At 36.3% G+C, this 57671-nt stretch carries 45 protein-coding genes, 1 tRNA gene and 1 other RNA gene (1 of these 47 running past the window's edge); 25 read left to right on the top strand and 22 right to left on the bottom strand.

Features of this window, described 5'->3' with window-relative positions; all coding sequences use genetic code 11:
• The 3 genes from ACIR131C_RS0105140 to ACIR131C_RS0105130 form a co-directional block, all read left to right on the top strand.
• Window positions 1-238, top strand: the 3' end of a protein-coding gene (locus ACIR131C_RS0105140) for a sodium-dependent bicarbonate transport family permease (RefSeq protein ID WP_028089334.1). The gene continues 737 nt to the left of window position 1, outside the view; the window shows 238 of its 975 coding nt (coding positions 738-975); its start codon lies off the left edge, out of view; its stop codon occupies window positions 236-238.
• A 62-nt stretch (window positions 239-300) separates the two neighbouring features.
• Window positions 301-924, top strand: a complete 624-nt coding sequence (locus ACIR131C_RS25935; RefSeq protein ID WP_196811725.1) for a P-II family nitrogen regulator — start codon at window positions 301-303, stop codon at window positions 922-924.
• A 70-nt stretch (window positions 925-994) separates the two neighbouring features.
• Window positions 995-1669, top strand: coding sequence for a carbonic anhydrase (locus ACIR131C_RS0105130; RefSeq protein ID WP_028084745.1), 675 nt, complete (start codon window positions 995-997; stop codon window positions 1667-1669).
• 307 nt (window positions 1670-1976) lie between these two features.
• Here the strand turns inward: ACIR131C_RS0105130 and ACIR131C_RS0105125 are convergent, their stop codons facing one another.
• Window positions 1977-5324, bottom strand: coding sequence for an Eco57I restriction-modification methylase domain-containing protein (locus ACIR131C_RS0105125; RefSeq protein WP_028089332.1), 3348 nt, complete (start codon window positions 5322-5324; stop codon window positions 1977-1979).
• Between the two features lie 92 nt (window positions 5325-5416).
• Window positions 5417-5998 (bottom strand): Uma2 family endonuclease, encoded by a 582-nt coding sequence (locus ACIR131C_RS0105120; RefSeq protein WP_028089331.1) that lies wholly within the window; start codon window positions 5996-5998, stop codon window positions 5417-5419.
• A 253-nt stretch (window positions 5999-6251) separates the two neighbouring features.
• Here ACIR131C_RS0105120 and petE point away from each other — a divergent pair, with 253 nt between their 5' ends.
• Complete coding sequence (gene petE / locus ACIR131C_RS0105115; protein ID WP_028089330.1) at window positions 6252-6671, top strand: plastocyanin; 420 nt, start codon at window positions 6252-6254, stop codon at window positions 6669-6671.
• A 76-nt stretch (window positions 6672-6747) separates the two neighbouring features.
• Here petE and ACIR131C_RS0105110 read toward each other — a convergent pair whose 3' ends face one another.
• Entirely contained in the window at window positions 6748-8265 is a 1518-nt protein-coding gene (locus tag ACIR131C_RS0105110; protein ID WP_028089329.1) for a UbiD family decarboxylase, read from the bottom strand.
• Between the two features lie 150 nt (window positions 8266-8415).
• On the opposite strand from ACIR131C_RS0105110, the gene ACIR131C_RS0105105 reads away from it, so the two are divergent.
• From ACIR131C_RS0105105 to ACIR131C_RS0105095, 3 genes are all read left to right on the top strand, one after another.
• Window positions 8416-9783, top strand: coding sequence for a hypothetical protein (locus ACIR131C_RS0105105; RefSeq protein WP_028089328.1), 1368 nt, complete (start codon window positions 8416-8418; stop codon window positions 9781-9783).
• A 526-nt stretch (window positions 9784-10309) separates the two neighbouring features.
• On the top strand, window positions 10310-10561 hold the full coding sequence (locus ACIR131C_RS0105100) for a DUF4212 domain-containing protein (protein WP_028089327.1): 252 nt from the start codon (window positions 10310-10312) through the stop codon (window positions 10559-10561).
• 9 nt (window positions 10562-10570) lie between these two features.
• Window positions 10571-12226 (top strand): sodium:solute symporter family protein, encoded by a 1656-nt coding sequence (locus ACIR131C_RS0105095; protein ID WP_028089326.1) that lies wholly within the window; start codon window positions 10571-10573, stop codon window positions 12224-12226.
• A 58-nt stretch (window positions 12227-12284) separates the two neighbouring features.
• Here the strand turns inward: ACIR131C_RS0105095 and ACIR131C_RS0105090 are convergent, their stop codons facing one another.
• The 3 genes from ACIR131C_RS0105090 to ACIR131C_RS0105080 form a co-directional block, all read right to left on the bottom strand.
• Window positions 12285-13652, bottom strand: coding sequence for a DUF2330 domain-containing protein (locus tag ACIR131C_RS0105090; protein WP_028089325.1), 1368 nt, complete (start codon window positions 13650-13652; stop codon window positions 12285-12287).
• Window positions 13653-13661: 9 nt separating this feature from the next.
• Window positions 13662-14486 carry an RnfABCDGE type electron transport complex subunit D gene (locus ACIR131C_RS0105085; RefSeq protein WP_028089324.1) on the bottom strand — a complete coding sequence of 275 codons (825 nt, stop codon included), beginning with the start codon at window positions 14484-14486 and terminating at the stop codon, window positions 13662-13664.
• Window positions 14487-14682: 196 nt separating this feature from the next.
• A complete protein-coding gene (locus ACIR131C_RS0105080; RefSeq protein WP_028089323.1) occupies window positions 14683-15993 on the bottom strand; it encodes a proton extrusion protein PcxA in 1311 nt (436 codons plus the stop codon).
• Between the two features lie 58 nt (window positions 15994-16051).
• Here ACIR131C_RS0105080 and ACIR131C_RS0105075 point away from each other — a divergent pair, with 58 nt between their 5' ends.
• Window positions 16052-18193, top strand: a complete 2142-nt coding sequence (locus ACIR131C_RS0105075) for a hypothetical protein (RefSeq protein WP_028089322.1) — start codon at window positions 16052-16054, stop codon at window positions 18191-18193.
• A 106-nt stretch (window positions 18194-18299) separates the two neighbouring features.
• Here the strand turns inward: ACIR131C_RS0105075 and ACIR131C_RS0105070 are convergent, their stop codons facing one another.
• Together ACIR131C_RS0105070 and ACIR131C_RS21945 are read right to left on the bottom strand one after the other, a co-directional pair.
• A complete protein-coding gene (locus ACIR131C_RS0105070) occupies window positions 18300-19616 on the bottom strand; it encodes a tellurite resistance TerB C-terminal domain-containing protein (protein ID WP_051347496.1) in 1317 nt (438 codons plus the stop codon).
• Window positions 19617-19758: 142 nt separating this feature from the next.
• Entirely contained in the window at window positions 19759-21120 is a 1362-nt protein-coding gene (locus ACIR131C_RS21945; protein ID WP_035371530.1) for an ATP-binding protein, read from the bottom strand.
• Between the two features lie 600 nt (window positions 21121-21720).
• On the opposite strand from ACIR131C_RS21945, the gene ACIR131C_RS0105060 reads away from it, so the two are divergent.
• The 7 genes from ACIR131C_RS0105060 (at window position 21721) to ACIR131C_RS0105035 (ending at window position 28736) form a co-directional block, all read left to right on the top strand.
• Window positions 21721-22959 (top strand): phosphotransferase, encoded by a 1239-nt coding sequence (locus ACIR131C_RS0105060; protein ID WP_028089320.1) that lies wholly within the window; start codon window positions 21721-21723, stop codon window positions 22957-22959.
• Window positions 22960-23024: 65 nt separating this feature from the next.
• A complete protein-coding gene (locus ACIR131C_RS0105055; RefSeq protein WP_028089319.1) occupies window positions 23025-24119 on the top strand; it encodes a T3SS effector HopA1 family protein in 1095 nt (364 codons plus the stop codon).
• A gap of 140 nt (window positions 24120-24259) precedes the next feature.
• The gene (locus ACIR131C_RS0105050; RefSeq protein ID WP_028089318.1) at window positions 24260-24709 is read left to right on the top strand and encodes an acyl-CoA thioesterase; all 450 of its coding nucleotides are present in this window, start codon (window positions 24260-24262) and stop codon (window positions 24707-24709) included.
• Window positions 24710-25016: 307 nt separating this feature from the next.
• Window positions 25017-25163: a hypothetical protein gene (locus ACIR131C_RS25930; protein ID WP_196811724.1), complete on the top strand. Its 147-nt coding sequence runs from the start codon at window positions 25017-25019 to the stop codon at window positions 25161-25163.
• A gap of 270 nt (window positions 25164-25433) precedes the next feature.
• The gene (locus tag ACIR131C_RS0105040) at window positions 25434-26132 is read left to right on the top strand and encodes a hypothetical protein (RefSeq protein WP_028089317.1); all 699 of its coding nucleotides are present in this window, start codon (window positions 25434-25436) and stop codon (window positions 26130-26132) included.
• An 86-nt stretch (window positions 26133-26218) separates the two neighbouring features.
• Window positions 26219-26583, top strand: an RNA gene (gene rnpB, locus ACIR131C_RS23860) — RNase P RNA component class A.
• A 197-nt stretch (window positions 26584-26780) separates the two neighbouring features.
• Entirely contained in the window at window positions 26781-28736 is a 1956-nt protein-coding gene (locus tag ACIR131C_RS0105035; RefSeq protein WP_028089316.1) for an ATP-binding protein, read from the top strand.
• A gap of 84 nt (window positions 28737-28820) precedes the next feature.
• Here the strand turns inward: ACIR131C_RS0105035 and ACIR131C_RS0105030 are convergent, their stop codons facing one another.
• From ACIR131C_RS0105030 to ACIR131C_RS0105015, 4 genes are all read right to left on the bottom strand, one after another.
• Window positions 28821-30680, bottom strand: a complete 1860-nt coding sequence (locus ACIR131C_RS0105030; protein ID WP_028089315.1) for an ABC transporter ATP-binding protein — start codon at window positions 30678-30680, stop codon at window positions 28821-28823.
• 20 nt (window positions 30681-30700) lie between these two features.
• Complete coding sequence (locus ACIR131C_RS0105025; protein ID WP_051347495.1) at window positions 30701-32872, bottom strand: tetratricopeptide repeat protein; 2172 nt, start codon at window positions 32870-32872, stop codon at window positions 30701-30703.
• A 299-nt stretch (window positions 32873-33171) separates the two neighbouring features.
• Window positions 33172-33351, bottom strand: a complete 180-nt coding sequence (gene psb34, locus ACIR131C_RS0105020) for a photosystem II assembly protein Psb34 (protein ID WP_028085198.1) — start codon at window positions 33349-33351, stop codon at window positions 33172-33174.
• A 255-nt stretch (window positions 33352-33606) separates the two neighbouring features.
• Complete coding sequence (locus ACIR131C_RS0105015; RefSeq protein ID WP_028089313.1) at window positions 33607-34752, bottom strand: homospermidine biosynthesis protein; 1146 nt, start codon at window positions 34750-34752, stop codon at window positions 33607-33609.
• 304 nt (window positions 34753-35056) lie between these two features.
• On the opposite strand from ACIR131C_RS0105015, the gene ACIR131C_RS0105010 reads away from it, so the two are divergent.
• Window positions 35057-35356 carry a DUF433 domain-containing protein gene (locus ACIR131C_RS0105010; protein WP_028089312.1) on the top strand — a complete coding sequence of 100 codons (300 nt, stop codon included), beginning with the start codon at window positions 35057-35059 and terminating at the stop codon, window positions 35354-35356.
• 104 nt (window positions 35357-35460) lie between these two features.
• Complete coding sequence (gene cobO / locus ACIR131C_RS0105005) at window positions 35461-36138, top strand: cob(I)yrinic acid a,c-diamide adenosyltransferase (protein WP_028089311.1); 678 nt, start codon at window positions 35461-35463, stop codon at window positions 36136-36138.
• A 91-nt stretch (window positions 36139-36229) separates the two neighbouring features.
• Here the strand turns inward: cobO and ACIR131C_RS0105000 are convergent, their stop codons facing one another.
• The 4 genes from ACIR131C_RS0105000 to ACIR131C_RS0104985 form a co-directional block, all read right to left on the bottom strand.
• Window positions 36230-36952, bottom strand: a complete 723-nt coding sequence (locus tag ACIR131C_RS0105000) for a hypothetical protein (protein WP_231395391.1) — start codon at window positions 36950-36952, stop codon at window positions 36230-36232.
• 492 nt (window positions 36953-37444) lie between these two features.
• Entirely contained in the window at window positions 37445-38428 is a 984-nt protein-coding gene (locus ACIR131C_RS0104995) for an RNA polymerase sigma factor, RpoD/SigA family (protein WP_028089309.1), read from the bottom strand.
• Window positions 38429-38995: 567 nt separating this feature from the next.
• Entirely contained in the window at window positions 38996-40726 is a 1731-nt protein-coding gene (locus ACIR131C_RS0104990; protein ID WP_028089308.1) for a helicase HerA domain-containing protein, read from the bottom strand.
• 97 nt (window positions 40727-40823) lie between these two features.
• Window positions 40824-41618, bottom strand: a complete 795-nt coding sequence (locus ACIR131C_RS0104985; protein WP_028089307.1) for a glutathione S-transferase family protein — start codon at window positions 41616-41618, stop codon at window positions 40824-40826.
• A gap of 457 nt (window positions 41619-42075) precedes the next feature.
• Here ACIR131C_RS0104985 and ACIR131C_RS0104980 point away from each other — a divergent pair, with 457 nt between their 5' ends.
• Window positions 42076-42801: a fasciclin domain-containing protein gene (locus ACIR131C_RS0104980; RefSeq protein WP_028089306.1), complete on the top strand. Its 726-nt coding sequence runs from the start codon at window positions 42076-42078 to the stop codon at window positions 42799-42801.
• Window positions 42802-43061: 260 nt separating this feature from the next.
• On the opposite strand, the gene ACIR131C_RS0104975 is transcribed toward ACIR131C_RS0104980, so the two are convergent.
• Window positions 43062-43613 (bottom strand): YciE/YciF ferroxidase family protein, encoded by a 552-nt coding sequence (locus ACIR131C_RS0104975; RefSeq protein WP_028089305.1) that lies wholly within the window; start codon window positions 43611-43613, stop codon window positions 43062-43064.
• A 347-nt stretch (window positions 43614-43960) separates the two neighbouring features.
• Here ACIR131C_RS0104975 and ACIR131C_RS0104970 point away from each other — a divergent pair, with 347 nt between their 5' ends.
• Both ACIR131C_RS0104970 and ACIR131C_RS0104965 read left to right on the top strand, forming a co-directional pair.
• Window positions 43961-44641, top strand: coding sequence for a HEAT repeat domain-containing protein (locus tag ACIR131C_RS0104970; protein WP_028085187.1), 681 nt, complete (start codon window positions 43961-43963; stop codon window positions 44639-44641).
• Window positions 44642-44712: 71 nt separating this feature from the next.
• The gene (locus ACIR131C_RS0104965) at window positions 44713-45279 is read left to right on the top strand and encodes a phycobiliprotein lyase (RefSeq protein ID WP_028085186.1); all 567 of its coding nucleotides are present in this window, start codon (window positions 44713-44715) and stop codon (window positions 45277-45279) included.
• 116 nt (window positions 45280-45395) lie between these two features.
• Here the strand turns inward: ACIR131C_RS0104965 and ACIR131C_RS0104960 are convergent, their stop codons facing one another.
• Together ACIR131C_RS0104960 and aroA are read right to left on the bottom strand one after the other, a co-directional pair.
• Entirely contained in the window at window positions 45396-46895 is a 1500-nt protein-coding gene (locus ACIR131C_RS0104960) for a site-2 protease family protein (protein ID WP_028089304.1), read from the bottom strand.
• 393 nt (window positions 46896-47288) lie between these two features.
• Window positions 47289-48638: a 3-phosphoshikimate 1-carboxyvinyltransferase gene (gene aroA, locus ACIR131C_RS0104955; protein ID WP_028089303.1), complete on the bottom strand. Its 1350-nt coding sequence runs from the start codon at window positions 48636-48638 to the stop codon at window positions 47289-47291.
• 268 nt (window positions 48639-48906) lie between these two features.
• On the opposite strand from aroA, the gene ACIR131C_RS0104950 reads away from it, so the two are divergent.
• The 4 genes from ACIR131C_RS0104950 (at window position 48907) to ACIR131C_RS0104935 (ending at window position 54335) form a co-directional block, all read left to right on the top strand.
• Complete coding sequence (locus ACIR131C_RS0104950) at window positions 48907-50520, top strand: ABC transporter substrate-binding protein (protein ID WP_071604930.1); 1614 nt, start codon at window positions 48907-48909, stop codon at window positions 50518-50520.
• Between the two features lie 135 nt (window positions 50521-50655).
• The gene (locus ACIR131C_RS0104945) at window positions 50656-51681 is read left to right on the top strand and encodes an ABC transporter permease (protein ID WP_028089301.1); all 1026 of its coding nucleotides are present in this window, start codon (window positions 50656-50658) and stop codon (window positions 51679-51681) included.
• A gap of 280 nt (window positions 51682-51961) precedes the next feature.
• Complete coding sequence (locus ACIR131C_RS0104940) at window positions 51962-53236, top strand: hypothetical protein (RefSeq protein ID WP_028089300.1); 1275 nt, start codon at window positions 51962-51964, stop codon at window positions 53234-53236.
• Window positions 53205-54335: a DNA (cytosine-5-)-methyltransferase gene (locus tag ACIR131C_RS0104935; protein WP_028089299.1), complete on the top strand. Its 1131-nt coding sequence runs from the start codon at window positions 53205-53207 to the stop codon at window positions 54333-54335. Before ACIR131C_RS0104940 ends, ACIR131C_RS0104935 begins: the two co-directional genes overlap by 32 nt.
• A gap of 66 nt (window positions 54336-54401) precedes the next feature.
• Here ACIR131C_RS0104935 and ACIR131C_RS0104930 read toward each other — a convergent pair.
• Both ACIR131C_RS0104930 and ACIR131C_RS0104925 read right to left on the bottom strand, forming a co-directional pair.
• Window positions 54402-54472, bottom strand: a tRNA-Gly gene (locus tag ACIR131C_RS0104930).
• Between the two features lie 50 nt (window positions 54473-54522).
• Entirely contained in the window at window positions 54523-55665 is a 1143-nt protein-coding gene (locus ACIR131C_RS0104925; protein WP_028089298.1) for a hypothetical protein, read from the bottom strand.
• Between the two features lie 88 nt (window positions 55666-55753).
• Between ACIR131C_RS0104925 and ACIR131C_RS0104920 the strand changes: the two genes are divergently transcribed.
• Entirely contained in the window at window positions 55754-56359 is a 606-nt protein-coding gene (locus ACIR131C_RS0104920) for a GNAT family N-acetyltransferase (RefSeq protein ID WP_028089297.1), read from the top strand.
• Here ACIR131C_RS0104920 and ACIR131C_RS0104915 read toward each other — a convergent pair.
• Window positions 56351-57493 carry a histidinol-phosphate transaminase gene (locus tag ACIR131C_RS0104915; protein ID WP_035371528.1) on the bottom strand — a complete coding sequence of 381 codons (1143 nt, stop codon included), beginning with the start codon at window positions 57491-57493 and terminating at the stop codon, window positions 56351-56353. The two genes, ACIR131C_RS0104920 and ACIR131C_RS0104915, sit on opposite strands and share 9 nt — an antisense overlap.
• Between the last annotated feature and the right edge of the window lie 178 nt (window positions 57494-57671).

Genomic DNA, 57671 nt, shown 5'->3' with positions numbered 1-57671 from the left:
TGCCATTATTGGCATTTTGATATCAAAAGTCCTAGGAATGGGAGAAGGAAATGGCCTTTTATTCGCGGTTTTATGTGCAAGTGCTTCTTATATTGCTGTTCCAGCAGCCATGAGATTAACAGTTCCCGAAGCTAACCCCAGTCTCTATGTTTCTATGGCTTTAGCTTTAACATTTCCCTTCAATATTATTGTCGGTATTCCTCTGTATTTACAAATCATTAAATTGCTTGGTGTATAGTTCAATTTTCCAGTTTTTTCATCAAAAATCCATGGTTATAACATCCAAAATAAGTATCAGTTATGCCAACTGTTAACCGAGTAGAAATCATTACTAGCACCCTGGAAATTCCCGAATTATCAAAGATTCTGGACTCAGACAAAGTGGCTGGATATACATTGATAGAAAACCTTTCTGGTAAAGGAGACAGAGGTTCTTGTTACAACGATTTAGGTCGAGAATTTAGCAACAGTTATATTTCAGCTATTTGCAAAAATCAGGAACAATTCATCTACTTAATAGATAGTATTCTACCTATCTTAAAAACCATTGGTGGTTTATGTTTAGTCACTCAAACTGAGTCAATTGGATCAGATCAAACTTCCGAAAAAATAGATTTAGTCAGCGATATCATGCAAGAAGTCAAAAAAATAGAGATTATCATAGATACCTCCTGGGTTGAAGAGACTACCAAAATTTTAGATAGTGTTGCAGTCTCTGGATACACAATTATTAAAGATATCTCTGGTAAGGGTGATAGAGGTTCATCTTGTCCCGATATCGGCTGTTCATTTAGCAATAGTTATATTATAACAGTCTGTACAAATGAAAGACAATTAAACAGTTTAGTACAGAAAATTACTCCTCTGCTAAAGAAATTGGGAGGTGTTTTTTTAGTGACTGAAGCTAAATGGGTTAATCATTAAATCTTAGCAACTGCTATGATATTGCAGCTATTAGGTCAAGAACAAAAGTAAAATAACCATGAATTCCACAATGCCAATTAAAAGAATCCTGAAAGGGCTTAACGAATTTCAGACAAACTATTTTACTATTCATCAGGAAATGTTTCGTCAGTTATCTGAAGGACAAACCCCTGAAATTCTCTTTATAACCTGTTCTGATTCTCGTATTGATCCAAATTTATTAACACAAACCAAACCGGGAGAGCTTTTTATTATCCGCAATTTGGGTAATATTATTCCCACCCATGGTAGTCATAATAGTAGCGAAGGTGCGGGAATTGAATATGCTGTTTCTGCCTTAAACATTAAACATATTATTGTTTGTGGTCATTCTCACTGCGGTAGTATGAAGGCACTCCTACAATTAAATAGTTTACCTGATGAGATGCCTTTAGTTTACGACTGGTTAAAAAGTCATGCAGAGTCTACTCGTCGTCTTTTACGAGAAAACTATCAGGAATATGATGGAGAGACGCTTTTAAAAATAGCTGTGGAAGAGAATGTTTTAACCCAAATTGAAAATTTAGAAACCTATCCCGTAATTCGTTCTAAATTACACGGTGGTAAACTCTCTCTTCATGCTTGGGTTTATCAAATAGAAACCGGGAAAATCGTTGCTTATGATGCTAATAATCGTAAATTTGTTACTCTTGCTTCTGACTCTTTTCCTGTTCCCGACCCTTTAGCTTGTTTACAATCTGGGTAATCGCTTATAAAATGTAAAAATGTATATTTTTGTAGGTAGATAAATAATAAACATCTCCGAAAATTAAATATGCGTGATTTACAAACCTTGTAGAGACGTTCCATGGGTAGGGATTCTCGGCTCTACAATCTTTACCGGAGATGTCTAATAATCCTCTATTCTTGAGGGGGGGTGATTCTATATTATATTGTTATCTACCTACTTTTTGACGAAATAGGACATCTACCGGAAATATGAAAAACTACAGTAGCAACACTCAAAAATATGAATGAGTAAAGAGTCTTCACAGGTAACTTGAAACAAGGACTTAAATAGGCATTCTTGGAGGTGCTGTTTTCCAGATTAAATCAATTTCTTCTGCTGTGAGTTGATAAGCTTGATTAATTAAATCAGAAAGACGCTGCTCTAATTTTACAGCTTCGTTTTTGCGGCTGTTAATTTCGGGAACATAATCATTATATGCTTGACGTAAAGCTGTAAAAGCTGGTATACTTAACGGGTCTGAAGATTTTTTGGCGTTTTTTTGTTTGGGTATTCTTTTTCTCACTTCCTCTACAAATTCTGGAAATTCCCAAGTAGCAAAATCTTCTAATTTATTGCCCAGTTTCTCAATTTTGTATTCTATTTGCAACCAGTCGAGAACATCTTGATAAACTTGTCCGTTGATTTTGGTAATTTCAATTAACCGCGTGACAATTGCTTCTACTTCTGCGCGAGTTTCTTCTGTGGGTTGGGCAATAGGTAGGGTTTCCATTAAATAACCCATTGGACTAATAGCGTCAGAAAGCATTTTTGTAAAAACACGCTGACCATACCACCAAATAAGAGGTGAATTAAGTAATCCTAAAATAAATAAATCTTGAGTGGGAAGAATGAAAGTTTTATCATTGCCAAATACTCCAGAATTATCAAGTGCATAAAGTGGAAAAGTTTGAATAACTTGATAAATGATTTTTGGTTGTTCAAAAAGATGATAAAATGTCGGTGATGCCTGTAATTGCCACCATAATTGTTTACCTGCTCTAGCTTCTAATTTATTTCTATAAACTTCTAAATGTTGTTTAATAACAGGATATTGTTCTATATTTATGTTTTTGTGAGCAAAAATCATCCATAAATTTTTCCATTCAGAACACCACCTTTTAATATCTTGACCTCTCAATATTGGTTTAATGATTTCTGCACATTTTGGGTCGCTTTGAACTAACTTATTCTTAGTAGTATCATCTATAAAAAAAGCCTCATTAAAACCTGTCATTATACCCCTATAAGGTTTAACTCCAGCAAACTCCTTTAAGGGAACTCCTACCCGTTGAATTTTCCGCATTAAATCATCAACCGCAGGAGGTTCTAAACTCCAAGCATGAGCAGAAAACCGCGACCAAGGAATAGTAAAACTGTTTTCTGGATTTTGCACATATTGAATGAGGTTAATATTTTTCAACTCCTCACGAGGAACAGCACAAACTAAAACCTTATCTTCCCCCCGTAGCGGGGGGACTGAGGGGGGTGCGAGGAGGGAGGAAGATAAGGATAAACTTTTGATATTCGAGGGTTGGGGTGGGGTGCTTTTCCTCGCAGCAATAATACAGGGAAATGTATCCGCGTCTGCAAAAATTGGTGCGTCTCCAAAATCAATAATTTGTTCAAACACACTGGACTGACAAAAAAACCGTCGCAAAGATTCACCATAACCAGAACGTAACCATTTATTAGTGACAATATAAGAAATAATTCCTGCTGGTTTGAGCAGATTTAAACCTTTTTCATAAAAATAAATATAAATATCTGCAACTCCGTCATAAGTTTGATAATTTTCCTGTAAATAAGGTTTAAATGGTGATAATAACTCCTGACGAATATAGGGAGGATTTCCAATCACAATATCAAAACCACCTTCAGCAAAAACTTGAGGAAATTCACTTTCCCAATTAAATGGTAAATCTGTGATTTTTGCATCATTAATGATGGAATTACCGACTTTAATATTATCATCCAAATAAGTTAAAGTTTTTCCCTGAGTTGCAGTTTTTAACCACAAAGATAACTTAGTAATTTCTACCGACTCAGGAGATAAATCAACCCCAAATAGATTATTACTAAGAATAGTCTTATCTAATTCAACATTTTCTAGAGTCTCATATTTCAGAAATCGCAAATTATCATTAACTCGTTGATATTGACCTGCAAAATAATCAAAAGCAGCAATTAAAAACGCACCAGAACCACAAGCAGGGTCAAGAACTCGCGTTTTTACTAAAACCTCATCTCGGTAACTTTGCCAAAATTCAATTTCCCGTTTTTGATTTTCTGCTGTATCTATAAACTCTCCTATTTTTAACCGTTGTCTTAATTCATCTTCGCGTTTCTGTAAATATCCACCAATTGCAACTTCAACAATATATTGAGTAATATAAGCGGGAGTATAAAATACGCCTAATTTTTTCCGTTTACCCTGTTTTTTATCAAATTCCTGTTTAGCAACATCAGCTTTTAATTCTTCTAAGTCTGTAATTGACTGCTCAAAAATTCGTCCTAAAATATCTACAGAAACTTCTGAATCAAAATCAAAACGGGTTAATTGTTGCAGTTGACTACACAAAGAATCAGGAATATCTAATAGTTGATCTAAAATTGGATCATGTTGAAATAAACCACCATTATAACCGGGAATTGGGGGATCTTCATTACCTTGGTCAACCCAACGAAAAACGGCTTGATAATTTTCCCAAATTGGTCGAGGATGATAAATATCTTTGTTATTATAGGCTTTGCTAATTGTCTTTTCGGGTAATAATCTCCTATCTTCACAAAAAGCAATAAATAAAATTCTGTCTAATGTTTTTTGTGCTTTCTCAATTAATACTTGATCACGGTTAGGAATATGCAATTTACTACTAAAACGAAACCGGAAATCTTTCACTATATTTAATCTAACTTGTTTATATTCTTCATAAAGTTGTTTAGTAATGTCCTCTTGTGCTTCTTCAGAAGTTACTAACAACCTGTCAATGGTAGATAGCTCTTTAATTGGTAAAAAGTTTTCTCGACAAAGCAGAAAATAAAATCTTTTAAATTCTGCAAAATCCGCTATATTAGTTAATAAAAACTGTTCATAATAAGCGGGAGTTTTATTAGTATGATATAATCGTAATTCTCGATAATTAGAAACGATAATCCAATGACAATCAGGAGTATGATTAGCATAGCGCCAACCCTGATCAACAGCGGATTCTTTTCTCCCTGCTGCGGGTCTATCTAAATCATCTTTTGTCCCTTTTAATTCAATTGGTGCGACAACTTTACCCTGTAATTTTACCTTTCCTTTGTTATTTTCTGTTGCGGTAAAAAAGCCCACAGCAGCATCAGCAGAACCCCCACCGTCAGCTATAGTTTGTTCTGCGTGAATTTGCCAAACTTTACGACCACCTGTAATAATGGAAGAGTAACCTAAAACATTTTGAAAGATATCTTTGAGAAAATCACCATGTAAGGAAATCTCTTTGACTTGGTTAAGAGTACCTGAATTTAAAGCCTCAACCCATTTGATCATAATTTGGTGACGTTGTTCTAAATCTGAAGGAAATTTAAACTTAACCAAAGCATTTTTTAATGATTTTTTCTGGAATAAAGCTTTAGAAAGTTGTTGACTCATAACTTTAATTTCTCATTTAATTTCTGATTTAATTTCTCAATATATATCATCATGTAGATCCCACACTTTCAAGAAGTCGGGTATTTGGATAATCATTTTTGACAAGGGGGTAACATATCAGATAAACTAATTTGTAAATCAGGAAACTCTAAAGCTGAGACTATTCCATCTTCACCAATAATTACCTCACTTTCATAACCATTTTGAGTTGGGTTTCTAAAAATGTGTAATTCACGTTTTACCACATCTAGTACCCAATAATCTTTAATCCCTGCTAAAGAGTAAGCTTTAGCCTTAGTTTCACAATCTAATTTTAAACTACTATCGGCAACCTCAATAATTAAATAAACTTCTGATGGTGTAGGATGATGATCTGCATAGTCCAAAGGATCAATTTTCACGACGGAAATATCCGGTTCTGGTTCAGACCTATCATTTAATTTTACAGGTTCTTGACTAGATACCCAAGCACGATTTTCTAATCTTTTTTTGAATAAATAGTCTGTTCTTACCACTGCTGAACGGTGTGCTGTTCCTTTTGCAATCATCCAAATAATTCTCCCATCTAAAAGTTCCACTCGTTCATCTGGGGCAAAAATACCCGCTTCATTCATGCGGTGATATTCTTCCACCGTCCACAAACGCAATTCTAGATTTGTTTCTGTACTTTGCATAGCGGCTTTAATCACTTTGAGGTGTTTATGTTCACTTGTATTTAATCTAGTTTTATCTTTGAGAGTATAAATTCGCAGCAGGTAAGCGGACTCATAAAGTCTGACTTACAAACATCTTACCCCCGTCCGATCGCCAAAATGTAGCCGCCGATGATGATTATCAAAAATAAATCTATGACAAGTTGTCATATTTGGCGTTAATTGTATTTAAAATAGGATGAGAACAATAAAAATTATTTCCGAGGACAGAAGTATGAAATCTATAGCAGCAACTTTGCGACGTTTGAGCCTAGCTGTATTGACAGTTATTGTAATTTTTGGTAGCTTTGCTGTGTTTACCCCCACTGCATCTGCGGAAACATATACAATTAAGCTGGGTACTGATAAAGGTTTGTTGGCTTTTCAACCCAAGAAACTGACTGTTAAGCCCGGTGATACAATTGAATGGAAGAACAATAAAGTTCCTCCCCACAACGTTGTCTTTGACGCTAAGAAGAATCCTGCTAAAAGTGCTGAATTAGCAAAATCTTTGTCCCACAAGAAGTTATTAATGAGTCCTGGACAAAAAGTAACAACCGTTATTCCTGCTGACGCTACTCTTGGTGATTACACCTTCTATTGTGAACCTCACCGTGGTGCTGGTATGGTTGGTCACATCATTGTTGAAGGCTAATTTATAACTACAAGTTTTGTAATTTATAAACTATCTCCGTATATTTACAGGGATAGTTTATAGTCACAATCAAGGTTTAACTTCCCGATCGCATATCATAACCAAACAAGTTAGGATCAACCTCTCCTAATTGTAAATCAGCTAAACCGTATTCTTGCCAACGTCTTTCCACCATGGCGGCTACACGAGGATCTGATTTTAAAGGTGAACCCCATTCATGTTCGGTTTCTGGAGGGATTTTTGTAGTGGCATCTATACCCATTCTCCCACCTAAACCGAGTTTTTCACTGGCAAAATCTAAGGTATCAAAGGGAGTATTAGGTAGAATAAATACATCTCTGGTAGGATCTACTTTAGAACTAATTGCCCAAACCACTTGACGCGGATCTCTAACATTGATATCCTTATCAACTACAATCACAAATTTCGTGTATGTAAATTGTGGTAACGCACTCCAAAACGCTAAAGCCGCCCGTCGTGCTTGGCCAGGATAAGCTTTGTCTATGGAAATAATCGCGGCTTTATAACTCAAGGCTTCCATGGGTAGGAAGAAATCAACTATTTCTGATACCTGTTGGCGTAAAATCGGGGTGTAAATCCGATTCAGAGCGATCGCCATCATTGCCTCTTCTTTCGGTGGCAGTCCGCTAAATGTGGTAAGATAAACTGGGTCTTTGCGGTGTGTCATACACTGAAACCGCACCAAAGGGGAATCTTCCACACCGCCATAATATCCCATGTGGTCGCCAAAGGGTCCATCTGGTAAAACTTCCCCCGGTGTAATTGTCCCTTCCAAAACAAACTCGGAATCTGCGGGAACTTCCAAATCTACAGTTTTACACCGGGCTAAATTGACCCCAGAACCGCCGTATAATCCAGCAAATAACCACTCTGATAAATCCACAGGAATGGGTGTGGCCGCAGCCATAATGATTAAAGGATCTACACCCAGAGCGATCGCTACCTCTAACTTTTTACCACGTTCTGCGGCTTTGCGCAAGTGTCTCGCCCCTCCCCGTACCGATAACCAATGTACGGTCATTGTGTTTTGAGATTGTAGCTGTAAACGATACACGCCTACATTTGGGATTCCCGTCTCACAATCCTTGGTAATTACCAATCCTAGCGTAATAATCTTTCCGGCATCTCCCGGATAAGGACGTATTAAAGGTAACTTATTTAAGTCTAAATCCTGGCCTTGAATTACCACCTGTTGACAAGGGGGAAAAAAGTCCCGTCCCGGTTTGGCTTTCACCACGTCAAATAACACCTTACCAAAATCTATGGCTTGGGAAATCTTTTTTGGTGGTTTGGGTTGCTGAAGCATACTCAACTTCTTTCCCAGGGTTTCCAACTCCTCTGGTTTTTCCATGTTCATAGCCCAGCATATCCTTTCCACAGTCCCCATTAAATTGACCGCAACGGGAAAAGATGCACCTTTGACGTTTTCAAACAGTAAGCCTGGACCACCTTTTTGCAGCATACGGTTGGAAATCTCCGCAATTTCCATATCGGGGTCAACTAAAGCCGAAATTCGCTTTAATTGTCCTCTTTCTTCTAGAATTTTTATGAATCCCCGTAAATCTCGCGCCATGGTTTTGTTTTTATGAAGAAGTGTAAAGCTATTTTTATCTTAGTCTTGATTTGGATAAGTTGACTTTTTAGTACAAATATACTATAATAGAAAAAAGATGGATTTTTCTCACGCAGAGGCGCAGAGGCGCAGAGAGAATTAGGGGGTTTTATGTTGAGGTTAAATAACAAGATTTCTCTGTTAGAACTTGTCCAAATTTTATCGGTATATCGTCAAAATATCATTTTGAATTTACATGATTTAAAGCAAGATTATCAAAGAACTGGTATTAAGCGAGTTAGGGGGATAAGGGATATTAATGGTGATTTGATTACTCCTTATTTAGAAACTCAAGATATCTATGGTGGTGATTTTGTGCAAATGGGTGTATTTTCTATAAATCGCAATACTGCTACTATTAATATGTTGGTTAAGCGCAAGGTTAAGCTGGTAAAAGTTGAGGATTATACCGATATTATTGAAGTTGGGGGTTTGCTGGCTGATGATTTGGATAGTTTTAATAATTATACCATTGTTAAAGATGGAAAAGTTCACGTTTCTAGTTTAAATATCAAAATCAGTAACAAGAAAGTATTTGATTTATTGCAAGCTAAAGGTGTAATTACTGCTGATAAGTTTGATTTCAATTGTGAGTATACAATCAGGTTAGATAATTTACCATTAGTTCCCGTTAATATAAATTTTGGTAATCTTGATGGGTTGTTTAATCAAATAGCAGAAATCAAAGTCCTTACCAGTATTTTATCTGCTTATTTACGCCATCAATCTGATGTATTTGTCAGTGATCAAATAGAGGAATTAAAACAAAATTATTTGTCAAAAAACCTGTATTTGAATTTCCCCACAACTCAAGAATATGCAAATACAATTGAGACTCATACTAGTTATAAAATTGATTTTGGTAATCAGGATATTCTCAACTTGAGTAAATTATATGCTGCTAACCAATTTTTAGGGAGGAGATATGAAGTTTATAACCAAAAAACTGGAGAGGTATTTGCTAAACCAACCTTAGAAATGGGTTTAAATCACAATATCGCTTTCCGACAAAAAGCCATTACTGGGAGAATGAAACTAACTAAAGTTGATGATTTGATGAAACCGATTTTTGATGACTTTTTGGGAATTAATATCAATGGGAAAATAGGGGAAATTCTAAATCAGGTTGGTGATCATGGTTTAGCCTTTTTATTATCTGCTAAACATAATGGTAAATTAGTCAATAAAGAAGACTTAATTACAGCCATGACAACAGCTTATAAAAAATTAATAGCAGTTGTTGAGCAAATTTATCAACAAAATATTTCTCCCTTAGTATTTTATATTGGTGTCACAGGACATTTACCCAATAAAATCACAGCTAAAGCCATGACTGCTGAAGAATTAGCCGCTAAATATCCCCATTTGCAATTTTCCAAACATGAACAAAAAGGAACATTTTACGAAATTGGAAATACCATTATTAGCATTTACCCGCAAACAGAATATTACAGTAAAAATTCATTAGCAGTTAGTTAATTGATCTTGTATAATTTCCTAGACAACCTGAATAAAGCAATTTTGATGTTTTTGTTTTTCATCTTCATAAAAAGAATATCCCTGATTTTTAGCATAATTCGGGGATATTTGATATAAAAATTTCGTGTTAAGACGCAAATAGGATTAATACTAGATATGTACATGATTAATTCAACAGAGGTATTGCACGTCCTTATTTAGGAGAGAAGCAGGGTGCAATTAAAGATTTTCTCAAGATTTTCAAACAGCCGCAAATATATATCAAAAAGAATGAACATGAGTTAAACAAAGCACAACCTAACAATAAAATTAATCAAAGTTGGGTTTCATTTTCTTCTCTCCCATCTTCTCTCTTCCTTCGCGCCTCTGGGTCTTTGTGTGAGAAAAAAATAGAACTAGTAGACAAGGGCGTAAATGTACTAGCTACTTACCAAATATATAAAACTTAACAAAAAAATTACCCAAATCAAGCAGTATTATCTAGTATTTGTGATATTATCCGTGATGCAATGATTATCACAGAAAAATGGACGAAAATCAGCGTCGCGCTTATTGGCGTGCTAATACAAACTTAATTAGAAATCTTTTAATTGTTTGGGCTTTAGTCTCTTTGGTTTTTAGTATATTACTGGTTCAACCATTAAATGCAATTCGCTTTTTTAGTGTTCCCTTTGGTTTTTGGATGGCGCAACAAGGATCAATTTTGGTGTTTGTGGCACTAATTTTTATTTATGCTTTCCAAATGGATAAATTAGACCAGAAGTATAATAAAAAGTGAGGATAAACAATGTCGGTTGAACTTTGGACTATTATACTAGTTGGCCTTTCTTTTGTACTTTACATTTACATTGGTTGGCAATCACGAGTAGAAAATACTAAAGACTTTTTTATCGCAGGTCAGGGAATACCCGCAATTGCTAATGGCGCTGCCACAGCGGCCGATTGGATGTCTGCGGCTTCCTTTATTTCCATGGCCGGGTTGATTTCGTTTTTGGGATATGACGGTTCTATTTATTTGATGGGTTGGACTGGTGGATATGTTTTACTAGCATTATTATTAGCCCCATATCTACGGAAATTTGGTAAATATACTGTACCTGATTTTGTAGGCGATCGCTATTATTCCAATATAGCTCGGTTGGTGGCGGTAGTTGCAGCTATTTTCATCTCTCTCACCTATGTCGCTGGACAAATGCGAGGTGTGGGAATCGTCTTCAGTCGCTTTTTACAGGTAGACGTAAATACTGGTGTGATCATTGGCATGATCATTGTTGGCTTTTTCGCGGTTTTGGGGGGAATGAAAGGCATTACCTGGACACAAGTAGCCCAGTATTGTGTATTGATTATCGCATATTTAATTCCGGCAATTGCGATCGCTTACAAACTCACAGGTAATCCTATTCCCCAATTAGCCTTTACCACCAGTGATATTGCTGATAAACTCAACCTCATTCAACTGGACTTAGGCTTTAAAGAATATACCCAATCTTTTGCCAACAAGTCAATGCTAGATGTTCTTTTCATCACTATTGCCTTGATGGTAGGAACTGCTGGTTTACCCCACATTATCGTTCGGTTTTACACAGTTAAAAGTGTTCGTGCAGCCCGGTTTTCTGCTGGTTGGGCATTATTATTCATCGCCGTTCTTTACACCACAGCCCCCGCAATCGGGATGTTTTCTCGTTATAATCTTATTACATCCTTGCATGATAAAACAATTGTCGAAGTCCAGCAATTAGATTGGGTAAATAAGTGGGAAAAAACCAAACTTCTAGCTTTTGAAGATAAAAATAAAGATAGCCGTTTGCAGTTAACACCGAACAAAGAAAGCAACGAAATCATCATTGATAAAGATATCATTGTTCTTTCTACCCCAGAAGTTGCTAATTTGCCTCCTTGGATAATTGCTTTAGTTGCGGCTGGTGGTTTAGCGGCTGCTTTATCCACAGCATCTGGATTATTATTAGTAATTTCTAGTTCTGTAGCCCACGATGTTTATTATCGCATTTTTGATGCCCAAGCTTCAGAAAAAAAACGGGTATTTGTAGGGCGGGTTGTTGTTGGTTTAGCTATCGTTCTGGCTGGATATTTTGGTGTAAACCCTCCAGGATTTGTGAGTGAAGTGGTAGCTTTTGCCTTTGGTTTAGCGGCTGCAAGTTTTTTCCCGGTAATATTTCTGGGAATTTTTGATAAACGCACCAATTCTCAAGGTGCAATTGCCGGAATGTTAACAGGTTTGATATTTACAGTTATCTACATCGTTGGCGTAAAATTTACCGGTATGACACCTTGGTTTTTTGGCGTTTCTGCTGAAGGAATTGGCACTTTAGGGATGATTATTAACTTTATTGTCACTCTCACGGTTTCTCGACTTACACCACCACCACCGCCAGAAATTCAGGCTTTGGTAGAGGATTTACGCACTCCGATTATTGAAGAATAATCAATTGTCAGGTATTGTCAGGTAACGTATAAAGTCACCTGACATTTAAATTCACAACCTACAACCTACGCCAAGATAAGAAATTATCCCACCAAGAATTAGAGATATTTCCCATAGATAATTTCATTTTTTGGCGAATATCTTGAATATTCCAGTTGGTAAGTCTAGCTAGATTTTGAGCTTCTTGTTCAAATCTCTGTTTTAAAGAACTTTTATATCTTCTCCCCGCACTACATTTAACCTTACCTGTGAATGGGTGTTGTAAAATATAACGTCCTTGAAAAGAGTCTCTTTGAGCAGTTTCTTGAAAGATCAAATCTTCAGGAAATTTATTCCTAGTATAGCGGACGTGCAAGCGAGTAATGAAAACACTACTACTGGGAAAACGAGAACGAAAACCCGGAGCTATTGGGCTATTACTATCACTATTATCATTCAACCAAAAAACGCCGGCTTGTTTTAATTCTTCATTATTGAGTGGTTCAGCAGCACAAGGATCACAAGTACCCATATCCCAAGCATATTCTAAAAATCCGACTTTTTTATCTTCTTTGGTGTAGGAATTTTGGAACATGGATTTATAAAAATCGCCAAATTGATTTTTCACAAAGACGGGAATATTCACATCTGAAGGAACTTTAACCGTGCGATAATTAGTAATTTCTGCCTGTCCTTTAGGTGAGAGAATATAAATGATTAAATCCTGTTCTTTGGTAGCGTTAACCATTCCTAAACGAATAGGTAACATAAATTTCCGTGATTCGTAGGAAATTTGTAAAGGACGCAAAAATTGATAACCTGATTCGGCGAATTTATCTAAATTGACTTTAGCAACAAAGAATTTCATCCCCGAACGAATGTAGGGTTTGAGTAATTCCTTTGCACCTTGAGGAATTTTATAACCATTGCGATTTAACCAAGTTTCTAAGCCACCAGATTCTTTAGCACTGAGGATAACAATATCATATTCACCAACATTAAATTTGGCTTCAACAGTTACACCTAAACTGCTATCTTCCTGTGTGCTAATATCTGGAGGGGCGGCGCTTTGCATTGGTCGCATATCGTTCATTTTATAAACTGGGGCGCAGGGGTCAGAATCAAAATATTCTACTAATCTTGGGGCGCTAAAAGCATCTAATCTTTCAATAATTTTTGGTTCAGCTACATGAACTTGTTCTTTTTGTAATACTGTGGGAACAGGAACAACAATTGCAAAATCTTTAACATCACCTTGAAAATCGTTAGCCATTGTTAAAACCGTGCGATTTCCGTCTCTAGCAAGTATGACTTGAGAAGCTTGGTTATAGAGTTTTGTATCGGCTTTAGCTACATAAAATCCACAAAAAGCCCAAGCTGTAGGTGCGAAACACAGCACCGCTAAAAGTGCAGATACTAAGGGCATAAATAGACGAAGTTTTTTCATTTTGATGCCTTAATTAATTTTCAATTCTGCTTTATTCCACCAAGAAAATCTAGGGCTAAACCAAGATTTATCTAATAAAATAGTCAAGGGTGCGAGGGTAAATAAAGCCCAAAAAACAGCGGTAGAGAGAAAGAAATAATTCCGCAAAATAAAGGTTAATAAAGCAATACATACTGCCCAGATGATTCTACTAATACGGGCGTTGGGAATTGAACGAGGATCTGTCACCATAAACAGAGAAAATAACACTAAAGATCCACTCATTAAATGATGAAAATAAACGTCCCATGTCCAACCTAACCAAATATTTCTCAGGGCTGCTAAGAGGGAATAAGCACCTAAAAAAGCGGCGGTAGTATCCCAACGACCAATGCGCTGTAAAATCATTCCTCCAGTCCCCGCAAATAAGAGCGCGTACCACCATTCTTCCCCCCATTGTCCTGGGGAAACCCAAGCATCATTGGTGAAGCTAAGAACAGCAATAATGCCAAAATTAGCAGGATTAAAAAAATGCTTTTCTCCATATTGAAAAATAAATTTACTGGCTATGGCTGCAAATCCAGCTAAGGCCATGGTTGGCCAATGATCAACCCGTAATAATAAACTTAGTCCTAAGGAGGTAATGAGGGGACTACGAATATTAATTGGTAAAATTCTGTTTTGGGATTTAGTGATCAATGAAAAGATAATTTGTGTTATTATGCAGGAGGCGATCGCTACAGCAATAAATTCTGGATGTAATGTCCAGTCTCGCGTTAAAACGCCTATGATCAGAAATAAACTCAGAAACAGAATTTGATAATCTCGAACATCTTTGAATAATGTTATCTTCATTTTACTGATTACTCACAGCTTTTCTTCTAGTTTAAATCACTGTTGTCATAAATTAGGTTGTTGTTACAGTTTTTGTAACAAACGGAACTTACACAGGGGGAAAAATGAACTATTCCAGGAAAATACTTGGGAGTAGTTTAATACCCACAAGTCCATAAATACAGGTAAGCTAATAGTAATATTGGCAAGGTTTCCCCTATTCATTCATGTTATGGTAGGTAGCAACCGCAGACGGTGAAATTCGATTTAAATACCGGAAAATCCAATATTTGAATATAGTATCTAAAATCACGGGAAATGTGGCAATAAATAAGAAAATAAAATCACGATTAGCTGGTAGTCCCCAATGTCGTGATATCCCTTCTAAAAGCACTTCCCAACCGTGGGGAGAGTGAAATCCAACAAAAACATCAGTAAATAAAATGATGATAAATGCTTTAGCACTATCACTTAAACCATAGACTACGTTATCAATAAATTCTTTGAGTACAACGACAGAAGATTTACTAATTAGTAACAACACCGTGAAACTAATTACTGCACAAATATCAGCAAATACATTTTTAATTGCATTATCACTTTCTTGACGAAATTCCTCTTTTACTTCCTCCGCTTTCTCTTTGATTTTCTTTTCTAATTCTTCAGACCCTAGAGGAGGTGCATTAGTAATTAAGGCTTCAAATTTAATTCTTTCTTCAAATCTTTGTAATTTTAATAGTCCTTCTTCTTCCATTTCTGCATTTAAGAAAATTTCCGCTTTTTCTTGATTGCGAAAATGTTCTACCAATGGTCCAACAATTAGAGCTTTGGAAATTTGATGAGTTAGGAGAGGAATGATAATAAGTAGTAGTATAAATCGGATGGAGATAATACTTCTTTTTTGTGCTTGACGAAAATTCCTAACTACGTCCTGCTCAGAACCCGGATCTAATTCTACTTGTAGCCGAGTGATAGTATTGAAAATTGAGCGGGGTAAAATTCCTGTAGTATTAGCTTTTCCTTTTCTGATATTTTGGTTAGATTTACTTGCTGTTTTGGGTGTGAATGGTTGAGAATTAACTAAATCTGCGGGGACTTTAACAGGTTGAGAATTGGGATTTTCATAAGTGTATACATCATTATGATTGTATTTAGAGGTAACTTGGTCAATAAATTCTAGTTTCTCTAAAATTAATGCTGGGCTAGTATATTCTATACCCACTTTCATGGCGGCTTTTTGCTTCGATTCATTAGCCAACCACTGACTCGCTTTAAACTCCGTCAGCCGCATTTGTACCGTTTTTAATAACTTTTGCAAATCTGTCTCAAAATAATCCATCACACTATTACTATAGGTGGTAGACTCGCCATCTATTTTGTTACCATGGAAATGTTTTTCTTCCATTCCCTGGATTTTTTTAGCTGCTTGATAAGCTGCTTCTAGGGAACGCTCTGGTGTCAGTAGATACCATCTGTAAGCAGCTAGTAAAAAAGGGTATATTTTTTGTTTAAACACAGTATTTTTCATTGAGACCATGATCTGGCATTATCTACTAAACTCTTAAACTTAAATTAACCTAAAAGATATGGTTTCTTCTATTTGGATTTTTGGTACTAGTCGCAGTGGTAAAACTACTCGCTTGCTAAACCAGTTTAGTGCTTGGTTGCAAATAAAAGACAGTAAGTTGTCCAATTTATTTGACAACCCTATAAATCCAACTGTAAATTTACACCAAAGAGAACTAGGTATTTTATTACTAGCTGCTAATGATGACAACAGACGAGAATTAGCTGATAGAGTTACTACTTTGACCTTGGGAAAACATCCTATTCGCGTCAAAACAGCCCTGGGGTTTTTTCAAGATGAGGTAATTTTATTTTGGCCATTATTAATTGATTTATTGTCAATAAAAGCACAATTTCCGGTTAGATTACGTCCAGAAACGGAACAGGAATTAGCGACAAAACTCTGGAGTTCCCATTTAAACTCAGATATCTTGCGGCGGGTCGGTATAAATGAGTATCGTTTAGTTAGACGAATACTGGATTTATGGCAATTAGCAGCTTATAGCGGTGTATCCTGTGAACATATTCCCCAAATATTGCACAGTGGTATAGCAGATAATTCTATCAATTTAGAACCGGAATTTTTGGGTTCTTTACTACTAAATTGGCGAAATTGGTGTTTAGAACGGGGTTTATTGACTTACGGGCTAATTACCGAGCTATATAACCAAAAATTATTAACTCATGGTGACTATCAGCAGCATCTCAAGCAACGTTATCAGGGTATCATAGCAGATGATGTAGATGATTATCCGGCGATCGCTGCTAATTTATTTGAATTTTTGTTAAATACTGGTGCTGTGGGCGCATTTAGCTACAATCGTGACGGGGCGGTCCGCTGGGGTTTGGGGGCAGATCCTCAGTATTTATCCAGATTAACTAAATATTGTCAAGTAGAGAACTTAACTAAACCACATCCCCATAGTTTGGGATATTTTCTCACTGATCAAATGGTAGAATTGGTAACACAGCCCATGACAATGTTGAGTTTACCAAGTTCTGTACAGCCTATACAAACAACTTCCCGCGCCGAGCTATTACGTCAAACAGCCCAGATAATAATTCACGGGGTCAAATCCGGGGAAGTAGGGGCAAATGAAGTAGCAATTATTGCACCAGGACTAGATGCGATCGCTCGTTATACCTTGGTAGAAATATTAACTAAACAAAATATTGCAGTAGAATCACTTAATGAACAACGCCCATTAATTAGTTCCTCCGTAGTTAGAGCTTTACTGACCTTAATGGCTCTAGTTTATCCTGGTTTGGGGCGTTTGGTGGATAGGGACGCAGTGGCGGAAATGTTAGTTATTTTAAGTCAATATCAAACTCCAGAAGGGGAGAAAAAAGAATTTCATCATTCTAGAATAGATCCGGTGCGGGCTGGGTTAATAGCAGATTATTGTTTTGTTCCCCACCCCGACACACCCGATTTATTATCAGTGAAAACCTTTGAACGCTGGGATAGAATTGGTTATACTGCAACTCAGGCTTATGAACAAATATTACAATGGATTGTCCAACAGCGGGAGCAATATCACCAGCGACCTGTTGTCACTCCGGTTTTTCTCTTATATAAAGCCATTCAAGACTTTGTGTGTAAGGATAAAAATCCTTCATATCAAGAATTATCAGCATTAAGAGAATTAATAGAAACTGCTCAACATTATTGGGAAATAGACACTCGCTTAAAACAAACAGATTCCTTATTACTTTCACTGCATACGCCAGAAACACTTAGCGTTACCATTGCAGAATTTATTCAATTGCTGAAACGCGGAACAATTACTGCTAATCCTGATCCGGTACGTTCTATCGGTAACAATAGAAAAAATGTAACTTTAGCGACTATATTTCAATACCGTGCCAGTAAAAAAAATCACCGTTGGCATTTTTGGTTAGATATTGGTTCACCCCTGTGGGCAAAAGGTGGCGCGGCTACTTTATTTGGTGCTAATGTATTTTTACAGCATAGACTAGGAAAACCTTGGACAGCAGCAGATGAACAATTAGCAGAAGAACAAAGATTACAAAGAATTATCGCCGATTTACTGGCGCGTGTGTCTGATAAACTGTATTTGTGCCACAGTGATTTAGCTGTAAATGGACAGGAACAAATCGGACCTTTGTTACCTTTGGTTTATGCTTGTGAAGCGGTGTAAATAACTAAAATACTGAAATACTCACTTCCAGTTTTAGAATACCATAATTACCGTACCAGCAACCAGTAAAAATTGGCATAATAAATTAATTCACTGAATTTCAGATTTATGAATATTTGCTAATTATTGTTTTCACATTTAGTAAGTGTTCTTCGATAATTTCGGGAATTTCGGTATTGGTTTGAATGATTGATTTACCAATGGTTTGATTAGCGATTTCATTGATAGCATCAATTAAGAGATGAGGCATGGTAATATTAGCTTCAGCAATTTGTTTAATAGTCTCTTGGAGATGATCTTTCTCTAAGATAGCTTTGAGGACTTGGATTTCATAAGCTGACAGATTTTCTAGTAAATTATGCCATTCTGTCGGTAAATTGGTTGGTTGATCATGTTCCGTATCAATTATATCTATATCTAATGGTTGCAGTAATTCATCAAAGGGAAATAACTCTAGATTATTTTCTTGGTTATCGGGTAATATTTCGCAATTAGAATTAATTGTTTCCACTTGAATTAATTCCCAAATTTGATTTTGTAATAAATCTCGTTCCTGTTCTAATAGGGAAATTTGATTTTGTAATTGATTAATTACAGATTGTTTTTCTAATGTCTTGATTTCTAAAGTATTGATGGTATTTTCTAGATTATTTTTGCTCGTGGTTATCTGTGTTAATAGATCATTTTGTTGGCTAATTTGCATCTCTCGATTTTGAACTTCTATTCTCAGTTCATAAAGTTTTTGCTCTAGTTGCGGTTTGAGTCTTCCTAGCAAAATTAGATCATTATCTAGTTCTTGTTTTTCTTGTTTGCATATATCAATTTGAATTTGAATTTGCTTGATTTCAGCGCGAAATACATTACAATTGAGTTCTAATTTTCGCTTTTCTATAATGAGATTATTGTAACTATTATTCAGTTCTATATGACTACTTTCTAAGGTATCAAATTCATTTTGAAGATTATACACTTCAGATTCAATTTGTTTTTTCTGAGCGGCAAATGTACCTATATCTCGATGTAAACTATCCCTTTGATTACGACAATCTCCAATTTGTTTTTGTAGTTGTTGAGTTTCTGTATGTAATAAAGTTTTGTATTCTTCTAATTGCCCTATTTCTCTGAAAATGCGAAATTTCAATGCTTCCAAATCCCGAATACGTCTCTGCAAAGAACCAACTATCTTCAATTCATCAGTTCTCCGGCGTTTATCAACAAGAAATGCGGCTGAATATGTCGCTAAAACTGTTATTATCCCGGAGAGAAAAGCTTTAGAAAAATCCCAGTTAGGGACAAGACTTAAACCAAAACTTACACTAAAAGCAGCTATTCCTAGCACGACTTGATGACTCACTATTGCCGGTGGCATTTTGCGAGGTCTTAGTGTAGTCAAATTGTGAGCATGATTAGTAATTAAAGTCATTTTTCTTCTTCAGTAAAAATACAGTGATAATTCTGCTGAGATTGCATGATTAGAAACCTTGATCATAAGTAGGTTGGACTGAAAATTTGTCGTTATGGCACTCTGGCAAGAGGAAAGAGGTTTTCAGCGATTTTACGTTTCTTTACAGAGTTTGGTTTGATTGTGTTAAACTACTTAACTCTGTAATTAGGTTTTTATTTTCACCAAATACAGCTAAATCTGCCTTTAAAAAGTCAATAAACTGCCTTGCTGTTCTACCGGAACGTCCATGATGACGAGTTGCCCATTGTAAAGCTTTATATTCTAAATCTTCGGGAGCAATACTGATGTTTTTCGCTAGGTGCTGGACAATTTGTAAATAGGTTTTTTGATCTGCTGCTTCAAAGGTTAATGTTAGACCAAAGCGATCGCTAAAAGACAACTTCTCCTCCATTGTATCCCATCCATGAATTTCATGATTATCCTTGGGCGCTGGTCTATCCGTGAAAAATTCCCGGATTAAGTGCCGACGGTTAGAAGTAGCATATACAACTACATTCTCCGGTCTAGCAGTGACATTGCCTTCTAAAACTACTTTCATCATCTTAAAGGCATCATCATCTTCTTCAAAGGATAGATCATCAACAAAAATAATGAATTTCTGGGGAACTCCTCGCAACTGTTCGACAATTTTCGGTAAATCTGGCAATTCTGACTTAGAGACTTCTATTAACCGCAGCTTTCTATGACTATACTCATTTAATAAAGCTTTAACTAAAGAAGACTTGCCCGAACCACGACTACCATAAAGTAATACGTGCAGCGCTGTTTCTCCTGACAATAAAAACTCTGTATTTTTCACCAAAGCATTTTTTTGCCATTCGTAACCTACCAAGGTAGACAGTCTCACTGTATCCGCATAAACAATGCCCACTAACTGCCCATTTTGCCAACGAAAAGCATGGTATTGAGCAAACAAACCGCTACCATGTTGCCTATAATAAGCAGCTAAATCTTCTACAGCATCACCCCAATTTTCTAACTGGTAAATAAATGCTATTATATCCGTTTCTATACCTACCGTTTCCGGTTCTCGATACCAGACCACAGGGGAAATGGGTAAATGAGTTGTCATTTGCACCCACTCGCTCAAAACCGCACTATTACATTCATACAAACTTTGTAACACTTGTAAATCATGGCGCACAGCAGCTACTAAAGCAGGGGGTAATTTGCTAAATTCCTGCTGTTGTGCCAATTTGCTAAAGGCATTATCTGCCCTGAGAATTTGTTTAATTAGGTATTCTTCCCAGGTTTGATAAGCGCTGGTTAAAGCTTGGAAATAACTACCGTAGGCTTGGAGGCAATCCCGACCGTCTGTATCAGTGTAACGGATAGTTTGTAATAAATTCAGAAAACTTTTGCCTACGTCGCTTTGTAGTACAGATTGGTACAGTAAAAGAGAGGCCGCTTGGCGTTGCAGAAATTGGACTGCTGTATAAGATGTATTATTCGATGTCAGCATTGCTATTGTCTCCGATCATGAATTTAAGTATACTACGCAAATAAAATCAGGACTAAGGGAATCTCCAAAAAATACTCCAAAAAATAAATGATCCCATTTTGTGCCATGGGATTCTAGCCCTCCGGGTTTAAAAGTAAGTTAAGATACTCATCAGACACGATAGAAAACTTGTGTTTACAGGAGGAAAATGTAACCATTTGTATATTAAAGTAGAAAGTATTAGGGATAACAGTAAACTAAGAGTGACGATCGGATGGATAAAATACTCACATACATACAGGTAATATGGACAGTGGTAAATATAAGTAACCGTTGTTCTTCCTGGATATGTATTACCAATTATTCAGGGAATAGTCATTGTTATTATTCAAGCTGCAAAGCTATACTACAGACATTGTAAATATTTGACAGTTTTTTGCGTAGACTTGAAAGCAAAAACAACTAATATTGCCATTTTGGCAGGTCTTTATAGCACAGATGGGATATTAGTAGATAGTAGCAATAATTCGGAAATTTTTAGTAGTCACGAAAAAATGCTACAGTTATCCTCATCTTGATCGCAGGAATTCTTTGTCCATTTAAATAACTAGGAAATAATTCATGTTATCATCATTATCTTCTCAAAATATTATCCAATACCTAAAACAGGCAGGGCTGTGTAGTCCTGAAGATGGCAATCTCAATAAATCTGTATTGCCAGAAAATAACCATAAAAATTGGAATTTACTGGTAATGCTGGCAGATAATCGTCAACTGCTAATTAAACAAGAACGAAAAATTAATCATGATTTTAGTTTTCATGAACTCTTTAATGAGTGGCTATTTCATCAGTTATTAGAAAAATTTCCAGTAATTGGTAATATTGGTGCGATCGCATCATCATTGCTACACTTTGATCAGGAAAATTCTATCCTTGTGCGTAGCTATTTAAGCGAATATGTGGAACTAGAAAGATTTTATCAACACAGTAGTATCTTCCCCACAGAGATTGCCAGCGCGATTGGTACTACGTTAGCAAGGTTACACCGATCCACCTTCAATAAACGCGAGTATCGTGATTTTATGTCCACTGCTCCCGCAGGACAATTTCGCTATAATTTTTACAATCCCGCCCAAGGACTCCCATCCATAAATCCAGAAACATTTGGTATAATTCCCACTGAAGCCTTACAATTTCATCTTCTTTATCAAGGTTACGAAACTTTAGAATCTGCCATTGCTGATTTAGCATATCAATGGCAACCATGTTGTTTAACTCACAACGATTTACAATTAAACAATATTTTGGTTCATTCTCGATGGCAACAAGTAGATAATTGTTTAATCAGATTAATTGACTGGGAAGCTTGTGGTTGGGGAGATCCAGCTTTTGATTTGGGAACTCTATTAGCAAGTTATTTAAGAATTTGGTTATCCAGTTTAGTAGTAGATCCAACATTAGAGTTAGAAGAATCTTTGAATTTAGCCATGATTCCTCTAGAGGTATTACAACCTTCAATTTTAGCTTTAATCCGAGCTTATCTTCATACCTTTCCTAGAATTTTAGAACATCATCAGGACTTTATTGTCCGGGTAATTAAATTTGCAGGTTTAGCATTAATTCAACAAATTCAAAACATAATTCAATGCCAAAAATCTTTTGATAATAGGGACTTATGTAAGCTGGAAATTTCTAAAAATCTCTTGACTATTCCCGAACAATCAGTATTAACTATTTTGGGGATATCCGAATCGGAAATTTTTAGATCTTTAGCCAGAATTCAAAAACTCCCTCAACCCCATAAGGAACAAAAATTAGTCCGTCTTTATTACGAAAAAACTCGCCTACGCGGTTGTTAGTAATATTCATCTTTTCTTTTGTTTACAGATATACTTTTCTAAAGTTTGAGGTGCAAAGACAGTTAATGCTCAATGATTCTAATAATCACAATCAAATTGTAAAATCATTATTCGATATTGCCAGTAATATCGAGATTCAACCTAATTTCTGTATTTACCACCCCAATTATCAACCTTTTGCTTTACCCGCTAACATAGCAAATAGGTTTCAACAAAACTCATCTTCTTTAAAACAGAAGTATTTGAACATACTTCTCAGAAATTTTCTTTATGGTATTTATTATAATGGTTCACTGCAAACAGTTTTAGCAGCTAATAATACTCATAATGATTGCCAATCTCAGCTAAATTTCTCAGAAAATAACAGTTTAGGTGTAGATATAGATTTCTATGAACAACTACATCATAGTAATCATGGTACAGGCCATTATGAACCCAATTGGCAGATTTTGAGAATCGAACCTGATGGTAGTATGGCCGTTAAAAAAGATGGTTTAACCATATATATTGAACCAGAATGTCATTTAAAATCACCCAGAAAGTGCTCTAAAATTGGTGACTTGATATCAATATGGATGCCTAAAAATCGTTTACAAAATGGCTGTTATGTAGCAGTAAGTAACTTAGGAATGGCAAAGCAAGATGGACAAAATAATGATTTAGGAGTAGGAATAATTTACTTTAATTTTACATCAGCCGGAGCGATCATTTTCATGGAAAGCTTAACGCAAGCATTAAATAATGCGGCTATTTGCTTTAGTTTTCATGTTCTTTATAATCCCGCTGTCTATGGGCGTTATGATGCAGGTGTCCTGCATTTTGAACGCCAAAATTACCCCACAATTAGGAATATTCTTCAAGAGATTTATCAAGAATATCACGCTTATTTTCAGCCAGAAATTCCCTTATTTACTAAATTCCTAGCACCAGGATTAGGGTTAGCAGAAGAACCATATCAAAAATTTGCCCCTCAAGAAAGTTTTGGTATGAACCGTTGTCAAATTGTCGCCAATGCTTTATTAGAATCTTGGCAAAAAGGTAAAAATGCTCTTGAGGAAAGAATAGAAATCATTAATCAACACTTTGCAGAAAATTTAATTGATATGCACCATCCCTATCTTAACCCTGCTTCTGAAGATATTTATCAGCCTTTAAGCTGATTTTATCAAAAATAATTAACCGCAGATTAACGCAGATCAAGATGGATAAATTTGTGAAATTGATCATTCCTTGTGGTTGATTAGGACTATAATTATTTATTATAGTTTACAATAGCAGCTTTTATTTTAGGAAATTAAACATGGCTTTTACATATTACTACACTGTAAGATTTCAAGATACTGATGCGGCTGGAGTAGTTTATTTCGCTAATGTTTTGAGAATTTGTCATGAAGCTTATGAGGCTTCATTAGCAGCTTCTAGTGTTAATCTTAAATCATTTTTTACTAATCCGTCTTTAGCTTTTCCTATTGTTCATGCTAATGTAGATTTTTTACGTCCTATGTCTTGTGGTGACAATTTAGTGATTAATTTGTTACCAGAAAAAATAGGTTTAGATAAGTTTGAAATTACTTACGAAATTACAGTAGATGAGGTAATTGTTGCTAAGGCAATTACTAGGCACGTTTGTATTAATGTTAGTAGTAGAATTAAGCAGGAATTACCACATTATATGAATAATTGGTTAGAAATAAACCGTTCAGGTGTAGAGGGCTTACAGAGACGAAGATCCAGATCGGAATTTATGTGATTTTAGTAGATAGATACCCCACTTATTCTCATAAGTGGAGTACCTCAAGTATTATGTTTTTAGAAACCATATTCCATGTTTGAAAACTTTGGTAATTAAGACCTGATATAAAACCTGATAATTGGAGGTTAAAAGCAAGAATATGTAGTATAACCTACCAAATATAAAAATCATAAAAATCTTAGAGATTGATAGATTGATAAATGCTTAATCTTCTCATAATTAACTCAATCTTTTGTCCGGTAGTGGCTAAATAAACATTGAAAATTTAAATAGAGTTGAAAGTTTTCAGCAAGTGAAAATAGTCATGAATAATACAAAAGAACGCAAATCTGCTCAAAAAAAGCAGTCTTTTTCTCCAGTTGATATTGGAACTCCTCAAGTACGAGTCTGTAAAACAAAAAGGAAAAATCAGCAGCCTGAATCACTCAGTGACTGGGAACACGCAAGTTAATTGATCAGGTGGTTTTATTAGCCTTTAAACTGTCTAAATTAGAATTTGGGCAGATTTTTTTGGTGATGATCATCATTTAAGATAGTAATGGCATAAGGTAGGGTAAGCCTGGGTAAAGAAAAGTAGATTTTTCATGATTTACAGTCACACATAGGAAAATCATATCCAATCACATCACACAAGTTGATCACAGAAATTAAAGAAATCAGACAAATCATAGTTCAGATTATGTTACCATTTGTGAATCGGTAGAAGATCAGGGTTATAAAAATGCAAAATGGCGACCAAAATCTGATTATTTTGATGATTTATATACTTACCGTCTATTGGACATTTAATCGCATGATTGAATCTATAGACGATATAGTCAAAGTTGATTTCCAAAAAGGTGATGTTGATAATCAATTAAAAGAACAAAATCTTCAGGAGACAGTGGGTATTTCCTTTAAAACAGGTACTTATGGTTTAGATAAAGTGCAAGATGATTTAAAAGAATTATCCATGAGTATTGAAAATAAATCAGACAGTATTGCTATATATGTTGACTGGGATAATAGTTCTTTTGTGGTTGAACATAGCAAGCAGTCGCGGCGGGTAATTCGCAAATCTCCTGACTTAACCCGGGATTTAGCTATACCCCAAGTGCCGACAATTATCGCCCCTAAAAAGACAATTTCTGAAAATGTCACCGCTGAAGATGTTTTTCAAAGAGATAAAGAATCAGGAGTCTATAAACCAGCTTCACCTTTAATTAATGTAGCGGGAGTTAAAGGAAATAAAAAGTTATACAAAGACTTTTTAGATGGGAAGAAAAATTTAGAATTTTCCTTACAACTTGTATTGCGAATTTCAGAAATGAGAGTCGGTATAGCGCCAGGAATAAATGTTCCTCCGGTGTCAATTATTAATTGTCCTTTTACTATTAAAAAACTCCCTTGGACCTACGCCTTACCTTGGAATAAAAAGTAATCTAGGAACACCCCCGACTGCTTGGAAAAATCAGGGATCTGAGTCTTGCGATTTTCGTGTAATTAAAAGTAAACTAGAGAAAGGGGGAGAGTAGGCGTAGGCAGTTGCAGATTAGTTATTCAGACTGGTTTGAGGAAAGTCCGGGCTCCCGAAAGACCAAACTTGCTGGATAAGGTCCAGTGCGAGTGATCGTGAGGATAGTGCCACAGAAAGATACCGCCAGTCAATTTATTGGTTGGTAAGGGTGCAAAGGTGCGGTAAGAGCGCACCAGCAGCGTCGAGAGGCGCTGGCTCGGTAAACCCCGGTTGGGAGCAAGGCCGGAGGAACTACGGTTGGTCTTTTACCGGTTCCGCTGAAAAAGAGCCGCTAGAGGTGTTTGGTAACAAGCATCCCAGATAGATAACTGCCCTCGCAAGAGAACAGAACCCGGCTTACTACCGACTCTCTCTTTTTAATTTTAAGCGAATTATGGATTTTTTATTTTCCATAGTTCGTTTTTTCCCATGAAGCGATCGCTCTATCATAGCTCTATGATAATTAACTATAGATATACACTGGATATGCTCACGCAATTTATCAAGTTTGAATTGTCAAAAAGCGTGAAAAAACTATAATGGTAAACAAGCAATAAAACCGATTTTCGCTTTATGAATTTCAACATAGATTTAAAAGAGCTTGCCCGTAGAGAAAGTGAACAAGTAGAATGGAAAGAAAATGGAGATGATATTAAGATTGCCGAAGGCATAGTAAAAACTATTTCTGCATTTGCCAACGACATTGCCAATGTTGGTGGGGGATATGTTGTTTGTGGAGCAAAAGAGATAAAGGACGAGCATGGTTTTCCCAAAATTCAATATACAGGTCTTAGTGCTAATAAATTAAAAGAAGTTGAACTTAAGGTAACTAAATATTGTCAGAATTATGTTGATCCTGCCATAATACCTCGTATTGTGGAAATCGAAAACCCAGAAAATAACAGCACCAGAATTTTAGTATTTGTAGTTTTACGGACTCGTCATGCCCATATATATAGAGACGGAGAAACTTCTAAATATTATGTTCGTATCAGCCGAGAAACTAAAGAAGCCAGAAATGGTTTTTTGAGGCAGTTATTAACAGAAAAACAAGAAATAGAGTATTTTGATAAACGGACAAATACTCGTGCTACAGAAGCAGATATTGATATACTTGTATTTAGAGATAGTATGCAGGAAATGGGGTTACTTTTTCCTGAAAAATCATTAGAAGATTATTTTTCTGATAGAGAACAAATAGCAGAATTGGTTTCTCCATTGTTTGTACGCACAGATTTAGATCGTATATTACGTCCTAGAAATTTTACCTTATTGATGTTTGGGAAAAAAACAAGTATTACATCCAATTTCCCAGAAGCATATACTATTTTATCAATATATAAAGGGACAGATCGTAGTGAACAAACAGCAGAACGTTACATTTTAACCGGAACAATTGTTGAGCAAGCTAAAAAATCAATAGAATTATTAAATACTCAAGCCTATACTGCATTTGATAAAACAAGTAGCAAACCAAATCAGGTTAAGTATCCCATGCGTGCTTTACAAGAAGCAGTAATTAATGCTATTGTTCACCGTGATTATGAAGTACCTGAACCAATCAGAATCACAGTATTTGCAGATAGAGTAGAAATTAGATCTCCAGGAACTTTACATTGGGGAGTTGATAAAGATAAATTTACGCAAGGAAAAGCCAGTCCTAAATGGAGAAATCAAAGCTTTGCTTATTTATTTAATAAACTTCAATTAGCTCAATCAGAAGGTCAGGGTATCCCCACAATTATTCGGACAATGAGAGAACAAGGATGTCCCGAACCAATCTTTGAAATTGAACCAGAAAGTCTAACTTGTATTCTTCCCGCACACCCAAGACATCAAATTATTAGGGAATTGCAAGAAATTCAAGACAAAGTTATTTTACAGAAGTATCAAGAGGCTAAAACTCAAGTTTTAACACTCTTAGAAAAGGATTTGTACAATTTTAGGTCACTAGATTTGTATTGTGAAGTTATCGCTAAATTAAAACTTCCCCATGAACTTTATAATTTTCTAGAAACCAAGAAATTAGATTTTTCTTTAGTTAATCCCAGTACCCTCATCAATATTGCTGAGATTCTTGCTTTTGATAAAGATAATCTTCCTTATCAAAATATGGCAAATAGAGCCTTATCTGTAGCTATGTCTGGTAAAATAGAAGAAGGTCAAATTGTAAAAGCTGTCGTCAATCTTAAAAAGATAGGTGAACCAGATGATGTGATAGAATTTGTGGGTGAATCTATGTTAAAATACCCTAATCTTGCTCATAATTCTACACTTTTAGAAAAACGGGCAACCGCTAGAATGGATAAAGCAAAAAAATGTATAACCGCAATTAAAAATCGGAAAAGCAATACAACAACAAAAAAAAGAGCTTCGTTACTGTGCGAACAATTATTAGAAGCAGCCCAAAGAGATTTGAATTTGGCACTAGAAAATGTAGAAAATCCCCATGAGAAAAATTTTATTGAAAAGGATTTTAATTTCTTAAACGAATTGAAACAGACTTATAAAAAAACATCAACCAAGTAAAAATATACTATTACTATGCCATTAAGCTGGAACGAAATTAAAAGCCGAGCGATAGCATTTTCTCAAGAATGGGAACATCAAACCTCAGAAATTGTGCCGATTTCTTACCCGTGCAGGACTACCTGTAGGAATTGCCGCAATTAGTTTTTGCGTGTATTCTTCTTTTGGTTCAAGGTAAATGCTTTCAGATGTACCTGATTCTACAATTTTCCCTTGATTCATGACTAAAATGCGATCGCTCAAAAATTTCACTACACTTAAATCATGGGAAATAAAGATATAAGTGAGTTGAAAATCTGCTTGTAATTCTTTCAATAGGTTTAAAACCTGCGCTTGTACGGAAACGTCTAAAGCTGAAACTGATTCATCACAAATAATAAACTTAGGATTTAGAGCTAAAGCGCGAGCAATACAAACCCGTTGACGTTGACCACCAGAAAATTGATGAGGATATTTTTTCATATCATCCGCACTTAAACCCACCCTTTCCAAAAGTTCCACTACCCTAGCTTGTTGCTGTTGTTTTGACTTACCCACACCATGAATTAACAGGGGTTCTATAATCGTTTCCCCAATTTTGATCCGAGGGTTGAGGGAACTAAAGGGATTTTGGAAAATAATTTGCATTTCCCGTCTTAAGTGCTGCAAAGTTTTCCCCGTTGAGTGGGTAATATCTTGTCCATTAAAGAATATTTTACCACTCATTGGTTCGATTAGTCGCAGCAAGGTTCTACCCAAGGTAGTTTTACCACAACCCGATTCTCCCACCAATCCCAAGGTTTCTCCGGGAAAAACATCAAAGGAAACCCCATTTACAGCCTTATGGTAGCGTTTTGTTTCTCCAAATACTCCCCGCACAGGGAAACCTACCTCTAAGTTCCGCACTGTTAATAACGGTTCTTTAGCACTAATATTTGCCAGTCTTTCTTGAAATTCTTTATCAGTAATTTCCGCTGGTTTAACTGGTTCTTTAGCCTTAATTACAACTTCTCCTAATTCATTTTTAACTACACTCATGTAGTCAGAAACAGTTAAGAGTTTGCGGGGACGATGGTTAAGGTTGGGACGACAGGCTACAAGTCCTTTAGTATAAGGATGTTGGGGGTGATTAAAAATTTGTGCAGCAGGTTCATATTCGACTATTTTACCTTGATACATTACCGCTACTTGGTCAGTAATTTCCGAAATTAATCCCAAGTCATGACTAATAAAAATCATAGCCATATTGCGACTTTTTTGTAATTCAGACAACAATTCTAAAATTGTTGCTTGTACAGTCACATCTAAGGCTGTAGTTGGTTCATCTGCAACTAACACAGAAGGGTTACAAGAAATTGCCATAGCAATCATAACCCGTTGTAGCTGACCCCCTGACAATTGATGGGGGTAACGATCTAGCATTGCTTCTTTATGTTGCTTTATTAATTGTGCTAATTTAAAACTGTCCAGTGCAGATAAATCATAATTAAGATAATGTTGTTGAATTTGTTCATCACTAGGTAAGAGTTTAACCTCTTGTAAACCAGCGATCGCAATTGCTTTGGCTTGAACTGCATTCACATTTTGATGACGCATAATTGCTTCTTGCAATTGAAACCCAATCGTATAAACTGGATTTAAAGAACTCATTGGTTCTTGAAAAATCATTGCAATATCACCACCTCGATAAAGCTGCATTTCTTGAGGTGGTAAAGCTAATAAATCCAGTGGTTGGCCATTAGTGGGAGAAAACCAAATTTCCCCCCCACTCACTTGACCGGGATATGACAATAAACCCATAATTGCTAAAGCTGTCACTGACTTTCCACTTCCCGACTCTCCCACTATACCTAGAGTCTCACCCTGATGTAACTGAAAGCTAATACCGTCTACGGCTTTAACCTTTCTGTTATCACTAATAAATTCAACTTGTAGATTACGAACCTCTAACGCTGTTTTTTTCATATTATCAATTACCAAACAATTTACAATTTCGTTAAAATATCGGCTAATAAATATCCCGGCAGTTTAGATAAAGCTAAATTTTGTCCTTGAATGCCTAACTCATTATGGAAAGTGCGAATTATTTTAATAATGTGGTTGATGGTTATTTGATAGTTTTCTGTTTGTTTAGTAAATCCATTTAGGGCTTGTAAATGATTTTCTAAAGCAGCTTCTAAATGTCGAGAAAGCATTTTTTTATCTCCATTAAAACCACCATTGGCAACTAAATAATAATTAGCTATTCCCAAAGTATTATGTGTCAACCACAAATCAAAACTTAAATTTATGTTAGTTAATGACTGAGCAGTATTCACAGCTTCTTCATAAGAACTAATACATAACTTAATAAATTTTTGTTGATCTTCCTTTGTTGTTGTTTGCTGATTTGCTAAGTGCCAGTAAGCGATACCGAGATTATTTTGAGTAGCAGCATAGCCCTGGGGTGAATTGGTTGATGTTCGATATTTTAGCACTTCAGTGTAGGTCTCAATTGCCAATTCGAGATTTTCCGTGGGTTGTTCATATTGAGAAAGATTCCAATAAGCCGTACCAATGTTATTTTGAATCATCCCATATTTTAGGGGTTCATCTGTGGGTTGATAGTGAACAAGTGCTAACTTATAAGCAGCGATCGCTTTTTTGATATGTTCTACAGGCCGATTATACTGCCCTAAATGCCAGTAAGCTGTACCTAAATTATTTTGACAAGCAGCATATCTTAAAGGTTCTATTTCCTCCTGTCGGTAACGAAGTGCTTCATGGTAAGCCATAACTGCCAAGTTCCAGTTTTCCACTGGTTCAGAAAACCTGGCCAAATCACCATAAGCCGTTCCCAAGTTATTTTGGATACGAGCATAAGTTTCTGGTTGAGTATCACTCCTAATTAGCTTGAGTGCTAATTTATAAAAATCTATACCTTGCTGAATATAAATTTTCGCTTCTTCTGAATTATCACGGATGTGGTGTAACATCCAATAAAGTGTCCCCAAATCATTCAAAATATTTAGAATTTGTGGAGAACTTTCATCATAGGTAACCGCTTCCTGATAAGCGAGAATTGCTATCATTAAGTTTTGGAGAGTTGCTTGTCCTTGTTCAATACGCAAGCGATATAAATTACCGAGATTTTGATAAGCGATAGCAAAGCGCTCCCCAGGAATTGCTAACTCATTTCCCTTGGCATTTTCAATATGTAACTGCTCAATTTGCCATAATATTTCTTGTGTTTGTCCGCTATCATCAGTAGTGTCTTTAATTAATTCATGTAATTCCTGGTTAATATCAGATAAAGAAGGGAAACATTGAGCAATGGTTATTTCAGACGCTGGAGCAGGATATTTTGCAGGTATTTGTATTAGTAAATTGTCGTTTTTATTTCCAGATAAATCTAGTTGATTTGTTTGTCTGATATCTCTAGAAATTTCCTCTTCATTAACAAAATCCTGCAAATTTTCCTGATCTAAAGGTAAAGAATCTGCAATATCCTCTGTATAGACTCTATTATCTACAGTTGGTGTCGGTTCTCCTGCAAATACAAATACACCAGTTCGACAATGCCAAAATTTGGGTGCTGATTGCTGAATTGCTAATAACCAAGGACGAGACACCCAAAATAATAAACTGGATTCTAAAAAACTACTCGATTCCTCACCCGATAGATATGCTTCACTGAGTTTGAGATAATTCAAGAATAACCGTTGTACTGCTACTGGTTCTTTAGTCAGCATTTCTACCCCCACAATCTGAAATCCTGGGGTGGGTAAGGGACGGCCAGAATTATTTTTTGAACCTCCGACAATGGGGGGTGGATAATTAACTAACCATTGATTTATTTGCGCTATGGGATTGGGATCAGTGACATTTAATCGCCAAGTCACTAATCTTGGATAAGCTTGAGTGCTAAACTCTTCTTTATTCTTTTGCTGATAGAGGACATTTCCCACTGGATAAGCTAAGAGTGAATGTAAACGCGCTGCTATGCGGTTTCTTAACTTTAAATCATCACATATAGCAAATAGAATTTGTCTACGCAAACCCAAACTCAGGGACAGTTTTAAGCGTTGATAGACTTGCTGATTCTTAACGTTTTTTGTGTGTAGAGTTTCATTCACACTTCTATGTATTTGGCTCTTAGCCCTGTTTTCTGTATACATTCCGACTGAATAAATTGATTTAAAATTAATGTCACATATAACGATCTCAGTCTTTAACTCTCGTCTTTAATGTAGTCAACTAATCGGATAGGGGTAATATGAATCCATCTTCAGGTCTAGAGTTCATAACTGAGATGTTTTCTCTTTCAGGATTAATTAAGGTTTTCCGGCTAGATCGAAGTTAAAAAAATATAATCATTATAGTTACTATGCTTTGTTCCATGCTAACAAAAAATCAGGCTCTTTGTGAAAGTAAGAACCTGAGATCAGGAAAAGTTAAATTTTATAAAATTCTACAATCAACCGACATTAGAAACAGTGAAGGCCACAAAGATTACCCCCCCAACCAAAAGCGCCGCTGCAATTCCTAAAATAATATAATTACGCTTTTGCGCGTTTGTTGGCGGTTCGGCTTGATAAACCTTGGGTTCTTTGGGGAAGTTATTCAGACGGCCGCCTTCTTCCGTTGTATAGGGCATAAAGTTATTCCTTGTTATCATCTTTTAATTAATGTTACACAAATTTGACATTACTCTCATAAAAGTAGATAAATAGTTAAATAAGTTAAATGATGGAAAATTCCTGAGTATCAAAGGATTTTCGATATTTGACCCACTAATAGACATCTGGAGGCAAAGATCAAGATTGTCGGGACAATTCATAAATTTCCCTTACCAGGTTTTTATGTGTCAGACATTTAATTTTCACCAGATGTCTAATCTGACAGTAAAACTTTATTTAATTAGTTTACCGCAGGGATAAGTAGCCGTTTTTTCCTGACTAATCTCACTCACAGGCTGATCCTTAGCCGCTAAATAATCTTTTTGCAATGTATCTAATAAAGTTAGACGTTGATCATACAAGCGCTTCAGGGAACGAGGTGGAGATTGATTCAGGACATAAGCCGTCACTAAAGGTAAAGCGATCGTACTATCAGTATAACAAACAATAGCACTAGGTAATTCATCGGGATCAATTTTACCCCAACTCACAGCTTCAGCGGGAGTCGCCCCAGATAAACCACCAGTATCAGGACGTGCATCAGTAAACTGAACAAAGAAATCATGTCCCCGTTCTTCCAATCCTAACACCTCGTGTATTTGCGGTTGTGTTTGTAGTAAAAAGTTTTTAGGACTACCACCACCAATAATTACTGCCGCACTTGTGCCTTCATTTTCTCGCGCTCCATAAACAATCGCTGCGGTTTCATTGACATCAATAGCGGGATCTAATACCAATTTTGAACCTTCTAAAGCTAAGGCGGCGACATTCATACCGATAGAACTATCACCAGGAGAAGAAGTGTAAATAGGTACGCCACATTCATAGGCCGTCGCCAACAAACAGGAATTTTTCACCCCCAATTGCTGTTCTATTTCCCACACGCACTTACCGAGTAAATAATGAAATTCCGCCGTTCCCATACGCTTTTGAAAAGGTTCAGCTTGGAGAACTTTACGGATAAAAGCGTCGGTTTCTAGGAGTACATCGTAACCGAAAATAATGTCATAAATTCTGATTGTCCCTTCTTCCCGCAATTTGACATCATCTAAAAACGGACTACCAGCAAATAGTTCAAAGCCCAAACCATAATGCATATCATGGTAAAGATTCGCACCTGTGCAAATCATCCAGTCAATAAAACCATTGCGAATGAGGGGCGCAAGGGCGGAAACCCCAAAACCTGCGGGTGTCATAGCCCCAGACAGGCTAACGCCTACGGTGACACCTTCTTGAAACACTTCCTTAGTCAGCAGTTGACAGGCTTCCCGCAACCGGGCTGAGTTGTAGGCGGTAAAATAGGTATCAATCAAATCAACCACGCTAACATTGTTAGATATGGGGGTAGGTGCAATTTTCTTACCTTGTTTTTGTGACATTTTTGGGGAATCCTGAATACTAAATATGCCGAATATAATGTTATCGTATTTGTACGGAAGTTCCTAAAATGTTATTTAGCGATATGAGTTAGGGACAATCCTTAATGGTATACTGAAGGATTAATACAGTTTTGTATTTCTATTATTTGCTATGATTAAAGACAACTAACTTGTTATTAATTATGGCACAAGCTTTAGTGAGTCTCTCTGAAGGAATTGTATCTGAACCAGCACCATTGGAATGAACGCGATCGCTCTTTTTGGTTTACAATAAGATTATCCCAGAGGATTTAGTCAGAAACCGATGTCAACCCTCACAGATATTTCTACTTTAATTGTTAGCACACCAGATACTTGTGGTGGTCGTCCGCGAATTGCTGACACTCGCATTACTGTTCAGTATATTGTCAATGAAATTAAATCTGGTATGACCCCAGAAGAAATTATTGAAGATAAGCCTTATTTGACAATTGCAGGTATTTACACTGCGTTGGCTTATTATTATGCTAATAAGGAATCACTAGATATTGAATTTACTCAATATCAAGAAGAATGTCAGCGACTTGAAGCAGAATATAAAACAAATTATTCAGATCGTAGCTAACAGAATTTATGTGATTTCTAGTCTATCATAACTAATGAATTTGTCAAAACACAAAAATTATACTTCATGATCTTAGTCTTAACAGTTATTTATCAACAGGGTTTATGAAAAGCGACACACCAGAAGAATTAAATCCAGATCAAGAAATTTCCCGTTTAATTGATGAGGTAATATCATCATCGCAAACTGATGAAAAATACCGTCAAAAAATGCAGCGACGGAAAGAAATTCAAGACCAAAGAATAGCTAAAGCCATACCCGAAAAAGGCTTAATTATCGTCAATACTGGTCATGGAAAAGGTAAAACTACTGCGGCTTTGGGAATGGTTTTAAGATCCCTTGGTCATGGACATAAAGTAGCCATAGTTCAATTCATTAAAGGCTCGTGGGAACCAGCAGAAAAACGCGCTTTTAGTCATTGGGAAAACCAACTAGAATTTCATGCTATGGGGGAAGGCTTTACCTGGGAAACTCAAGATCGTGATCGAGATTTGGATAAAGCCGCTGCTGCTTGGGAAAAATCCCTAGAATTTATCAAAAATCCTGATTTTAAATTAGTGCTTTTAGATGAAATTAATATTGCTTTGAAAATGGGTTATTTACAAGTTGAAGAAATATTAGCAGGTTTAGCTCAAAAACCACCGGAAAAGCACGTAATTCTCACGGGAAGAGGCGCACCACCAGCATTAATTGAAAAGGCTGATTTAGTCACTGAAATGACATTAATTAAACATCCTTTTAAGGATCAAGGTGTGAAGGCGCAAGCAGGAATTGAGTATTAAGAATTAATACGGTAATTTGTATTGGTGATAGATATTTGATGATTATAAATAGAACATCTATTCTATCACCTATCTATCACCGATTTATTAATTATCTGAAACCATCGCTTCCCTGTTGACATATCTGTAAAATTTTTCTATCATTAGAACTTACAGAACTTAACTGATGATAGTCTTCTAAAGTTACTGAATAAGGATAAGTTGTCAACTCATTTTCATTAATTTTAGGGATTTTACTTGTTGTCGCTACCTCTATTTTTCCGACTTCCCCAGGTAAAGTTCTTACCATCATAGCTAATTTTCCTGACTTAGCCAAACTACCCTGAAAACAAGTAAATTCAGATTGGGGAAAATACAAAGCACCAATGATTTGATTTTGGCGTTTTTGAAAAACAATGTAACCCTCTTCTGATTTTCCATACAGATAAATACCATCTTCTTCTGGAAATTGGAGTTTTTCTTTTCTTCCTGATTTTATTGTATTTGTGGATAATTTTGTCGTATTTTTCGTCAGTTTATCAGGAGATAATTGATAGGAATTAGCAGAATTAGAAATTTGAGGTTGTTCGATCTTCTCCTGTTTTATTTCTCCAAGTTGTGATCTCACCGAATATCCAGAATTAATTTCATTTTGATGATTATGTGATATATAATTACTGGTAGACAAAGTTGCTGGTGATAGTAGTTTTTGATGTTGTTGACTAGAATAAACAATACCTAAAACACCAACGGAAATAATCAAGCCAGTCAGGGGAAATTTTAATTGGCTGGAAGTGATGATTTTGGAAATATGATTGGAAATATAATTAAGCATACAATTTCTCCTGTAACAAACTTAACCGTTGTTTTTTCGCTTCTTGAAATAATAACTAAATACTAATGATTAAAGATTCCCTCGAAAGTTTCATCTATATATTTTGACTTTAAATCATCAAAAAATCCCTATTTATAGAATTTTCGGGAATAATCAAAAGATAATCATTATTTAATGAATTTACGCTTATCTTCATTAATTCATCCACTGGGGGGATGTAAAATTGAGATTTGAGACTTTTTTACTTTGTCATTGTTATTGTTTGTTTTTCAGTGATCAATAATACACTTTATTTTTTTATGAGCATTTGAGAACAAATTATCCAAACATCTTGTTATCAAACCTTCTTCATTCCTGAACTTCTCGATACAGACAAGGACTAATTCCCAAATTTCCCACAATAAACTCAATACAAAAAAAATTACCCCCTGGGTTCAGGAGGCGTATATCCAATTGATATCATTTAAAACACCCTCGTGCGCGTTTATATTTCTAACTAGCAACGTATTCCTTAACATTAGCGCGGCGACGACGTAAATGTGCGAGAGCTTGATGCTCCAATTGACGCACTCGTTCCCGACTCAGGTTTAATCGTTCTCCAACTTTCGCTAAGGACATTTCATTTCCGTCTTCTAAACCAAAGCGCAAGGCTACTACTTGACGCTGTTGGGGTGTGAGTTCAGCCAGCAGGTTATTCAAGTCCTGACGGAGAAATTCTTGGGTGGTATAATACTCAGGGGAAGGACCATCATCTTCCAACATTTCTTGTAACTCAGTATCTTGGTTATCACCAACACGCACATCTAAAGAAACTGGTTGACGCGCCATATTCAGATATTCACGAATTTGAGCGGGTTCTAACTCCAATTCTTGAGCAATTTCGACTGGTGTGGGCGACCTTCCTAGCTTTTGCGCCAATTCCCGCTGAACTTTTTTAATTTTGTTCAATTTCTCGGTAATATGGATTGGTAAGCGGATAGTCCGACCTTGTTGGGCGATCGCCCTGGTAATTGCTTGACGAATCCACCAGTAAGCATAGGTTGAGAACTTATAACCTCGTGTAGGATCAAATTTTTCTACACCTCGTTCTAACCCCAAAGTCCCTTCCTGAATTAAATCCAGAAATTCCATATTTCGCTTTTGATATTTTTTCGCAATAGCTACAACCAAGCGCAAATTGGCTTCAATCATTTTTTGCTTGGCTCGTCTACCTTGTACCATGAGATGATTTAATTCTGTTTCTGAATGGTTAACATGGGCAGCCCATTCTGCTAAACTGGGTTCATGATCAATTTCCTTGCGTAAAGCTTCCTTAGCTTCTAGTATTACCATCATTTGCTGTACTTGCTTACCGTAAACAATTTCCTGTTCACGGCTTAACAAAGGTACACGGCCAATTTCCCGCAGATAGGTCCGCACCATATCAGCCGTAAATTTAGCATTGATATTTTCTGTATGATTTTTAACGGTAGACATTGTTGTTTTTATCCTCTACTTTTTAAACATAATCAATATTTTTTTCAACCAAGGTAATTCCGGTAATTTTTAAGCTGACAACCTCACAATCTGACAATATATTCTGACAATATATATTACTGCTGATGGCAAGTTACCATTATTCATTACATTGATCAAGATATTACCAGGGCGTTACTATTGCAAGTAAAATTACAGATATTCCCACCTCCCCTTAATTTTGGACTCTTAGCAAGACATTTGTTTGGTCAGTTTCAAAAATTCTTCTTTTTTTATCTAGTATTTGTCTGAAAAAACAGAATCACTATGTGTCTACTTTCGTATCATATTCCCACCAAGAGCGTCAATGATCAAGTTCCCAAATAGTCAATTTTGCAGTTACTTTAAGTGAAAATGTTGATGATAACTTTACCTTAACTTTCAAAAATTGTGTGGTCTATCCATGGTGACGCAAAAACTTCCCCTCAAGTTGCTTTCAAGTGGCCGGATAACCGAACTTGATTTATTTAGATTATGGAGGGATTTTATGAAGTTATGCGTTGTCCGGGGTCCGTTGTTAATTTAAAACTAAAAGCCTAAGTCTGCTTTAGCTAATTCAGCAGCAGTGAATACTTCTTCGTCTGACTTTTCTTCCCAAGCCACATCCCCAATTTCAGCGTAAAATGTGGTATCATAAGGACGGGTACGCACAACCACTGGCATAGGAACAGCATGACCTAAAATCAAAGCCTGTTGTTTAGAGTCTAACTTAGCTAAGACTGAACGTAAACCCCCCCCACCGGATACACCCGTAAAAATAGCATCAATATCTTTCTCATCATTGAGCAAAGCCGTAATGCGAGTACCTATCTGGGACATAACTTCATTATCTATCCCTGATGGACGTTGATCAACTACCAAAAGTGTGACAAAATACTTCCGCAGTTCTCTAGCAATAGTTCCAAAAATCGTACTTTGGACAACTCCTGGGTCAAGAAAGCGGTGTGCTTCCTCTATTGTAATCATTAATGGTGTCGGCCGATCTAAAGGATTTTTACTTTGGAGAAATTTATCAGCTTTTCTGACATAATGCTCATGTATCCGTCTAGTGATCATATTTGTCACTAACATATATGAAAGCATATTTGACTGGGAACCAAATTCAATAACTACGTTTTTTCCCGCTTCTAAAGATTGAACTATATTTTTAACGTAATTTTGTGGACAAGCACTACGCATATACTTTAAACTGTCTAAACGTAATAGTTTACGCTGTAATGACATAATTGAGCCTTTGTGTCCTCTTTTTTCTGCACAAAACATCTCAATATCTTCATTACTCATATTCAGCAATTGAATAATCCAAGATCTACCCAACTCGCTAAATAGAATATTAGCATTATCTAAAGCCGCTTCTGAGAGTCCTAACTCACGATTACATAATTTAATATCTTCAACTTCTACCTGTTCATAACTAAGGTAGAGTTCCTGAGCGTCCCTAACACCTCGGCGTTTAGTCGAGTCTGGATCAAGGGTGTAAACTTCCACTTTTCCGGGAAATAACTGTTTTAAACCCTTCACAGTATTAACGTTTTTCCCTTCTGCGACTGCTTCCCAACCATATTCCGAGTGCATATCAAAAATCAAATTAACAGCCGCATTTTTACGGATCACTCCAGCTAAAATTAAACGGGTGAGAAAAGATTTACCAGTACCAGATTTACCAAAAATACCATTACTCCGTTCCACAAAGCGATTCAAATCAATACAAATCGGCACATCCATATCTAATGGTTTACCGATAGAAAAGTTTTTACGTTGAGGATCATCTTCCCAACCAAACACCTTACGAAAGTCGTCTTCGGTTGCTTCGTAAACTTGGCTAAAGTGACTAGGAATAGTTTTAACAGGTAATAATTCCATCGTCGTACTGGTTTGGGGTTGAAAGGATGCTAAACCCGTAGAAGATGGTATAAAAGAATTAGGGGATTTACCATTGGTGGAAAAAACAGGTTCTTGAGATTCCGGGGTAAACATCAACATTGGTGCGAGGTTAATCATTCCATAAGTACCACTACCGGCTAATACCTCGCGCAAAAAACTATCTTCCCAATTGGGAGGACTAGCAACAATGCGGTCATTTGCAGTTCCTAAAGATACATCTGTTAGCAGACAGAAAAAACGAGAGCGTACCCCTTCTACCACGAGAAATTTACCTACCCGCATATCTTCTACGGAGATATCTGGGTGTAATCTGACTTCTAACCCTCCGGTCAGAGAACCTTCAATAACTGAACCTAATGGCTGTCCCCAATTCATGTTAATTTTATTACTTATCCGTTGTTAGTTGTGACTTGTTTGTTGTCAGGGAACAGGGAATAGGGGAAAAGATGATTACCAATTACCAATTCCTTACTTAATCAATGTTAATGTTTGTCGGTGCATTTCCCACCGGTGGTGTAATTCCTGGTAATGGTTTTCTAAATTGTGAGTAAATGCGATCGCGCCAGGCGAAAAATGCTTCATAATCGGGATTATCAGCTATACTAGACAATCCTTTCCCTCTCAGAGATACTGGTAAATCTAAGTAAGCACCTTCAGGAAACTTTAAAAGCATTGACAAACTAGCTACTGCTAAATCTGCTAAAGTTGGCTCATCACCTGTTAAATAGGGACTATCTGCCAATAATTGGGTAATAATTTCCAAATCTTGTTTTAAGCTAATAATAGCCGCATTTACCGCATCCGTTGTCAAACCCACCCCAAAACCTAGTACAGACAGAAAATCACCAGGAACACCTTCCACAAAATTTCTGAGAATATCTGGGGTTGAAACTGGTAACAAGGCTTTACGGAAATTTTGGTCTTGACTAATAGCTGCAAAAAGTGCCTTTCTGCCCTTCACACCCATTGACTCATCTGCCCAATCCTCCAATAATAAAGTCAAAGCCCGTTTTTTGGGTTCTGTTGGTATCAGCGGACTATCTGGGTATGTTAAGTCTAAATACTTAGCGATTTCCGTAGAATCGAAAATATATCTATTGCCATCTTTTAACACTGGTACTTGTTTTTGTCCAGTCAGTCTAAATAATTCCAGTTGTCCAATTCCCGGTGCAACTTCGATTTTGCGGTACTCTAACCCCTTATAATCAAGGATGAGACGGACTTTTTCGGAAAATTGAGATAGTTCCCACTGATATAGTTCTAGCATAGCGTATATTTTCCAACTCGTTTGGTTATCAACTTGATAATTATATCTGGAGTTTTGAGAATTTTTCCTATTAATTAATGTTTTTTTGCTTGATTTGCTGTCACTAAAGTTGAAAAATATTTATATTTTTCTGTGAACAGCTACCACTAATTATAGCATATCTTCTTGATTAATCAGATACTTTTTTGGAAAATACCCTACAATTGCAAATCCTTCAATTACAAATACAGGAATTACGCAACTGGCATAATACATCAGATATTAGTGAGAACTTTAGTCCTCTCTTTCTCATGCTATGGGGAATATAGACCAGGGCTAAAGCCCTGACTACAAACAAAATATTATAATTTTTTGTGACACCTGCGTAGGTCCTAAACAAGATTATTTTATATTTTCTAGTTGGCAAAATATTATAAGTCTTGATATAACTTGTAAGCAGTCAAGACAAAAAAAATTTATGAAGAGTAATTACGGCAAATTCGGCAAATTCAAATTATTAGCATTAGCGAAAATCATCGGTATCATGGGATTAACTGGCACTAGTCTTTTGATGACTATAGCATCTCAAGCACAAGAAGTGCGTAATACCAAACCAAGTATTTTCAACGAACCGCTCTATAATCGTGGTAAAAAACCAAGTGTTACCACACCTGTCACAACACCCACCCAGCCAGCAACGGAAATTCCCCCTGTTAAACCCACCCAGCCAGCAACAGAAATTCCCATTGTAAAACCCACCCCAACAACACCCATAACAGAAATCAAAGAAACCAGGAACTTAATAGTATTAGCAAACGCCAATGGCTCATTTAAAACCCTGATTAAAGCCTTAAAAGCAGCGGGACTCATTGACACTTTACAAGGAGATGGTCCTTTTACTATTTTTGCTCCTACAGATGCAGCATTTGCGAAACTACCACAAGATGCAGTACGAGATTTGTTAAAGCCAGAAAATAAACAAATCTTGCGACAGGTTTTAACCTATCACGTAGTATCCGGTAAGGTACTCTCCAGTGATTTGAAATCTGGAGACTTGAAGAGCTTACAAGGAGATCCTATTACTGTTAAAGTTAATAGTAATGGAGTAGAAGTAAATGACGCAAAGGTAACTAAAGCAGATATTCAAGGTAGCAACGGCGTTATTCATCAAATTGATAATTTGATTCTCCCTCCCAGTATATAAGTAGGTTGGCGTTAAAAATTGTCGTTATGACAAGGGAACAGTGAACAGGTTTTGGGTAACTTTATTTTTGGTTACTTATGTCGGTTTTTTCCGTTCACCTACTTAGATTTTTTGGTATTTAATTTGTTTGTGAAGATATCAAGGTGAAAATTCCCAATTTATCTAAAAAAGAGAGGATTTTACTGAACAGCAAAACCCAGTTTAAATATTAGTCCTATATATAATATTTAAACTGAGTTTTTTAAAACCTAGTGATCAGACTAACGAGTTTTAGCGGTAGACTTGACTTCCGATGTTTTGACTTCTTGAAGTAACTGCATGATTAATTGATCAAGCTTTTGCGCTACCTGTTCCTCTTGGTGTAGGTTTTGCTCTAACAATTCAACAACTTGGTTTTCTCCCATTTGTTCTGCCACTTTAATCAAACGACGATAACAAGACATTTCCATTTGTTCAATCTTACTATGCCATTCTGCCAGTCCTAAGTCTACAATTTTGGGATTATCTGCTGCTAAAAGTGTAAATTTCTGACATTCACTAATTAAACCAGACGCAACATCACAGGTAATTCTTTGTGGTTTTTCTCCTAAAATATTTAACACCTGTTCTAAGTTTTTAATGTGCTGTTCAGTTTCTTGAATATGTGGCTCAATTACCGTCTTTAACTTATTATTTTGACAACATTGCCACATCATTTGCTGGGCTTCTAAAAAGCGATTTTCCGCATCAAATACGGTGTTGATCTCATAGATAAACTTCTGTTGCAAATTGGTGATTTTATTTGTAATTGGACGCTCGCTAAGTTGAACCATGATTATTCTCCTAATGAGATGAAACTGCATTTAGCAGCACTTCTATTAACTTTACTTCTACTTTCATTTATTCTCTTCTCACTAAAGACACAGTATAGGTATGAAATATAATTTGGTTATTTAAATTATTTAAATCATCAGATCAGACTTGGGGAATAAGACTATAATTTGTGTGATTAATTTGACTATTATTCATCAAGTTTTGCAGATATTACCATTTTATACAATACAAACTAGACCGGAAAAATAAGTTTAATTACTTAAATTATCAAAATCACCAAAATCACGGTTTAGACTTCCCCAATTGCGTTAAAGTAAAGATAAATTAAGAAAATGCTGTCAAAGAAATGGCTGCTCTCAGTTTAGAATTAATTTCGACTCAGTTAGAAAGTCCCAATTTGCGCGATCGCATGATAGCTCTTGCTAGTTTACGTCATGTATCCGCTGATGATGCTGTACCTTTAATTAAAAAGGTTTTAGATGATGATTCCCTGCAAATGCGTTCCATGGCCATTTTTGCTCTAGGTATCAAAAAAACACCAGAGTGTTATTCTATCCTAGTAAAAATTCTGGAAACAGATCCAGATTATGGTATCCGTGCTGATGCGGCTGGAGCTTTAGGATATCTTGAAGATAATCGAGCCGTGGAAGCCTTATCACGGGCATTTTATGAAGATACAGATTGGCTAGTAAGGTTTAGTGCGGCTGTAGCTTTAGGTAATATTAAAGACCCCCGCGCCCATGATATTCTCATTCAAGCCTTAAACAGTCAAGAAATAGTAATTCAACAAGCTGCTATTTCTGCTTTGGGAGAAATCCGGGATATAGATTCGGTAACACATATTCTCCGTTTTGCTCAATCAGAAGATTGGTTAGTGCGTCAACGTCTCGCTGAAGCTTTAGGTAATTTACCCACACCCCAAAGTGTCTCTGCTTTAAAATATCTAGCAAAAGATAGTCATCACAACGTTGCTCAAGCGGCCAGAATTTCTCTGCAACAACTTGAGAAAACCAACAACCTGAGTTGAAATTAAAGTCTCTTCCTAGTTTTTAATAATAAAAGAGATTGTTAAAATTATGATGCAGGGCAGTTTTATTTATGAAGGTTGAAGAATTTTTTGAATTAAGTGCTGGAAAATGGTTTTCTCACCGCACCAGTCACCATTTAGCGTTTAAGCAGTCAGAAGATGGTAAATCAGACATCGTGATTGAGATGTTAGCCCCTGATCATCCTGAAGTGATTAAACTCTGTCAACAGTATGAAATTGAGCCGCATACAGCCACTTGTGGGGCCCGTGTCACCTGGAATGGGACAATGGAATGGGACGAGGAAAAACATGAGGGTTCGACGGTTTTAGCTACAGTTCCCAATGCAGATAACCCAAATGAAGGTAAATTACTGCGAGAAATGGGTTATGCGGAAAAAGCCCCCGTTGCTGGTAGCTATAAAATCGGTGATGATGGTGCTTTGACACTGATTACTGAGTATGAAACTATGTGGTCTGAAGAGAGACTATGGTTTGCTAGTCCTAATTTGCGGATGCGAGTAAGTGTATTAAAGCGGTTTGGTGGTTTTAGTATGGCTTCCTTTACATCTGAAATCCGTATGGGTAGTACGGATGCTTCTAAAAAAGCTACAGAAGCCGCTAATTCGCCAAAATCCTAAAATACAATATTGAGGATTGAGGCGGGTAATTGGTAATGGGTAATGGGTAATGGGTAATTGGTAATTGCCTTTTGCCTTTTGCTTTTTGCCTTTTGATACTTTAAGTTTGATTTTTGTTAAATCTGCAATAAATTAGCGAGAAATTGGGGTAATGGTAACACAATCAACAACAATAAAACCATTGACATTAATCCCATAAAGTCCCGTTTATTATCTAATTCAGTAACATCATTTAAAGCAGGTTCATCACTTAAAGGAATGAATAATAAAATAATTGCCCACAATAAAAATTCCTCTCTAAGGAGCGAAAGTATTAGTAATGATAATCTGGCAATTTGACCAATAATAACAGCAGTACGTTGTCCAAACATAGCATGAACAATGTGACCCCCATCTAATTGTCCAACGGGCATTAAATTTAAAGCTGTGACAATTAATCCTAAAAAACCTGCCACTGCAACTGGATGTAAATCAATAGCTGATTTTACAGTTAATTCACTTCCTAAAGCTAATTTGGAGAGTAAAGCTAATAAAATCGAATATTTAGGATCAAGTGCATTGGGGTTTAACATTCCGGTTCTTTCCGGTAAAGCTACTATTTCCGAATTAGCTAAACCCCAGAATAATAAAGGTACAGTTACAATAAATCCTGCTAAAGGTCCAGCAATACTCACATCAAATAAAGCCTTACGGTGAGGTATGGGACTTCGCATTGTGATAAAAGCGCCGAATGTTCCCAAGAAAAAAGGTACAGGAATAAAATAAGGTAATGTAGCGCGAATTTTATAGAATCTCGCTGTTAAATAATGTCCTAATTCATGAGTAGCTAAAATAGTCATTAAACCTAAAGCATAAGGTAAACCCTGAAAAAATAATGTGAAATCAGATTCTAGTTGTGCGACTTGAAAACCGGCAATTTTCAAACCGACAAAGGTGGTACTAACTAAGGTTGCTATTAATAATACCAATGCTAAACCAGGTTGAGTAATTTTTTCTGTATCTCGTTGGTTATTTTGTTTAGCAGCTTGAGAATTAGGAACTAAAACAAAAAATGGTTTATCATTTACTCCTTCTTGAAATATAACTAAAAAGCGATCGCCAAATTCTTTTTCAATATTAGCTTTAATTTCTTCGTAAGCTGCACTAGCCATAGTTCGCAAATGTCCTCGACAAATAATTGCTTGGGGACGATATTCGATTTTTTGGATAAAATATACAGACCAGGGAAAACAAGTTCGCAGTTGTGCTTCTTCTGCTAAGTCAATAGGACGAACTGGTGGTGTTTCTACTGTAGAATTACGGGAATTATTAGGAGAATTATTATTTGGTTGTTCTTGATTGTCTTGAGATTGATTTTCTCGATTTACAGGTAATTGTCTGCCCGAATTAAACAATACCCAATACAATAATAAACAAATCACTGAAACCGAAATAATTAGCCCAGAGGGAGGTGATTGTTTGACACCATATATCAGACTCCAAGCAGTAGATATAAATGCTGGTGTCATTAAAACTAGCCACAATAACCACACCGGGGTTCTTGTAGCCCGTGCGACACTGTACTGCATTAGTAAATAAGTTAATAACCCCAGAACGATAAAAAACCAAAATGTCATATTATTTACACTATAATTAGATAGAATACCTTACCTGTAATTTCTATTAAAGATTTTGATGCTTAGTTGAACAGCAAAAAGCTTATTTATTTCCTTTAACCGTCACTAATCTTACTGATAAATTCACTGTCAATGTCACAACACAAATAATTTAAAGACTAGACTGTTCTCCAGCGTCTTCTTATTTCATACTATCGTAAATTTGACAGTATTTGATCTTTGGGATTATTTTCTGGATTATTTTTGGCAGAGCATTTGTTTGCTAAACTCCCATCTAATTAGTTTGAACCAAAACTGAAAAAAATTACACAATAATATAATTTTCACGAAACATTGAATATTTTCCTTTATCAACATCCCTACACCTTTTCCCGTTACCCTGTCTCTAAAAAATTATTGACAAATTTCCCTAAGTGTGCTGGTAAAGTTGGGATAAGATATAGCTGCTGCTTCAGCACGATAAATAGTAGTTTTACCAGTAGCATTGAGGGCAGCTATACTTAAACTCATGGCAATACGATGATCTGTATGGCTATCTACTTCAGTACCTATTAAGGGAGTACCACCAGTAATTTCCATACCATCAGGTAACTCGGTAACTTTTGCACCCATTTTATTGAGTTGTTGTGCCATCACGGTAATGCGATCGCTCTCTTTAACTCGTAACTCCTCCGCATTTCTAATAATTGTTGTGCCTTGGGCAAAAACCGCTGCCACTGCTAAAATGGGAATTTCATCAATTAATCTGGGAATAATATCACCAGCAATGGTACAGCTTGTTAAACCACTGGAACGGACGCGGATATCAGCTACCGGTTCTCCTGCGACTTCCCGCTGATTTTCTAGTTGAATATCTGCCCCCATGAGTTCCAAGGCTTCTAAAATACCGGTGCGGGTGGGATTCACACCCACATTTTCCACTACCAGATTTGAACCAGGAACTATCGCACCAGCAACTAACCAAAAAGCCGCTGAACTTATATCACCAGGTACAATTACCGTTTGTCCGTAGAGTTTCGCCCCACCAGTGATAGTAACGCTATTGCTGTCTGGATCTATACTCAATTCCGCTCCATAAGCTCTTAACATCCGTTCACTGTGATCTCTTGATAAAGCCGGCTCTGTGACAGTGGTTTTTCCCTCAGTATTTAAACCAGCCAGGAGGATACAGGATTTCACTTGAGCCGAAGCAATGGGAGAATGATAATGAATCGGTTTTAGGGCTTGTCCTTGAATGGCTAGGGGTGCTAGAGTATTTCCTTTACGTCCCCAGATTTGCGCTCCCATTTGCTGTAGCGGTTTGACGACACGGGACATGGGACGCGATCGCAAAGAACTGTCGCCTGTGACTGTAAAAAATCGTCCTGGATGGGATGCTAATAACCCTAACATCAACCTCATGGTTGTTCCAGAGTTACCAGCATCTAAGACATCTATAGGTTCTTGGAAATTTCCCAAACCGATGCCTTTAACTGTGACTAATTCTGTATTTAATTCCGAAATTTCCGCACCTAAAGCCCGAAAACAGGCGGCTGTGCTGCGGGGATCTTCCCCTAAAAGTAGCCCTTGAATTTGAGTTTCACCCTCAGCGATCGCACCTAACATTAAAGCTCGATGGGAAATAGATTTATCTCCGGGAACACGGATACTTCCCTGGAGAGATAGGCCAGCTAAGGGTGGCTGAATAATTAAGTGATCAGAAGAGTTTGCTTGGGTTTCTAAAGTAATCACAACAGCCGACATCAGTATATAATAGCTTTAAAATAGATATAAAAGCTAAACAGTAACTTGATTAATTGTCACTATAGGCTTTCAATTTAGGATCTTACCGTCTTTTGGTAACTATTGTCGGCGTTCCATAATTGAATTATAGGAATTATGTTGCCTTTGAATTTTTGTCTCCAATTGCAGAAAGCAAAATTCCTTTATATGGTAGAATAGCTGACTGCTAATTGAAAAGATTTTGACCATGATAACTTGGTGTTCTCTATTAATACAACGGTGGGGTAGGATGACAAAGTTCCTATCCTTATTCTGTTTATGTCTACTATTGGTGATTAGTTGTACTCCTAAACAACAAACAAATACACCATCATCTAGTATTGTTAATACTCCTGGAGGTGATGGTCGGATCACCATAGGAACAACGGCAAAACCAAGAACTCTTGATCCTGCTGATGCGTATGAATTATCATCCTTGACTTTAATATTTAATATGAGCGATCGCTTATATAAGTATGAACCAGGTATTACAGAGATTAAACCAGAACTAGCCACAGCATTACCTAAAGTTAGTGCTGATGGTTTAACTTATACTATTCCTATTCGCAAAGGGGTAGTATTTCATGATGATACTCCCTTCAATGCCAAAGCAATGGAGTTTAGTATTCAACGTTTCATCGAAAATAAAGGTAAACCGTCTTTTTTATTATCTGATACCATAGCTACTGTGAAAGCCACAGGAGAATATGAATTAACAATTAAACTGAAAAAACCCTTTGCAGCTTTTCCTTCCTTGTTAGCATTTTCTGGAGTTTGTGCAGTTTCACCAAACTCCTATGAAATTGGACCTGGGAAATTTAAACCCAATACCTTTGTAGGGACTGGTGCTTATAAATTAGCTAACTATGGAACTGATTCTTTAAGATTTGATATCTTTGATAAATATTGGGGAACAAAACCCGAAAATAAAGGTGTAAATGTCCAAATTCAAACCAGTCCAGTTAACCTATTTAATGCTTTTAAAACAGGTGCGGTAGACGTAGCTTACCTATCCTTACAACCGGACCAAATTCAGAGCCTAGAAGCAAGTGCTAAAAAAGGAGATTGGCAAGCAATTACCGCTCAAGGTAGTGTAGTTAGTTATATGGTGTTAAATCGCAATCAAAAACCTTTAGATAAAATAGAAGTGAGAAAAGCGATCGCATCATTAATTGATCGACCATTATTAAATAATCGGGTATTATTTTCCCAAGCTGATCCCCTTTATAGCATGATTCCCACAACCTTCAACGTTTCCCAACCATTATTTAAAGACAAATATGGTGATGGTAACTTTGAACAAGCAAAAAAATCTTTAATTGCGGCGGGTTTCTCCAAAGAAAATCCTGCTAAAGTACAAGTTTGGTATCCTGCAAGTTCACCCACTCGTGGTTTAACAGCACAAACCCTAAAATCCTTGGCCGATACTAAAATGGATGGTATATTACAATTAGAAATTCAAAATGTAGAAGGCGCTACCTTCTTTAAAGAAATTTCCAAAGGTTCATATCCAGTCGCTTTACTTGATTGGTATCCAGACTTTTTAGATCCAGACAACTATGTACAGCCATTTTTAGCCTGTGAAAAAGGTTCAGTTGCTAAAGGTTGTGAAATCGGTGGTAGTCAATCTCAGGGTTCATTCTATTATAGTGAAACCATGAATAAACTCATAGATCAACAACGCCAAGAACAAAATCCCCAAGCCCGGAAAAAAATATTTTCTGACATTCAAACCCAAGTTTTAACTGATGTTCCTTATATACCCTTATGGCAAAATAAAGATTATGTATTTGCTCAAAAAGGCGTAAATAACGTTAAACTTGATCCCACCCAAAACCTGATTTATCAAACAATTAAAAAGTAGGGAATAGGTAAAACGGACTGAATAATTCAAAGTTTGTAGTAAGGAATTACTCCTTACTGCATTCCTTGTTAGAGACAGGTAACGAGGTTTTTGTGGATTTTTAGTTTTTAATTAATGAATTTTTAATTAATAAATATGTCCCGTTCCAAAGCATTACAATATTACATTGTTTCCCGGTTACTATTTGCGCCACTGCAATTATTAACTATTATTACCATCGTCTTTCTTTTATTAAGAGCTACACCAGGAGATCCTGCTGATGCAATTTTAGGAGGAAGAGCGCCAGAAAGCGCGAAAGAAGAACTAAGAAAACAACTTGGTTTAGACTTACCAATTTGGTTACAATATCTCAATTATTTAGGTAATTTACTTCACTTTGATTTAGGAACTTCCTTAACCAGTCGCGGCCAAAATGTTGGCGAAATCATCGGTCAATATTTTCCAGCTACCGTAGAATTAGCCTTTGCTAGTATGGCTGTAGCCTTAATTGTCGGCGTTTTAGTTGGTACTATTTCCGCTTCCCGTCCGGGAACTATTTTTGATGTTAGTGGGCGTTTATTTGGAATTATTACTTATGCACTACCCATGTTTTGGGCGGGTATGTTATTACAATTAATTTTCTCAGTTCAACTCGGTTGGTTTCCCAATTCTAATCGCTTTCCCCCTAACCTTCCCGCACCCACAAATATCACTGGTTTATATACAATTGATAGTTTATTAAGTGGGAATTTAAGTCAATTTTTCATATCTTTACATCATTTAGCCTTACCAAGTTTAACTTTAGGAATTTTACTCAGTGGAATTTTTGAGCGCATTGTCAGAGTTAATTTAAAACAAACATTAAAAGCTGATTATGTAGAAGCGGCTAGAGCGCGGGGAATCTCTGAAAATAAGATTTTAGTCTCCCACGCCTTAAAGAATGCCTTAATTCCTGTAATTACCGTTTTAGGATTAACATTTGCTTCCTTGTTAGGTGGGGCAATTTTAACAGAAGTAACCTTTTCCTGGCCTGGTTTAGCCAATCGTTTATATCAAGCTATTTCTGATCGGGATTATCCCACAGTTCAAGGTGTGTTAGTATTTTTTGGTGCAATTGTTGTCACTGCGAGTATTTTAATTGATATTCTCAATGCTTATGTAGATCCGAGAATTAGATATTAGAGGATGTTTTAAAGGTTTTGGGCGAATATAATATGGTTTCGCAAGGCCAAAAGCGAACACTACTACACAAGTAAAGTCCACCTACGTGGACTAATAAATGGGGGCGGTTTGTCGTCCTCTGGATTATTTTTTTACGAACCACTCTACGCACGAAGGACACGGAGTTAATGAACCACGAAGAAGCGAAGGAAGTTTAAGTTGACTGATGAAGTCAGAAAAGAATAGGTAAAAAAACATGAATATTCATTATATAATTAGTAAATTATTTATTTGAAGACCAATGGAACATAATCAGGATGACTCTGTTAAGGTTGATGAAATAGCCAAACTTTTAGCAAGAGTTAAACCCCTAGAAGTCTATCCCCACGAAGAAGTATTAGCAACAATTCTTATTCAGCAAGCTTTCGATAATGCAAAACTAACTTCTACTGCACCTGGACTATCACTAGCGGCTGCATTTGATTTAATTGTCGCTGCTGAATACTATGGAAAACTCGCTAATAAAGGATGGCTTTACTGTCCAAATGATAATTCTTCTCTTTTGATTTATCCATACACTAATGCTTGTCCAAGATGTATTTTACAGGGTAGGTTTTCTTTTCATCATGCAAATAAGCCTCCATCTGGAACAATTGGCAAAACAACAAGTCGGTTATTGTGTGTATTTTTAAAGCACTTATTTAAAATCAATTCTCAAGATTTACAAATTTATCATGGTATTGAACCTATTGATGTCATCATTTATGATGAAAAGGAGAATATAGTTTTACTTTCTGAAGTTAAGGCTGCTCCACTTACTACTTTACCGTTAGCAGTACCCGTTGAAATACAAACTGAATTGGGAGAGGACGGTGAATTATTATCTCGTTCACATTCATCTACAGATAATTCTTTTCTTACTTCGTCCAATTTACATATTATTCTTCCTAATTTGGAAGATCAGGTATATAAATATGAACTTATAAATTTAGGAATTAGAGGAAATAATAATTCCTCAGTATGGATCTATGAGCAAATGGGAGCAGCTTTTAATAAAGATAATCAACTGTTCTCTCGTTATTTCCAGTTTTGGAGTATTGCTTATTCTGCATATAATAAAGCTGCTAGGGGTAAGGGAAATTTACCCGAATCTGTCTATTGGTTAACTAATGCTTGCGGACAACCTATTCCTAGACCTGTAAATTGGCCTCAAAGAAAAAGTGGTGAAGGGTACGAATCTATTTCTGATACTAAATCTAGTGTGGGGATGGATAGAACTGATGATATTAAAAAAGGAATTTATCAAGTTTTAAAAATTGCTGCTTCGGAAAAGCCAAAGCATAGTAAAATAACAGTGAAAACTACTCTGCTCTCTAATATTCATGCTGTACGTCACTATAATGATTATTTGCTTGAACTTCAAGATATTGTATGGACAATAGATGAAACAAGACAAGCAAAAATAGTCGCTGATTTACCACCAGAAAAAGAAATTTTTAATCTCTTTGATGGTGTAATAACCTTTACAGAAAGTCATATAAGAGATGAATGGATTAAGCAAAAATTTAGATTTTAATATTTCCTTACAAGTGATTTCAAATCATATTGCTAGGCGAGTAGGGGAGGATGTCCAAAAAAGAATTAATGCTCTGAAAATAGGGCAAAAAATGCAAGATTTACCTGAAGAACTTTGGCACGAAAGTTTTAAATTCTATGTAAAACATGATCCTAACCGACAAGGTGGACCAAATTTAAGGATGATTCGTCTTGATCCTGAAAACCCTTCATTAACGGTTACAGGTTATATTTTTAATAAGTTTGTTCATCCCTATGAAGATAGATTTATTACTGTACGTGAAGCGGCTCGTTTACAAGGATTACCTGATGATTTACAGTTGCAGGGAACTTTAACAAGTAGTCAGCTTCAGGTTGGTAATGCTGTTCCAGTTCCACTTGCTAAAGCTGTATTTCAACAATTAGTTAAACAAGCTAATTTATTAGGATTTGAAAATCGTTCTCTGAAAGCACTGAGTTTATTTAGTGGTGCTGGAGGTATGGATATTGGTGCTGATTTAACACAGGGTATAGAAACTAAAGTAGCCGTTGATAATTGGGGTGATGCTTGTGCAACTTTAAAGGGTTATTTTGGCGAACACATTCAAGTGATAGAAAAAGATATTTCTACTATTCAAGACCCGTTAAGCTTCTGGCAAAATGTTTCTGGTGAAATTAATAAACCTGATATTATATTTGGTGGACCACCTTGTCAGACGTTTAGTCAAGCTGGTAAACAAAGAGGTTTGCAAGATAAAAGGGGTGGGATGATTTATGAGTTTTTCAGGTTTATTGAATGTTTACACCCTGCTTTTTTCGTAATGGAAAATGTTTCTAATTTGAAGGGTTTAGGAGGTGGAAAGCTATACCAAGAAATTTGGATAAATATGATTAATTTAGGTTATAATGTTTCGTCTGGTGTTCTTTTAGCGGCTGATTTTGGGACTCCTCAATTAAGAAAGAGATTGTTTTTTATTGGTTGTCGAAAAGATATTGGTATTATTGATTTACCCTTACCTACTCATAGTCCTAAATTTGAATTATTTGGATTATTACCGTATTTAACGGTAAAAGAAGCATTTGCTAATTTACCAGATGCAGAATTTAGTGGTTGTAAATGAATATTTTTGACTTCGCGCAAAGATTTTCAAGGAAGAACTCAAAAAATCTAAACTGTAAATAAATAAAGCGGGTGGCGGGAATCGAACCCGCATTATTAGCTTGGAAGGCTAAAGTTTTACCACTAAACTACACCCGCAAATTTCTAACTCTATCACTATAACATGGATTTTTTAAAAGCGCAAGCATTTATTGGGAATTTATTGGCTCAATTTTCAGTTGGAGACGAATATATAAATTGCTCAGGTCTGGTTTTGATCCATCTTGATTATAACCAGCAATAAACCTCTCTTGTGCAAATATCTGATTAATTGCTTGCTCGTAAATGCTTCTTTCCCCAGAAAGTACCTCCGGTTCAATGGTGATAATTTCTGCTTGTTTAAAGTATCCATTACTATCAATTATTAAACTAATTAGTATATTTGCTGATTTAATAATTTCGTCGCCAGGAAGTGAACTAAGCTCTAATTCCTTTTCTGTACTTCCTTTGTATTCAGGAAGAACATCTGGTAAACCATCTGCTCGGATTTGTTTTTCTTGTATTAATTCATTTACTTCTTCTTTCAGTACAGGAGTAATAGTAGCGATCGCTCCTCCTTGATTTACTGTTGGGGAGGGTTCTGAGTTAGAATTTAAAGGAGGTTCTACTGCGGGAGTTGGGGAACTAGCGGGAATGTCTGAGGGTAGAACAGTTTCCTTACCTAGTATAACTTCTTGACGACGATGCCAAGGCAGTTCCCGTTCTGGAATTATTGGTGTTGTTTCTGGTGTTGCATTGGTAGGATATGATTGTTGTCTAATTAGTGGTTTTATCACTTCGGGTTTTATCACTTCGGGTTTTATCACTTCCGGTTTTAGCACTTCCGGTTTTAGCACTTCCGGTTTTAGCACTTCCGGTTTTATCACTTCCGGTTTTAGCACTTCCGGTTTTATCACTTCGGGTTTTATCACTTCCGGTTTTTGATTTTTATGCTGTTGTGGTAAATTATCACTAGGATTTATCTCACTATGATCCTGATTGCTGTCTGTAATGGCTGATGATTTTGGTGAAAGTGAAAAAGAAGACTGTTGTTTAACCTTTGGAGTAGTTGATTTTGGTTTAATTATAGATTTTTGTTCAGAAGAAATCTCCAGGAAGTCAATAGGGACAGAACTTTGATGAGACTGGGGAAACCAAGCTGGAAACTCATCAGTAGAACGTATTAACCAAAATACTAACAGATGAATAGACACAGAAGCAATAGATACAACAATCCACAACCAAGCTGGATCAGTATGTCGTCTAAAATTTTCAGATTTATTTGAATAGTTATCTATAACCGTTGGTATCATTTTAATTTAAAGTTAGATATAATTAAAATAGCATTTAAGTATAGCTGACAACAGTTTACAGATAAATCAAATTAATCCCTAACTAGCTTTGAAATCCTGGTTTTTTCACCCTCCCCACCCCCAATTAAGCTCAAAAACTGGTAATCTATCTGTTGGACTACTTCAAATTCGTGTAGCTACACCTGATGATGTGATGAGTATCGCCCAAATTGTCGCTGAAAGTTTTCACTCCCAAAAGGGTTTATGGGGTTGGGCTTTTCCTTTATTTCGTTTGGGCGTTTACGAGGATTTAAGGTATCGTCTCCAGTTTCCCACGCATCATCATGTTTGTTTGGTTGCTGTTGATACTACCACTAAAGATCATGAAATCATGGGAACTATAGAAATGGGTGTGAGAACCAGTAATTCTTGGTATGGTATCAGCAAATGTTTTCCTTACTTGTCTAATTTAGCAGTTCACCCTAATTACCGGAGATTGGGTGTGGCTTCTAGCTTGCTAATTCACTGTGAGCAAATTTCCCAAGAATGGGGATTTCAAGACTTATATCTCCATGTTTTGGAAAATAATCATCAAGCTCGTCAGCTTTATTGTAAGTTAGCATATCGGGTGTATAAAGTCGAATCTCTTTGGAACGCGCTTTTACTTAATCGCTCACGGGAGATATTGCTACATAAACATCTACATCTACGATAAAGCTGCTTGTATACGTTCTATTGTGCGATTGTTCTCTGCGGTTGTACCAATGGTGATTCTTAACCCGTTGGGTAGAAGTCTGATTAATGTACCTTGACTTCTAAGCTTTTGGTTGAGATTCGTTAAAATGTGATCTTCTGCGTCCTGATAGCCAGGTTTAACACGCAAGTAAATAAAGTTAGCTCTGCTGGGTGTAATTTCTAGGATTGAGTGTGCTGATAAGGCTGTAATTAGTTTGGTTCTTTCATTCAGGGTTTGGGGAATTAACTGTAATAAAAGTTGCCGATTTTCCAAAGCCATGAGAGCGGAAGCAATGGAAAAACTAGGAAGATTGTAAGGAAGACGGACTTTTTCTAAAATAGCGATCGCTTGTGGATGTGCGATACAATACCCTACACGCATAGCTGCGAGACGGAAAGCTTTGGAAAAAGTACGTAATATTATCCAGTTAGGATGTTGTAATAATTCTGCTGCTAGAGTAGTTTGACTAAATTCAAAGTAAGCTTCGTCAATGACTACTAAAATCTCTTCTGGTAAACTTTTCAACCATGTTATTTCCGCTGCTGTTAAGCAATTAGCTGTAGGGGAATTGGGGTGGACAACAAAAACGACGCGAATGGGGGGATTTTGGGTTTGTATAATTGCAGATTTTGCAGCTTCTAAATCAGTTTCAAAATTGTGTTGATTTCTCCCAATTGTCACCACAGAAATTCCCAAAGTTTGGGCTAAAATTGCATACATTGAGAAAGTGGGATTAGCGACTAAAATAGAACCTTCTCCTCCTAAACAAGTCGCAATTAATAGGGATCTAATTAATTCATCAGAACCATTACCAACGGAGATATTAGCAGCAGTGAAAGTTGAATTTGACAGATTTGCTGATTCATTAACATATTCAGCTATAGCATTTTTCAGAGATTCATGACCACCATCAGGATAACGATTAGTTTCGATAATTTGTTGATAAATAAAAGCTAATTTCTCTTTGATTTCTGGTGGTAGATCCAAAGGACTTTCATTAGTATCTAATCTATCAAATTGGATATTAACTGGTTCAGTGCTATCACTTCCGGGGTGAGGTTTGTAAGCATTAAGTTGGGATAAATCAGAGCGAATAAATTTGAGATTTTGCATTGGTAATAGTAAAAAGGTTTTAATTAACTTTTATTGTTGATAATAGCTGACAAAATAGAGAAATTTCTTGCCAGATTTCTTGACTAACATTCCCTAAAGCGTGATCACTATTGAACTGCTATATAAAACCTAGACAAAACTAGACTTTACTTTCTACTTCAACGGGAGCATGGGAGCA

It is taken from the genome of Dolichospermum circinale AWQC131C (assembly GCF_000426905.1).
GTDB classification, from domain to species: domain Bacteria; phylum Cyanobacteriota; class Cyanobacteriia; order Cyanobacteriales; family Nostocaceae; genus Dolichospermum; species Dolichospermum circinale.
The sequence above is the reverse complement of the archived record's forward strand: the minus strand, read 5'-3'. Positions and strand labels throughout refer to the sequence as shown.

Excerpts from the sequence above, each read along its gene's own strand:
- ACIR131C_RS0105050 (WP_028089318.1), top strand. The coding sequence starts at position 24,260 with ATGGCTTTTACATATTACTACACTGTAAGATTTCAAGATACTGATGCG.
- ACIR131C_RS0105120 (WP_028089331.1), bottom strand. The coding sequence starts at position 5,998 with ATGCAAAGTACAGAAACAAATCTAGAATTGCGTTTGTGGACGGTGGAA.
- ACIR131C_RS0105010 (WP_028089312.1), top strand. The coding sequence starts at position 35,057 with ATGTCAACCCTCACAGATATTTCTACTTTAATTGTTAGCACACCAGAT.
- ACIR131C_RS0104940 (WP_028089300.1), top strand. The coding sequence starts at position 51,962 with ATGGAACATAATCAGGATGACTCTGTTAAGGTTGATGAAATAGCCAAA.
- ACIR131C_RS0104950 (WP_071604930.1), top strand. The coding sequence starts at position 48,907 with ATGACAAAGTTCCTATCCTTATTCTGTTTATGTCTACTATTGGTGATT.
- ACIR131C_RS0105030 (WP_028089315.1), bottom strand. The coding sequence starts at position 30,680 with ATGAAAAAAACAGCGTTAGAGGTTCGTAATCTACAAGTTGAATTTATT.
- ACIR131C_RS0105110 (WP_028089329.1), bottom strand. The coding sequence starts at position 8,265 with ATGGCGCGAGATTTACGGGGATTCATAAAAATTCTAGAAGAAAGAGGA.
- ACIR131C_RS0104985 (WP_028089307.1), bottom strand. The coding sequence starts at position 41,618 with ATGCTAGAACTATATCAGTGGGAACTATCTCAATTTTCCGAAAAAGTC.
- ACIR131C_RS0105100 (WP_028089327.1), top strand. The coding sequence starts at position 10,310 with ATGGACGAAAATCAGCGTCGCGCTTATTGGCGTGCTAATACAAACTTA.
- ACIR131C_RS0105000 (WP_231395391.1), bottom strand. The coding sequence starts at position 36,952 with ATGCTTAATTATATTTCCAATCATATTTCCAAAATCATCACTTCCAGC.
- ACIR131C_RS0105015 (WP_028089313.1), bottom strand. The coding sequence starts at position 34,752 with ATGTCACAAAAACAAGGTAAGAAAATTGCACCTACCCCCATATCTAAC.
- aroA (WP_028089303.1), bottom strand. The coding sequence starts at position 48,638 with ATGTCGGCTGTTGTGATTACTTTAGAAACCCAAGCAAACTCTTCTGAT.
- ACIR131C_RS25930 (WP_196811724.1), top strand. The coding sequence starts at position 25,017 with ATGAATAATACAAAAGAACGCAAATCTGCTCAAAAAAAGCAGTCTTTT.
- ACIR131C_RS0105105 (WP_028089328.1), top strand. The coding sequence starts at position 8,416 with ATGTTGAGGTTAAATAACAAGATTTCTCTGTTAGAACTTGTCCAAATT.
- ACIR131C_RS0105025 (WP_051347495.1), bottom strand. The coding sequence starts at position 32,872 with ATGTATACAGAAAACAGGGCTAAGAGCCAAATACATAGAAGTGTGAAT.
- ACIR131C_RS0105075 (WP_028089322.1), top strand. The coding sequence starts at position 16,052 with ATGGTTTCTTCTATTTGGATTTTTGGTACTAGTCGCAGTGGTAAAACT.
- ACIR131C_RS0105035 (WP_028089316.1), top strand. The coding sequence starts at position 26,781 with ATGAATTTCAACATAGATTTAAAAGAGCTTGCCCGTAGAGAAAGTGAA.
- ACIR131C_RS0104965 (WP_028085186.1), top strand. The coding sequence starts at position 44,713 with ATGAAGGTTGAAGAATTTTTTGAATTAAGTGCTGGAAAATGGTTTTCT.
- ACIR131C_RS0104925 (WP_028089298.1), bottom strand. The coding sequence starts at position 55,665 with ATGATACCAACGGTTATAGATAACTATTCAAATAAATCTGAAAATTTT.
- ACIR131C_RS0105060 (WP_028089320.1), top strand. The coding sequence starts at position 21,721 with ATGTTATCATCATTATCTTCTCAAAATATTATCCAATACCTAAAACAG.
- psb34 (WP_028085198.1), bottom strand. The coding sequence starts at position 33,351 with ATGCCCTATACAACGGAAGAAGGCGGCCGTCTGAATAACTTCCCCAAA.
- ACIR131C_RS0105090 (WP_028089325.1), bottom strand. The coding sequence starts at position 13,652 with ATGAAAAAACTTCGTCTATTTATGCCCTTAGTATCTGCACTTTTAGCG.
- petE (WP_028089330.1), top strand. The coding sequence starts at position 6,252 with ATGAAATCTATAGCAGCAACTTTGCGACGTTTGAGCCTAGCTGTATTG.
- ACIR131C_RS0104945 (WP_028089301.1), top strand. The coding sequence starts at position 50,656 with ATGTCCCGTTCCAAAGCATTACAATATTACATTGTTTCCCGGTTACTA.
- ACIR131C_RS0104980 (WP_028089306.1), top strand. The coding sequence starts at position 42,076 with ATGAAGAGTAATTACGGCAAATTCGGCAAATTCAAATTATTAGCATTA.
- ACIR131C_RS0104960 (WP_028089304.1), bottom strand. The coding sequence starts at position 46,895 with ATGACATTTTGGTTTTTTATCGTTCTGGGGTTATTAACTTATTTACTA.
- ACIR131C_RS0104935 (WP_028089299.1), top strand. The coding sequence starts at position 53,205 with ATGAATGGATTAAGCAAAAATTTAGATTTTAATATTTCCTTACAAGTG.
- ACIR131C_RS0104990 (WP_028089308.1), bottom strand. The coding sequence starts at position 40,726 with ATGAATTGGGGACAGCCATTAGGTTCAGTTATTGAAGGTTCTCTGACC.
- ACIR131C_RS0105080 (WP_028089323.1), bottom strand. The coding sequence starts at position 15,993 with ATGAAAAATACTGTGTTTAAACAAAAAATATACCCTTTTTTACTAGCT.
- ACIR131C_RS0105125 (WP_028089332.1), bottom strand. The coding sequence starts at position 5,324 with ATGAGTCAACAACTTTCTAAAGCTTTATTCCAGAAAAAATCATTAAAA.
- ACIR131C_RS0105055 (WP_028089319.1), top strand. The coding sequence starts at position 23,025 with ATGCTCAATGATTCTAATAATCACAATCAAATTGTAAAATCATTATTC.
- ACIR131C_RS0104915 (WP_035371528.1), bottom strand. The coding sequence starts at position 57,493 with ATGCAAAATCTCAAATTTATTCGCTCTGATTTATCCCAACTTAATGCT.
- ACIR131C_RS0104975 (WP_028089305.1), bottom strand. The coding sequence starts at position 43,613 with ATGGTTCAACTTAGCGAGCGTCCAATTACAAATAAAATCACCAATTTG.
- ACIR131C_RS0104995 (WP_028089309.1), bottom strand. The coding sequence starts at position 38,428 with ATGTCTACCGTTAAAAATCATACAGAAAATATCAATGCTAAATTTACG.
- ACIR131C_RS0105095 (WP_028089326.1), top strand. The coding sequence starts at position 10,571 with ATGTCGGTTGAACTTTGGACTATTATACTAGTTGGCCTTTCTTTTGTA.
- ACIR131C_RS0105070 (WP_051347496.1), bottom strand. The coding sequence starts at position 19,616 with ATGACTTTAATTACTAATCATGCTCACAATTTGACTACACTAAGACCT.
- ACIR131C_RS0105040 (WP_028089317.1), top strand. The coding sequence starts at position 25,434 with ATGCAAAATGGCGACCAAAATCTGATTATTTTGATGATTTATATACTT.
- ACIR131C_RS0105085 (WP_028089324.1), bottom strand. The coding sequence starts at position 14,486 with ATGAAGATAACATTATTCAAAGATGTTCGAGATTATCAAATTCTGTTT.
- ACIR131C_RS0105130 (WP_028084745.1), top strand. The coding sequence starts at position 995 with ATGCCAATTAAAAGAATCCTGAAAGGGCTTAACGAATTTCAGACAAAC.
- ACIR131C_RS0104970 (WP_028085187.1), top strand. The coding sequence starts at position 43,961 with ATGGCTGCTCTCAGTTTAGAATTAATTTCGACTCAGTTAGAAAGTCCC.
- ACIR131C_RS21945 (WP_035371530.1), bottom strand. The coding sequence starts at position 21,120 with ATGCTGACATCGAATAATACATCTTATACAGCAGTCCAATTTCTGCAA.
- cobO (WP_028089311.1), top strand. The coding sequence starts at position 35,461 with ATGAAAAGCGACACACCAGAAGAATTAAATCCAGATCAAGAAATTTCC.
- ACIR131C_RS25935 (WP_196811725.1), top strand. The coding sequence starts at position 301 with ATGCCAACTGTTAACCGAGTAGAAATCATTACTAGCACCCTGGAAATT.